Source organism: Flagellimonas maritima, assembly GCF_003269425.1.
Taxonomy (GTDB): domain Bacteria; phylum Bacteroidota; class Bacteroidia; order Flavobacteriales; family Flavobacteriaceae; genus Flagellimonas; species Flagellimonas maritima.
The window spans coordinates 1,218,185-1,275,575 of record NZ_CP030104.1 but is presented as its reverse complement, the minus strand read 5'-3'; the positions used below and the strand labels follow the sequence as shown (position 1 = coordinate 1,275,575).

Here is a 57,391-nt window from a genome sequence, read left to right as displayed (position 1 = left end):
AATAAACAAATATGACTTATTTTTTGGGTTGCCTATTTTAAATAAAGCACCAAGTTTAATATCGTAATTTTTACGATAAGTTTTGGAAGGAGTATTCTCAATATCACGATTTGCAAAAATAATGGGATGCTCTGTCTTTTTCATTCATCATGGCTTTAGATTACTGAAAAGATTGTATAATGAACAAATAAATGGGCATTCCCAAGGTAATATTGAATGGAAAGGTAAATGCCAAGGCCATAGGCACATATAGGCTTGGGTTTGCTTTTGGGGCAGCGATACGCATAGCTGCTGGAACCGCAATATAGGAAGCACTTGCAGCCAAAATTGAAAATAAAAACCGATTGCCTAGACTTTCTGTTATAAATTGACTGAACCAAGCTACAAAGCAACCATTGAGTACGGGTAGGCCTATTGAAAATATTAACGCGAACCAACCTTTCTTCATAAAGTCGCTCAATTTTTTCCCACTGGTTATGCCCATATCCAAAAGAAAAACTGCAAGGAATCCTTTGAAGATGTCAGTAGTAAATGGTTTTATGCCTTCAGCTTGATTCTCATTGGCGAGAAAACCAATAGCCAAACTACCTAAAATCAATAGGACACTACCATTGGTTACCGAATGATGGAGCACTTTTTTAAAACTTCCCTTGTCTCGTTGCCCTTTTTTGAAAAAAGCCATTAACAATACCCCAATAATTATGGATGGAGCTTCCATTAAAGCCATGACCGCTACCATGTGACCGCCAAATTCAATGTTCTCTATTTCAAGAAAGGAGATGGCAGTAACAAAAGTTACCGCACTAACGGAACCGTAAGCAGCAGCAATGGCTCCTGAATTTTCAACACTGAACTTGCGCCTAAGTATGAAATAAGCAAAAACAGGTATTGATATGGCCAAAAAAATACCGAAAAGAAGTGACCAGATGATTTCCATGCTGAAATCACTATGGGAGAGCTCAAGCCCTCCCTTGAATCCTATTGCGAACAGTAGGTAAAGTGAAATAAATTTAGAAGAGTTTTGTGGGATTTCTAGATTACTCTTTAATTGAACTGCCAAAATTCCCAGAAAGAAAAAAAGTAAAGCAGGATTGGTTAGGTTATCAATTAGAAGGTGTAAATCCATTCAAAACTATTCTTCCAAAGAAATTTTTAGAATACCATCAATTCGAAGTCTTTTCCCTTCGCTTCTCAAACTATTGATAAATTCTTTAGCAACTCTTTTTTCTTCTTTTAATTCCGCTATCCTTTCGTCCGGATATTTGGTGTTTGCTTCTTTATCACCCTCACACCAAGATAGTCTTTGAAGTTTGTGAAAATTTATCTTTTCATCTAAAAGTGCAGTAATGACATCACAGGCTTCAGATGGTGTAAAGCTACCATCTACCAATTGTATTTTTTGTTTTGTTTCGATTAAAGTTTCCATTTTATCTTATTGTTTAATATTAATATCTTTTTGTTTGTCTTTTTCCAATGATATTGATTGATAGCAATCCAAATATGATTGACATTGAAATGCTAAGCCACCCAAAGAATAGAAAATTATTTAATGCTGAAAGAAGTAAGATTCCAGTAAATAAAAATCCCATTAATGCATAGTAGATTGGATAGTACTTTTCTTCATCAGTGATTCTGGATTTTGTCTCTTCCAGTTTTTGAGATAGCGTTGATGGTCTGTATTGCATGATATTTTATTTTGATACAAAGATCAATGATATTTATCATATATTTTTATTTATATTTATTATGTTTTATATAAAATATGTTTATGAATTATACTTTGCACCAACTTCGTATTTTTTCTAAAATAGCTGAAAAACAGAGTATTACGAAGGCATCTGAAGAACTTCACTTGACACAGCCAGCAGTCTCCATTCAATTAAAAAATTTTCAAAATCAGTTTCCAATTCCATTGACAGAGGTAATAGGGAGGCAACTATTTATCACCGATTTTGGCAAGGAAATCGCATCGGCGGCAAAAAGGATTCTTAATGAAGTAGACCGTATCGACTACAAGCTACTCACATTTAAAGGAGAATTAGCGGGGAAATTAAAAATATCTGTCGTTTCAACGGGGAAATATGTGATGCCTTATTTTTTATCAGAATTTATGCGTGAGAATTCTGGAGTGGATTTGAGCATGGACGTGACCAATAAAGCCCAAGTAGTTGAAAGCCTCGAAGAGAATCAAGTTGATTTTGCCTTGGTGAGCGTTTTGCCCGATCATTTAAAACTGGAAAAGATAAGCTTAATGAAAAACGTGCTCTATCTTATTGGCAACCCTAAATATTTTGAAAAAGTAAAATTGACCAAAAGTGCGTTCTCTAAGGATACCCCTTTAATTTTTAGAGAGAAAGGCTCAGCCACACGTGCAGCAATGGAGAACTATTTAGTAGAAAAAAGCATAACTATTGCCAAGAAAATAGAGCTTACTTCAAACGAAGCGGTAAAACAAGCGGTAATCGCCGGTTTGGGTTGTTCCATTATGCCTTTGATCGGACTTAAAAATGAATTGAGCAATGGTGATATGAAAATAATTTCCTTAAAGAATCTACCGATTACAACTATGTGGAATCTGGTCTGGTTAAAAAACAAAAAATTATCACCGATTGCTTTGGCACTATTGGAATACCTCAAAGCTCAAAAACAAGAGATAATCGATACCAATTTTGAATGGTTTGACAAGTATTGAACCAAAAACCAAAATATTATTTTACGATTATGTTGACAGTACTATGGATTTCCAATTTTTTGCCATGATTTCTGGCTTTTACCACTAGTTCGGTCACCTCTTGTTTCGCAGCTTTAAGATCTTCTATTCTTTTTTGGGATTTTTCAGGGTCACTGTTTTGGGTTTCCTTTAAGTTCAATAGTTGAACCGTATGAAACTTTATTTTATAATTGAGCAGTGATAACAATACTTCAGCAGATTCCGCAGGCTCAAATTCACCTTCAACCAATCGTACATTGTACGATTGGTTTTCAGCGTTTTCACAAACAGTTTTCCGTGATTGTGTATTTTTATTGCCCTTGAGCCATTGAAAAAGCCTGTTTTCCATCAAAAAAGTAAAGATTTTCAGTTTTTATTACATCAATATCATTTGTAATTGCTCTACCTAAAAGTTCTACTACTTCAGAATTATTAATGGAACTTTCATCTGTTGTAGCGAAACGACACCTCCAGTGGTCTGTGCAAAAAGTTTCTTCAAAACCATTTGGCCAAACCTTGACCCCTCTATTGGTAATGACCTGCAACTTTAATTTATCGTTCTCCATCTTTTGGAGTTTGGCCGCAATTTCATCTGGATCTGTTCCTGACCAGTGAGCAAAAACGTCCACACCTTTCAATTCCTTTTTAAGTGGTTTTTTTCTTGGAGTGGTCGGCAAATCCAGAGGTCCTGTTTTTTCATACGATACACTCTTTAGAGTATTTGGTTTTTGACCAAGATTGGAAATTACCGCCTCGGCAAATTCTTTTGTGCCAACTTTTTCTTTACTGGTTTTCTCATCAAAGATATCATAGGTATGGATACCATCTTCCATGGTCTTCAACCAAGCGTTTTCAACTTTTTCGGCTATGTCATTTTGTCCTAAGTGATTTAGCATCATGATTGCTCCCCTCAAAAGACCGGATGGGTTGGCCAAATTTTGTCCTGCCCTACGTGGTGCGGAACCGTGGATAGCTTCAAACATAGCACAAGTTTCACCGATATTGGCAGATCCTGCAAGACCAACTGAACCTGTAATTTGTGCAGCTACATCAGATAATACATCTCCATAAAGATTGGGCATTACAATTACGTCAAAAATCTCTGGTGTATCGGCCAACTTTGCAGCACCTATATCTATTATCCAATGTTCGTTGGTAATATCTGGATATTCTGCAGCGATTTCGTCGAATACTTTGTGGAAAAGTCCATCGGTCTGCTTCATTATATTGTCCTTTGTAAAGCAGGTGACCTTTTTTCTATTATACTTTTTTGCATATTCAAAAGCATATCTGACTATTTTTTCACAGCCAGGTCTGCTGATCAATTTTAAACACTGCACAACTTCATCCGTTTGTTGGTGTTCGATACCTGCATAAAGGTCTTCTTCATTTTCCCTTATAATGACAACATCCATCTCAGGATGTTTGGTTTTTACAAATGGGTGAATACTGCGACAGGGCCTGACATTGGAGTAAAGCCCTAAGGATTTTCGGGTGGTAACATTAAGGCTTTTATAACCACCGCCTTGCGGTGTAGTTATGGGCGCTTTTAAAAAAACCTTATTTTTTCTTATGGTATTCCATGCGTCTTTGGAAATTCCAGAAGTGTTTCCTTTTAAATATACGTTTTCGCCAACTTCAATTTCATCCATTTCAAGCTGTGCTCCAGCTGCATTAAGGATTTTTAAAGTAGCATCCATTATTTCGGGACCGATTCCGTCTCCTTTAGCAATAGTAATTCTATCCATTTGTTAAAAATTTTTGACAAAAATGCGAATATGTTATTATATAATTTTATTTATATTAATTATATAAAACATTAATTTAATTTATATATAATTTAATTTTTCAATTTTCTAGATTTCATTAATTATCATTGCTGACCTAGATTTAGTCTGTTGTAATTATTCTTTATACTTATGCTTTTTCAGTTTTTTTTCTAAGATTTTTACTTTGTTTCTCATCCATATAAATTATGGGCATTGCATAGATAAGAGGTGGGTTCTTTATGAATTTTCTTTGAATTCTCTCATTTATTTTTGTAAAAAGCAGGGCTTTTGTTGTACCCATTATCAAGGTTTGTTCAAAACTTTCTTTTTCGTCATTACGACGTTGTTTGTAAAGTAGTTTATCTGAAACCAGAGCATTCAGCATTAATCTTTCCTCAATTAAGAAATCCACGATTCTGGTCGCTTGTTCAGAAGAATTGCAAATAATATGGACTAAAACCATGAGTGATCTTTATCAGAAATTGAGCGTAAGAGCTGATTTAAATTAAATGTGTAAATATACCAACCTGATATGGTATTATCATAGAGGTTTAAGTTCCCCACTATCAATTGCAGCATTAAGATGGGCGGTAAAAGTTTTATAGATTCTGAAAAACTTTTTACCGTTGGATTTCTCGATGGTAATTATGGGGTTTTCATCGTTGGAAATATCGGTTACGGTTACAATGGATTTATCCAAGCTTTTCATATTTGGAATCCCACCTCTTTTAATAATAAAATTTTTCCTTGGAATTTCAATAAATCGATAAGATGAGCCTAAAGGCTCTGTAATCATAAGTTGGTCACCAACATCGATTGAACGATTGTTGTTTTCTTGTGCATTTAAAGCAAATGCCGAAAAAAGTAAGGCCAGTGGAATAATTACAAATTTCATACTTATAATGGATTAAGGTTGGAACTGGAGTTCATGTTTTTTACCAATACGGCTTTGATGGTTTGTTTGTACCCATAAAAATCCTTTCCGTCCTCTCTTCTTAAAACCACTTGGGTGGTACCGTTGGGCATAACATCCATTTGATCTACAACTAAAATATTCCCGTGTAGGTTTATGGTAAAGCCAAAACCAGAAGAGGAATTTAAAGAATTGTTCAACATTACAACATCTGAGTAAGGTATTTCCAATAACATCCCGCTCTCAGAATCACCTCTACTCTCTGTAAAATGTTTAAAAGTTATATGTTTATAGCCTTCTTGGGCAAAACCCTGTAAGCCAAATAATAGAGAACACGAGAAAAGAAGTATTAGTTTTTTCATAACCCAATTTTAAAAAATTAACTGAAGTAAAGATAAAATAAAATAGCATTGCCTCTGTTAATAAGTAGTTAAACTATTAAAGCATAATAGTATTACTTTTATATTTGTTTATTGAAAAATCAATTATAAAGATATGGAAAGATTAATGCAGTCCATCAGGATAGATATTCCGGATAAGATTTATGTTAAAGATCCCGAGTCATCAAATTTGGGAAAAAGAATCATTGAACAAAGTATTTTAATGATAGACGAGATGGGTTTTGAAAGTTTCACTTTTAGAAAACTTGGACAGCGAATAAAATCCAATGAGAGTTCCATTTATCGTTATTTTGAAAACAAGCATAAACTTCTCCTTTATCTTACATCATGGTATTGGGGATGGTTGGAGTATAAAATGGTTTTTGCCACAAATGGAATTCCCGATAAAAGGGAAAAGCTAAGAAAAGCTTTGGAGATTTTGACACAAACTGTTGAGGAGGATGTCTCCTTTTCTCATATTAACGAAATTTTATTGAGTAAAATAGTTATTAATGAATACTCAAAATCTTATCTTACCAAAGAAGTAGACCAAGAAAACAAAGATGGCTATTTTGTTATCTATAAAAGGTTGATTAATCGCTTATATGAAATGATTGTGGCTCTTGATAATGAATATCCTTATCCCTCAAGTCTGGCAAGCACCGTCTTGGAAGGATGCCTACATCAATATTTTCTTCGTGAGCATTTTCCTATGTTGACAGATTGCAACCAAACGACCACACCTACACACTACTTTACCGATTTGGTCTTTAGGGCCTTAAAACCAAAAAATAATGGCTAAAAATATTCTTACTGCTTGGCAACGATTAATTAATATGCTGGCATTGGATAAGAAAGATGTACTTCAAGTTTTTTACTACGCAATTTTCGCAGGTCTTGTAAGTCTGTCTCTACCCTTGGGTATTCAGGCAATCATTAATTTGATACAAGGTGCACAAGTAAGTACATCATGGATAATCCTTGTTATTCTCGTTACGCTTGGTGTTGCCTTTACCGGCTTACTTCAATTAATGCAGATTAGAATCATTGAAAACGTTCAGCAGAAAATCTTTACAAGAGCATCTTTTGAATTTGCTTATCGTTTTCCAAAAATCAAAATGTCCGAGTTGAGGAATTTTTATCCACCGGAACTTGCCAATCGATTTTTTGATACCCTCAACGTACAAAAAGGAATTTCCAAATTATTGATAGACTTTCCAACAGCATTGTTACAAATCATATTTGGGCTTATTTTATTGTCGCTGTATCATCCATTTTTTATCATTTATGGTGTTCTTTTACTGGTGTTGATTTACGTGGTCTTTAAATATACAATCACCAAAGGTTTGGAAACTAGCTTAAAGGAATCCAAACAAAAGTATAAAGTCGCCCATTGGATTCAGGAAGTTGCAAGATGTATAGTAAGTTTTAAACTTTCTGGAAAAACGGAACATTCGCTTAACAAAAACGATGCTTTGGTAAATGGTTATCTGGCGGCCAGGGAAAGTCATTTCCGGATATTGGTCTTGCAGTTTATCCAGATGATAGGTTTTAAGATTTTGGTTACAGGAGGTCTTTTGATTATAGGAGGTCTTTTGGTACTGAGCCAAGAAATGAATATTGGTCAATTTGTAGCTGCGGAAATAATCATTCTTTTGGTCATAAGTTCGGTGGAGAAATTAATTGTTGGGCTGGAATCATTTTATGACGTACTTACATCATTGGAGAAATTGGGACAAGTGGTCGATAAGGAAGTAGAGCCGGAACAAAAGGAATTGGAGCTGTTCGAGCAAGAAAACTTTAAACTGGAACTTGATGATATTGTTTATAAGATACCTGGGAGCGATCGCAAAATTCTTGATGGCCTTTCCCTGACCATCCATAAGAAGGACCGTATTCTCATAAAGGGAGCCAATGCGTCAGGTAAATCTACTCTATTGCACGTTATTTCTGGATTGATAGAACCGGACCATGGTAATATTTTTGTAAATGAAGTAAGGTTAAAATCAGAGAACTTAAATCATTACAGGTCCCAGATCGGCCAATCATTAAAAGAAGAAACTCCTTTTGAGGGTACTTTATTGGAGAACATTACATATAATGATCCATCCATAAGCAAAGAGGATATAATATGGGTCTTAGAAGCAACGGGCCTACAGCAAATTGTAAAAGATATGGAAGATGGTCTGGACACAATAATTTATCCAGAAGGAAAACAGATATCCTATACTTTTGCCAAAAAAATCGTTTTAGCGAGAAGTTTGGTAAAAAAACCCAAGCTTTTAGTATTGAGGGATCCTTTAGATCAGTTTGATCATGACGAAGTTGAACGTATCATGGATTTCCTAACTGACCCAATTCATCCGTGGAGCCTGGTCATTGTAAGTAACGATAAAAATTGGATCAGCAAATGTGGTAGGGTCGTTACCATAGAGAATGGAAGAATAAAAAGTAACACATAGCGTCATGTTAAATATTTCTAGAAATCCATTAAATAGAACAGTTGACTTTTCAAGTTTTAAGGCGCTGGAACGAGTGTCATATCGTAAGCATTACAAACATTTCAATCGCTTTTTGATAGCGTTTGCTTTAATTTTCTTGATTATTCTTTTTCTGCCATGGACTCAGAATGTAAGCGGAAAAGGGTTTTTGACAACACTTACGCCTGATCAAAGGCCGCAGACTATACAATCCCCAATACCTGGGCGTATTGAAAAATGGTATGTGCGCGAGGGCGATTTTGTAGAGAGAGAAGATACAATTTTATTTATTTCCGAAATTAAAAACGAGTATTTTGATCCTAACCTGGTAGAACGGACAGGGCAACAGATAAAGGCAAAGGAAATGTCGGTCACTTCATACGAAGAAAAAGTAAAGGCATTGAATACACAAATCGGTGCCTTGGCCAACGAAAGAAGTCTAAAATTGGAGCAAGCAAGAAACAAGCTCCTACAGGCAAAGCTCAAGGTTAAGAGCGATAGTATAGACCTAGAGGCTGCAAAAACCAACATATCAATTGCACAAAGACAGAATGAACGTACCGTACAACTGGAATCAGAAGGATTAAAAGCTGTTACCGATGTCGAAGAAAAACGTTTGAAATTACAAGAAACACAGGCAAAACTTATTTCCCAAGAAAACAAACTTTTGGCGAGTAAGAACGAGGTAATCAATGCAAAGGTTGAAATTAATCGCATAAAGGCCGAGTATACCGATAAAATCTCAAAGGCCCGTAGTGATATGTTTACGGCACAATCCAATCAATTTGATTCTGAGGCACAGGTGACAAAATTGGAGAACGAGTTTACAAATTATTCCATTAGAAACGATTTATACTACATTAAAGCTCCACAAAGTGGGTATATAAACAGGGCAATACAAGGAGGAATTGGCGAAACATTTAAAGAGGGTGATAGATTGGTGGGTATCATGCCCGCCAAATACGATATGGCGGTAGAGACCTTTGTAGAGCCCATTGACCTTCCATTGATGCATTTGGGAGAAAAAGTGCGCATTCAATTTGATGGATGGCCCGCTATAATATTCAGTGGATGGCCAAACGTGTCCTATGGAACTTATGGGGGCGTTGTTGTGGCTATTGAGACCTTTATCAGCGATAACGGTAAATATAGAATTCTATTGGCTCCTGACCCTGACGATTATGAGTGGCCTCAAGACCTGAGGGTGGGCTCAGGCGCAAATACCATAGCACTGCTCGAAGATGTTCCTATATGGTTTGAACTTTGGAGGCAGCTAAACGGCTTCCCACCAAATTATTATCAACCCGAAAATAAAGTGGCCGATGCTAAAAAGAAATAAGCAGCACATCCCATTTTGGATACTCTTCTTTCTATCAACCTTTTATACTCAGGCACAACAAGATTCAATAGTGCTCAATTTCAAGGAGTATTTGGGGTACGTAAAAAAATACCATCCCATTGCCAAACAGGCACAGTTGACCATACCTATAAGCCAGGCCAACTTAATGAGGGCCCGAGGGGGATTCGACCCCAAAATAGAAGTGGATTACGACCGTAAGGATTTTAAAGAGACCGAATATTGGGATAGACTCAGTACAACATTTAAAGTACCCACTTGGTTTGGTATAGAACTCAAAGGTAATTTTGAGCAAAACCAAGGAGAATTTATAAATTCTAATGAAACCGTACCAGATGATGGATTGTATAGTGCAGGCGTTTCCATGTCTTTAGCCGAAGGATTTTGGATCAATGAAAGAATGGCGACCCTAAAACGTGCAAAATTATTTCGTGAACAATCTAAAGCAGACCAAGATTTATTGGTGAACGAAATATTGTACAATGCTTCCCTAGCATATTTTGACTGGCTAAGGGCATATAAAGATGCAATGATTTTCAGTGACTTTTTAGAAAATGCCGAAGTACGTTTCCAAGGAGTAAAACAACGGGCTTTAGCTGGCGACATTGCGGTAATTGATACTGTTGAAGCTAAAATTGCAGTGCAGAATAGGGCTTTGGGACTAGAGCAGGCAAAGGTGAGGTTCATGAAAAGAACCTTGGAACTCTCTAATTTTTTATGGATTAATGACGTTCCAGTCGAATTGCAACCTGAAGTGATTCCTGATGAAAATGTAGCAAGCGAGATTGATGTGACATTGGAGATAATGGGAAAGCCTCTGGACAGTTTTACATTGGAAAACCATCCCAAATTAAGGTCTTTAGAATTTAAAATCGATGGATTAACCGTAGATAGACGGTTGAAGGCGAATAAACTTTTACCGGTATTGGATGTGGAATATAATTTCTTGACGGAAACTCCCGATCAGATCAATTCCCTTATCGTAGACAACTTTAAAGGCGGTGTTACTTTTCGTTTACCGCTGTTCTTACGAAAAGAGCGCGGAGATTTAAGACTCGCAAAATTTAAGTTGCAAGATGCAAGGTTTGAACGTGATAATGCATTGGTAGAAATCCAAAATAAAGTAATTGCCATTTATCGGGAATTGGACTCTTATACAACCCAAAATCAGCTTATCGCGGATATTGTAACCAATTACGAAACACTCTTGAGGGCAGAGGAACGAAAATTCAGTTTTGGGGAGAGTTCTTTATTCTTGATCAACTCGCGCGAGAGTAAATTGATTGATGCAGCTTTAAAAAGAAACGAAGTACAGAATAAATTTTTCGATACCAAGGCAATGCTCTTTAAGAGTTTGGCCATTAATCCTGAAACTTTGTAGTACATGTAACAACGGCTTATAAATCCTAAGATTTTAATTAGTACGGTAGAAACAATGAAGGTAAATTCACATCTTAAGGATATTTTTTTCATCATCACTGGGATTTTTTCGGCAGCTTTTGGTCTTGAAAGCTTTCTATTGCCCAACAGATTTATAGATGGTGGCGCTACGGGTATTTCTCTTTTGGTTACAGAAGTTACATCCGTCCCGTTATGGGCATTGATTATTTTGGTCAACATCCCCTTTTTGGTACTGGGATATAGGGTGTTGGGAAAACAATTCACAATAAAAGCGATTTTGGCAATTTTAGGTTTGGCCGTTGTATTGGTATTCGTCCAATTCCCAGAAGTCACACAGGACAAATTATTGGTAGCTGTTTTCGGTGGGTTTTTTCTTGGAGCGGGAATCGGACTATCAATTAGGGGCGGAAGTGTTCTGGATGGTACAGAGGTCTTGGCAATTTATTTGAGTAAAAAGATGGGAGCCAAAATAGGGGACGTAATTATCATGATAAACGTAGTCATTTTCTTGGCAGCTGCATATTTGTTGTCCATTGAAGCTGCATTATACTCTATGCTTACATATTTGGCAGCATCAAAGACACTCAACTTTGTACTGGAAGGTATTGAAGAGTATACGGGAGTGACCATAATTTCACCAAAAAGTGAAGAAATCAGGGTAATGGTAACAGAGAAGCTGGGCAGGGGTCTAACTATTTATAAGGCAAGTGGCGGGTATGGAAAAAAAGGGGAACATAATCAATATGATGTTATATATACGGTAATCACAAGGCTGGAAATAAGAAAATTGAATATTGAACTTAACGCAATAGACCCAAAAGCTTTTGTAGTCATGAATAGTATAAATGATACAAAAGGCGGAATGGTCAAGAAAAGATTGTTAAAGAATTAGCCATAAAAATTCTACTTATTGCTCTGGAATGCTGTAAGTTTTTTAAATAGAATACTACCAATGAACTCATTTAGACTTTTTCAATTGGCTAAAAAATCGTCCTTTTTTGCCCGCTTTTCGTCTTTTTATCCTTCCATAGCCCTGCTATGCAACTCAAAAAAAGTCATCGATCAAGCAAAAAATCACTGATTTTCGCTTCAATCCAAAAAGTTTAAATGAGTTCAATGACAAAAATCACGTTTCAAATATTATTTGGAGCTTATTTTTGAAAAAAATTATGGTCCAAGTTGAAAAAATATGCAGAATGAAAAATTAGGCCTTATTAAAAGAAACATTGCCATGGGCATGGATTATGAGGCGTATAGGAAGCTAGTACATGATTTGGCTAAAAATGGAAAAACCACGGGCGACGACCCTTCGGAGTCATTGGTAAACTATACCCAACTCAATGACCGCAGAATGAATCGTTGGGACAAAACCTTGAAAATACCTATCAACATAGCGGAAAGGGTTTCAAAAATGAAATCAAAGCTTACCTTTTTGGTAATAAGTGAAAGTTGGTGCGGAGATGCTTCCCCAAGTTTGCCCGTATTAAATAAAATTGCTGATTTAAATCCAAATATTGAATTCAAAATCGTTCTTAGAGATGAAAATCCAGAATTAATGGATAGCTTTTTGACCAATGGGTCAAGGTCTATCCCAAAATTAATCATCTGGGACAGAGAGAATGACCATATTATTGGGGAATGGGGACCAAGGTCAAGTTTTGCAACCAAACTAGTTGAAGACTATAAACGTAAAAACGGTAAGTTGACTGCAGAATTCAAACAAGACCTTCAATTGTGGTACAATAAGGATAAGGGTTTGGATATTATAAATGATTTAGCAGGATTACTTCCGCTGAAATAAGTAGGTAATAGTTCCGATCTGCGTATTTTTGGAATCAGGACTGAACCTTGCCTTTAATGCATAAGCTATTGCATTATCTACCAAACAGCCATTGCTCGTACCTGAACTCTCATTGTTAAAATCAGCCTCGATTACGTAACCGGATTCATCCACCTTTATGTTGACTACCACTTTTCCACCTTCAATACAGGTATAAATTGGAGGCGGTAGGGAATACGCATTACGATCGATCAAGGAATAGGAAATGGATGTGCGTTTATCTTTTAGGTTATTTGTAAACTCCTCTTTTTGGGCTTCACGCTCACCCAATTTTTGTTTTTTTTCCTCTCGTTTTGCAGCGAGTTCTTTTAGATGGGCCTCAAATTCGCTATCTGATCCCGTAAATTCACCTTGCTCATTATTTAATGCACGCTCTTCCAGAATCTCTTCCAATGTTTTTAGCGGCTCAGGATTTCCTACGGATGGTTTTGCAGTTTCATTGAATGCCATATGGCTTTTGATCGGGTCGCTATTGGCCAGCTCTTCCAATCGCTCTTCCTCTTCTTGCAACAACTCCTCAATATCCTCATCTGCCAAACTCATCTCAATAACATATTCTTCTTCCTTTACGCCCCCCAAATGAATGTTGTATAACAACAATACAATGAGCGACATGGAGAAAAAAGTTATTAATAACGATAACTGGTTTCTGTTGAGGTTCATGGTGATATAATAACCTTGTTTTTTTAAAAATATTACATTTCAATAAGTATACCTAAGCGGTATTTATAAAGGATTTTAACTTTTGTCCTGCAGATTTTCCTTGAAAACCGATGGTGTTACAGCATTAATTACGTTAAAATCACCTATTCTGGTTCTTCTGAGTGATGATAAATATGCTCCTGATCGTAAAGATTTTCCAAAGTCATGCGCTAAAGAACGAATGTAGGTTCCCTTACTGCACACTACCCTAAATTTGACTTCCGGTAAACTTATGTGTGTAATTTCAAAATGAGAGATTACTATTTTTCGTGGTTTGATTTCAACTTTTTTTCCTTCCCGAGCAAATTCGTAAAGTCGTTTACCATCTTTTTTCAATGCTGAAAATATGGGCGGAACCTGTTCCATTTCTCCAAGGAATTTTTGTGCTGCCTCAACAATTGACTTTTCTGAAATATGTTCTACAGAAAAAGTTTGGTTCACTTCGGTTTCCAGATCAAAAGATGGCGTAGTGGCTCCTATGGTAAAAGTGCCCGTATATTCTTTGGCCTGCCCTTGAAGCTCAGGAATTTTTTTTGTGAATTTACCTGTGCAAACAATCAATAGCCCTGTTGCCAATGGGTCCAAAGTACCTGCATGGCCAATTTTGATTTTTTTAAGATTGAATTTTTTACGAAGCACCCATTTCAATGAATTGACCGCTTGAAAAGAAGTCCATTCCAAAGGTTTGTCTATAAGTAGAAGCTGCCCATTTAAGAAATCCTCTTTGGTTTTCAAGTGGATACGTATTTAATTTATAATTGAATCAGCAAAAGAAATACTTATCCCCAAATACTCCATGCAATGGCAATAAGACCAACAATCAAACAATAAATGGCAAAATAACTGAGCTTGCTTTGGCGTACCAATTTAATCATCCAGGTACAAGCGGCTAGCCCTGCCAAAAAAGCTGCAATAAAGCCAGCACCCATGGCTGCAGTTTCACCACCTTCAAAATTAATTTCGCCGCTCAAAATATCCTTTGCCACTTTCCCAACAATTAAGGGGACGACCATTAAAAAAGAGAAGCGTGCGGATTTCGTTTTATCGACCCCCAATAATACTGCGGCCGAAATTGTGGCACCACTTCGTGAAATGCCCGGAAGCATAGCCACTGCCTGTGCCAAGCCTATAATAAAAGCGTTTTTGAAAGAGACATCCTTTCCAGTAGTTTTTGCCAAATCTGCCAAATATAAAAGCACAGCTGTAACAAGTAACATTATGCCAACAATAATAATGGCACCATCAAAAAAGACCTCCATAAAATCTTCAAGAAAAAAACCTACCAGGGCGGCGGGAATCATTGAAATGATAATTTTTATTGAAAATTGGGTCTGCTCGTTCCAGTTGAACTGAAAAAGCCCTTTGATGATATCCCACACATCTTTTCTAAAAACAACAATCGTACTCAAAGCGGTGGCAAAATGTAAGATTACAGTAAACAAAAGACTTTCTTCAGGGAGTGAGTCATTTCCTAAAATAGCTTTGCCCAACTCCAAATGTCCACTTGATGATACAGGTAAAAATTCGGTCAGTCCTTGTATAATACCAAGGATGATAGCATCTATAATATCCAAACTACTTTTGCTTTTTGTTAGGGTTGAGTAAAATGGCGTATACTTGAATACCCAGACCGATTAGAACCAGGGTCGGTGCCAATCGTATCCTACGAAAGTTATAAATATCCGGATTGAAAACATTGGGATTATCACTTCCGCCCCCTGTCATCAGTATAAAACCAAGTGCAATAAGGGCCAACCCTATAAAAAGAAATATGTAATTTCTTTTCTGAAAGATAAACTGGGGATTTGGTTTTGGAATATTCTTGTTTTTCTTGCTCATGGCGCAAAGTTAATAATAAAGATCATCTGTCCTTAAATTCAAAAAGCGTTGGGTGGCAATGTGCGTACTTGCCCAGGATATAATGACCCCAAGACCAAACACCCCAACAAACAATGCAGCAAGAACCACTAAATCTTGAAACAGATTGAGTTCAGGAAAAGTGGCATTTACATAATACAGAACAACACCAAGTGCAATTAGTGCCAGAGTTGCACCCAACATTCCCAATTTTATGTTTGTCCAGATAAAAGGTCTACGTATAAAAGTTTTTGTTGCACCTACCATTTGCATGGTTTTAATGATAAATCTTTTAGAATAAATGGAAAGCCGTATGGAGCTATTAATCAATAAAACCGCAATCAATGTAAAAGCGGCACTCGCGACAAGAATCCATAAGCTTATTTTTCGCACGTTCTCGTTTAATAAAGAAATGAGGGGCTTGTCATAGCTTACTTCATCTACATAGGTCTTGGAAGCTATATCATTGGCAATCTCTTCAATTTGCCCAGGCGATACAAAATCAGCTTTTAAATTTACATCAACTGAGTTTTTAAGGGGATTATAACCCAAGAACTCAGTAAAATTTTCGCCGATATCCTCACTATATTGTTCAGCGGCATCTTCTTTGGAAACGTAATCTGCTGATTTAGTATAATTCGCCAATGCCAGACTTTTCTGGAGTTGATCAATTTCAATGGGCTTGGCATTGTCCTTTAAAAAAACCGAAATGGTAATCTGCTCCTTAAAATGATCCGCGAGTTTTTTGGTATTGATTACCAAAAGTCCCAAAGCCCCAAGTAAGAACAGCACCAATGCAATGCTCAAAACCACGGAAAAATAGGATGAGATCAGTTTTCTTCGTTGATATCGTTCAATATATTGGCTCATAAAGGAAAATCAATGAATTCATTTAAAAAGATTAAATGGGTTCAATATGTAAAAATAGAAAAGTAAATCGTAATTAGGGGATTAAAGCTATTTTTGCAATTCGAAAAAGACGTGAATACCTATGAACTACAATTTTCGTGAAATTGAGGCCAAATGGCAAAAATATTGGGCAGAAAACCAAACCTTTAAAGCGTTTACGAATTCTGAAAAGCCAAAGTACTATGCGCTTTCCATGTTTCCCTACCCATCAGGGGCAGGATTGCACGTAGGACATCCGCTCGGATATATTGCCACCGACATTTATGCGCGTTATAAAAGGCACAAAGGATTCAATGTGCTTCACCCTATGGGATATGATTCGTTTGGTCTGCCTGCCGAACAATATGCCATTCAAACAGGTCAACATCCCGCTGTTACAACAGAAGCCAATATAAAACGTTACCGGGAGCAGTTGGATCAACTTGGTTTTTCTTTTGATTGGAGCCGTGAGGTGCGTACCTCTGACCCTCAATATTATAAATGGACACAATGGGTTTTTATTCAATTGTTCAATTCTTGGTATAATAAAGACACGGATAAAGCTGAAAATATAACAGAATTGGTTTCCATTTTTGAAAAGTATGGCAATAAAAAAGTAAATGCTGCTTGTGATGATGATACACCGATTTTCAGTGCCAAAGATTGGAACGGTTTTTCAGATACGTCCAAGCAGGAAATTCTATTAAAATATAGGTTGACATATTTGGCCGACACCGAAGTTAACTGGTGCCCAGCATTGGGAACGGTATTGGCCAACGATGAAATTGTGAACGGTGTCTCCGAAAGGGGGGGACACACGGTAGTAAGAAAAAAAATGACCCAATGGAGTATGCGCATTACCGCATACGCCCAACGGCTGCTGGATGGTTTGGATACAATTGATTGGCCACAGCCATTAAAAGACTCCCAGACCAACTGGATTGGTCGCTCAGAAGGAGCATCGGTCACTTTTAATGTAATTGATAGTCTGGACGCTGAGCGTAGTCGAAGCGACCAAAATGTGATTTCGACTTCGCTCAATCACCATCGTGAGATCGAAGTTTTCACCACCCGTCCCGATACAATTTTCGGTGTAAGCTTCATGACCTTGGCTCCCGAGCACGAACTTGTTGCAAAAATCACTACGCCAGAACAAAAAGAAAGCGTTGAGGCTTATGTTGAAGCAACGGCAAAACGTTCGGAACGTGACCGTATGGCAGATGTAAAGACCATTTCCGGAGTGTTTACGGGCGCCTACGCAGAGCATCCATTTACCAAAAAACCTATACCCATTTGGATTGGGGACTACGTTTTGGCAGGATATGGTACAGGAGCGGTAATGGCCGTTCCCTGTGGTGATCAACGCGATTATGATTTTGCAAGACATTATGGTATCGACATCCCCAACATTTTTGAGGGAGTGGATATTTCTAAAGAGGCCTTTTCAGATAAAGCAAATACCGTTATTGCGAATTCGGATTTTTTAAATGGGCTCAATTATCAGCAAGCCGTAAAAAAGGCAATCGAAGCACTTGAAGAATTGGGGCAGGGCAAAGGACAGATAAATTATCGTCTGCGGGATGCAGTCTTTAGCCGTCAGCGATATTGGGGCGAACCATTCCCGGTGTATTATGTAGATGGAATGCCACAAATGATAGCCTTGGAGCACTTACCTTTAAAGCTGCCCGAAGTTGAAAAATACCTTCCAACAGAAACGGGCGAACCTCCTTTGGGCAATGCTACACATTGGGCGTGGGATACTGTTGAAAATAAAGTAGTCAGCAATAAGTATCTCTCATCCGCTGGGGGAGAGCAAGAGGCGGAACAAACAGTTTTCCCGCTCGAATTGAATACCATGCCAGGTTGGGCGGGCAGCTCCCAATATTTTAATAGATATATGGACCCACATAATGACGAGGCTATCTATTCACAAGAGGCCATCGATTATTGGGAAGATGTGGACTTATATATTGGAGGTAGCGAACACGCTACGGGCCATTTATTATATGCCCGTTTTTGGCAAAAGTTTTTGTTTGATAAGGGCATTGCCCCTAAAGATGAATTTGCCAAAAAATTGATTAATCAGGGAATGATTACGGGGACAAGTGCTTTTATTAGTGTAGTTTCAATCCAAGTTCCTTTTGACAGAGATTTATGGAAGAAACATCATAGCGGAGAAAAATCCTCAATAATTAAGTTTGTTGAAAGTCTTTCAGATATTGTGGTGTCAGCAGATATTAAATTGGAGGTAGCAGATGAATATGCTCCAATTATTGTAGGCGCGGATAAAGAATTTTATGAAAAGTTGTCAGTTTTAAAAGAACTTTTTGAATCAGAATATAATGAAGGTTTTGATTTGAACCAATGTGAATACTTCTTAACTAAAAAAAGAATAGATGTAGGATATGTCAATGCTTCAGACGATTTGAATTTTTTTGATTTTGTAAAAGATGATAGATATAAAGAATTTGAAGATTCCGTTTTATTAAAACGGAATAATACAATTAAAGTGTCTCGAGAAATCGAAAAAATGTCCAAATCCAAATATAATGTAGTTAACCCAGATGCAATTTGCGAGGAATATGGAGCGGATTCATTGCGTTTGTACGAGATGTTCTTGGGGCCATTGGAACAATCCAAACCATGGAACACCGCTGGAATAACCGGAGTACATTCTTTTCTAAAAAAACTTTGGAAGCTCTATTCCCCATTTTTCGATAGCCTGCACGAAGGGGACACTGAGCGTAGCCGAAGTGTAGTTGAAGCAGAACCATCAGCTGAGAACCTGAAAACGCTCCATAAAACCATCAAAAAAGTAGAGGAGGACATTGAGAATTTTTCGTTCAACACCTCGGTTTCAACCTTTATGATTTGCGTTAATGAACTTACAGCTCAAAAATGTACCAGTAAAGCTGTTTTGGAACCATTGGCTATTTTGATTTCACCTTATGCGCCACACATTGCGGAGGAACTTTGGGAAAAGCTGGGGCATACAAAATCCATAGCTGAAGCACCTTTCCCAAAATTTGAAGAAAAGTATATAGTGGAGAGTAGTAAGGAATATCCAATTTCTTTTAATGGCAAAATGCGCTTTACCATGGAATTGCCCCTAGCTATGGGAAAGGATGAAATAGAAGCTGCAGTTATGGCCCATGAAAAAACTCAAGCACAATTGTCTGGTCGTACTCCAAAAAAGATTATTGTAGTCCCTGGGAAAATCGTGAACATTGTTGGGTAAATGATGTAAAGCATAGTCATGCTGAGCCCGTCAAAACGTATTATAGTAATCTCCCAAATAATTCGACTGGTGAAGTATTACGTATATTGACTTTATGGAAACCACTGAAATCATTGGCCTCACCGCTGCAACACTGACTACATCCGCCTTTGTACCACAAGTATATAAGGCCTTAAAGGATAAATCCACGGCAGATATATCGCTTACCATGTATATTGTATTGCTTGCAGGGCTGATTCTTTGGATAATTTATGGGATTCACCTCAACAGCTTGGCAATCATCTTGGCCAATGTGGTTACGGGAATACTGGCCATAACAATGTTGATTCTAAAACTTATACATAAATAAACTTTTAGAGTAGGGAATCGAATTAAGATAAACATTTTTCTATACTACCCCTATTTTTATAGGGGTAAAGATTTAAAATATATGTTTTTAATCGATTTACCCCCACTTTTTATCTAATCAATATTTTATTTTTCAATTTTTTATACCACCTTTGAATCATTAATCAAAACAATGGATAAAATGATTATAGGGGTTCCCAAAGAAATCAAGAACAATGAAAGTCGGGTCGGAATGACCCCTGCTGGTGTTTTCGAATTGGTAAAGAACGACCATACTGTTTATGTACAAGCAGGAGCTGGTGAAGGAAGCGGTTTTTTTGATCAAGACTATCAACAGGTCGGTGCTACTATTCTAGATAGCATTAAGGAAGTATATGCCTTGAGCGATATGATAGTAAAAGTAAAAGAACCTATTGCCGAAGAATATGGATTGGTTCGCGAGGGACAAATTGTATTTACCTATTTCCACTTTGCTTCCAGCGAGGCATTGACCAAAGCAATGATAGCCAGCAAATCAACTTGTATTGCCTATGAAACAGTAGAAGATGAAGAAGGAACCCTACCATTACTGACCCCTATGTCCGAAGTTGCGGGCCGAATGGCAATTCAACAAGGTGCTAAATATTTGGAGAAACCTGCCAAGGGAAGGGGCGTACTTTTAGGAGGAGTTCCAGGTGTGGCACCAGGCAAGGTTTTGGTATTGGGTGCTGGTACTGTTGGAATTCAGGCTGCAAAAATGGCAGCAGGATTGGGTGCACACGTAACGATCGTGGATGTAAACATGAAACGTCTACGTTATGTAAATGACGTGATGCCCAGTCACGTGGTAACGGAATTTTCAAACGAGTTCAATATCAGAAAACTTATAAAGACCCACGATTTAATTATCGGCGGGGTTCTTCTGAAAGGTGCCAAAGCTCCAAATCTAATCACTAGAGATATGCTAAACGAAATGCGCCCCGGTACGGTTATCGTAGATGTTGCCGTAGACCAGGGTGGATGCGTAGAGACTACAAAGGCAACTACCCATGAAGATCCTATATATATTATTGATGATGTTGTGCACTATTGTGTGGCAAATATGCCTGGGGCAGTCCCTTATACCTCCACTGTTGCCTTGACCAATGTAACATTGCCCTATGTATTAAAATTGGCCAATATGGGTTGGAGAAGTGCCTGCAATTTGGACAAATCACTCGCAAAAGGACTCAATATTGTAGATGGTGAAGTCGTATATCATGAAATTACAAGAGCTTTTGATTGGGAGCCCGTGCTAGCATAACATACATTTTGTCAGTTAACGACCCCGCTCAGAGAATGGCGGGGTTTTTGCTTTTAAGTTGGTATATTTATATCAATTAAAATAGAAAAATTATGATGACATATTATATATTGATCGGTGGAATTGCCCTAATAAGTTGGTTGGTCAGCAGCCGATTGAAGAGCAAATTCAAAAAATACTCAAAAGTCCATCTCCGCAATGGTATGAGTGGTGCGGAAATCGCCCAAAAAATGTTGGATGACCATGGAATACGTGATGTTAAAGTGGTATCCACGGCAGGAATGCTCACGGATCACTATAATCCAAAGAACAAGACCGTTAATTTGAGCGAGGGTGTTTACAGTCAACGTAATGCATCTGCGGCTGCGGTCGCTGCGCATGAGGTCGGTCACGCAGTACAGCATGCACAAGCCTACGAATGGTTGACGATGCGTTCTAAATTGGTGCCCATAGTTAGCATTACATCCAGTATGTCTACTTGGGTTGTATTTGGTGGTTTAATGTTGGGCGCAGCGGCCGGGGTTGGTTTTGGATATTACATTGCTATAGCTGGACTTGTTATGATGGGATTGGCAACGCTTTTTAGTTTTATCACTTTACCAGTGGAATATGATGCCAGCAATAGGGCTTTGGCCTGGTTAAAGCAAAAGAATATGGTAAGCCAAGAAGAATATGCCGGTGCAGAAGATGCACTAAAATGGGCTGCAAGAACCTATCTGGTAGCTGCTTTGGGAGCGCTGGCTTCTCTGGTTTATTGGGCTTGGGCCGTTTTTGGCGGAAGAGACTAAATTTCTTTATAAAACAAAACACAATACCTGTTCGGAGTAATTCGAACAGGTATTTTTATATTGAAATCTGTCTATCTATCTGTTGATTCAACGAAATAAAGGTTTCTGTTCTGGAAACTCCTTCAATTTGCTGTATTTTTTTGTTTAAAAGAACCATCAAATGTTCGTTGTCCTTACAAAGCACTTTTATAAGAATGGACCAATTGCCGGTAGTATAGTGGCATTCCAATACTTCAGGAATCTTTTTAAGCTGTTGTACGGCTTGCGGATTCGCCATGGCCTTGTCCAAAAAAATCCCGATGTATGCCATTGTGGTATATCCCAATACTTTTGGGTTGATGATAAATTTTGAACCGGAGAATAGCCCAGATTTTTCCAATTTGCGTAAGCGTTGATGGATTGCCGCACCAGAAATACCGATGTTACGGGCTATTTCCAAAATAGGCCTACGGGCGTCCTCCATCAAAAAACGTAATATTTTTTTATCAATACCGTCTATTTTTACCGAACTGTTAGGCTTCTTCACAAAAATGATTAAAGATTGAAGCTAAAGATACCGAAAAACTGGAAAACGTTAATTTGCTATAGAGTCTGGATTATACCCCAAATAGGGGACCTGGTGTTCCTTAAACTTGATGCCATACGACTTGAGTTCAGAAAGTATAGGTTCGTATACTTCTTTCTTGATGGGAATCTGAACCCCTGGACTCGTAATTTCTTTGTTCAGAATCTGAAGCGCTGCAATCGCTACGGGCAGTCCCACGGTCTTTGCCATAGCCGTATAGGTTCGATTTTCTCCCAATACGACCATATTGGCGTCTATTTGTTTTTTTTGACCGTCTATTTCATAACCAAATTTATGATACATTACGATCATATCTTTTTCGTCCTCTTGCAACATCCAACTATCTTCTAGGATATACTGCAACATTTGTGCTGGAGTAGCATTCTTTAAAGGTATTTTTTTAGTGCCATCAAAAAGGTTCAGCTCCATTAATTTTCCCCAGCGAATGTCATCTTGATCAATTTTAAGATAGTGGCGGAGCTTGAGCTCAACGGAATCAGTTGGAGAATAAGGTAAAAAAAGGTTTAAAAACTCACGATAGGACATCCCTTCTGAATTTTCAACCGTATAGCTATCATCGGTCAATCCTAGTAGAACGAACATCTGCCAAGCTTTGGAAAAGCCCACTCTGCGCATTGTACCACGGTAAAGTGTCAAAACATTCTGTAACCCATAGGCATCCCTATATTTTAGAGAATCCCTATTTGGATAAACCTCAAAAGTTCCATAATCAGCTATATCTACCAATTCGGTCCTACGAAACAGTTTTTGATAGGGAATATACTTGTAGGTTCCCTCCTGAATAAATTTAGCAGCCCCACCTTGACCGGCGACCACAACATTTCTCGGGTTCCAGGTAAATTTATAGTTCCAAAGATTGGAATCGTTTTCAGGTGCTACCAACCCTCCTGTAAAAGATTCAAAAAGCAACATTTTCCCACCATTATTTCTTATACGGTCGATTATCTCCATGGCACTCATATGATCAATACCTGGATCAAGTCCTACTTCATTTAAAAAGATTAGCCCTTGCTTCTTGGCATCCCCATCCAGTGCAGCAATTTCTTTGCTTACGTAAGATGCGGTAACAAGATGTTTTTTAAAATATATGCAATCTTCTGCTATTTTGATATGCAACCTTGCGGGTAACATTGAAATAACCAGCGAGGAAGCTGCTATTACTTTTTTTCGCTGTTGATCATTAAAGATGTCAAGCGAGATTACATTACAATTTGGGTGAGATGAAAACTCTTTGGAAATGTGTTCGGGATGAAGGTCACCGATAACCAGTTGAAGATTTTCCACATTGGATTTTTTAAGAATATAATCCAAGAGATAAGAGGTTGACTTACCTGCTCCAAGTACCAAAATAGTGCGAGCCATAGGTTTTGTTTACTTTTGATTAAAACGAATACTAAAGTATCAAATTGTTATATTTTTAAATATTAAAGCTTTTAAAGTTATGAACAAAACAATTTTGACCAGTGGAATCTTGCTTGGTATTTTGGGAATAATCTTAGGTGCCTTCGGTACGCACGGCTTAGAAAAAATAGTCAATGCCAATGCAGTTGCCAGTTTTGAAACTGGGGTCCGCTACCAGATATACCATGCACTTTTTCTATTGTTTTTAGGGTCTTGGGAGGGTTTGGGCAATAAGCAAAAGAAACTGGTTTTTATAACCATAATTTTAGGGGTGCTACTATTTTCGTTTTCAATCTATTTGCTCGCACTGAATGGCTTAACTACCTTCGATTTTAAGCAAATAGCGTTCGTTACTCCTGTGGGCGGCACTTTTCTAATTTTTGGTTGGTTTCTTGCGGGATATTATATTTTGACCGGAAAATCGGTCAAATAAACTATCAAAATAGTCCTGAAAAGTTATAATTTTCTAGCTTTGCACCAACTAAAAACTACAAAAGCATGGATGCTCATATCCCAGTGACGAAATCGATTTCGTTAAATCAGTATGGAATACAGCATACGAACATACATTATCAATTATCCTCCAAGGAACTCCATCAGCTAACCATTGAAAAAGATATGGGCAAAGAAGCTTCTTCCGGTGCCTTGGCTGTTAATACCGGTGAGTTTACAGGAAGGTCTCCAATGGACCGATTCATTGTTAAGGATAATATTACGACAGATAAAGTTTGGTGGGGGAAAATTAACATACCTTTTGAAAATGACAGATTTGATCAACTTTATGACAAAGTAATTGCTTACTTGAACGAAAAAGAACTTTTTGTACGGGATTGTTATGCTTGTGCGGATGAGGATTACAAACTTAATATTAGGGTAATCAATGAATATCCGTGGTCAAATATGTTTGCCTACAATATGTTCTTGAGACCAACAGAGGAAGAACTGAAGAATTTTGACCCTGAATGGACCGTTATCAACGCCCCAGGTTTTATGGCAGATGCGGAAGTTGATGGCACAAGACAGCATAACTTTGCAATTCTAAATTTTTCCAGAAAAATTGCATTGATAGGGGGCACGGGATACACGGGCGAAATCAAAAAAGGTATCTTCTCTGCTCTAAATTTTATTTTACCTGTCAATAAGAATACCCTTCCAATGCACTGCTCAGCAAACGTGGGTGAAGCTGGTGATACGGCACTCTTTTTTGGCCTTTCAGGAACTGGAAAGACAACGCTTTCCACGGACCCTGACCGAAAACTGATAGGGGATGACGAACATGGATGGACCGCAGGGAATACTGTATTTAATTTTGAGGGAGGGTGTTATGCAAAAGTCATTGACCTCTCCCAAGAAAATGAGCCCGAGATTTATGGAGCCATCAAACAAGGCGCTATTTTGGAAAATGTTATCATGGACAAGAATGGAGTCGTAGATTTCTCGGATACTTCAATAACGCAAAATACCAGGGTCAGTTACCCAATCTATCATATTGATAACATTCAGCAACCATCCATAGGCAAAAACGTAAAGAATATTTTCTTTTTAACAGCCGATGCTTTTGGAGTCTTGCCCCCAATTTCTAAATTAACGCCAGCTCAAGCTGCATACCACTTCATTTCTGGGTATACGGCAAAAGTTGCGGGTACAGAGGCAGGCGTTGTTGAACCGCAGCCCTCTTTTTCAGCTTGTTTTGGAGCGCCATTTATGCCGTTGCATCCGGCTAAGTATGCTGAAATGCTGAGCAAAAAGATGCAAGAATCCGGGGTTGATGTTTGGCTAATCAATACGGGTTGGACAGGTGGTCCTTACGGTGTGGGGACAAGGATGAAATTAAAATATACAAGGGCCATGATAAGTGCGGCATTAAGTGGGGCGCTTGGGCTCTATAGCTACGACAACTATCATATCCACTCCGTGTTTGGAGTTGCCCAGCCCAGGGAGTGTCCAGGAGTACCAACTACCGTGTTAAGTCCCAGAACTACATGGAACAATGATGAAGCATATTACAAAACTGCATTCAAGCTTACCAATGCTTTTAGGGAAAATTTCAAAAAATTTGAATCCTACGCCAGTGAGGAAATAAGGCGTGGAGGTCCGCAACGGTATGCGTTTTAAACAGAGAGGGCCCGGTCATTGACCGGGCCCTCTCTGTTTTATATAATCTACCAGTTATTTATTTACACTGGTTATATATTTCTGCAATGCCATTGTCATTGATGGAGTCTCTGGCGTTGGTGCTTTTATATCGATTCTAAGACCTGCGTCCGTAGCAGCATCAACTGTACTGTTGCCAAAAACTGCAATACGGGTACCGTTTTGCTCAAAATCGGGAAAATTTTTCAACAAAGATTCAATCCCAGAAGGACTGAAGAATACTAAAACATCATAAGTTACTTTTCTTAAATCCGATAAGTCACTAATGACAGTCTTGTAAAAAATCCCACGTTTCCAGTCTATGTTTAGTTCGTTGAGTGATTGTGGAACAATGGACTTGAGCGTGTCAGAAGAGGGCAAGAGGAATTTTTCATCCTTATATTTTTTGATGAGCGGAACCAGCTCATTAAAAGCTCTTTTACCCACATAGATTTTTCGTTTTCTGTAAACGACATATTTCTGCAGATAGTAAGCTACAGCTTCGGACTGGCAAAAATATTTCATTGTGTCAGGAACCTTAAAACGCATTTCTTCGGCAATTCTAAAAAAATGATCTACCGAATTTCTGCTGGTAAGGATTATGGCAGTAAAATTGTTCAAATCAATTTTTTGTTGCCTTACACTTTTCGCCTCTACTCCCTCAACGTGGATAAAAGGTCTAAAATCCACCTTTACTTTTTCTTTTTCAATTAATCGTGAATAGGGAGAATTTTCGATTTTGGGTTCTGGCTGGGAAACCAAAATTGTTTTTACTTTCATAAGCTTTCAATCTTTTAGATAGCTTCCAACTATTACTAGGGGTGCAATTTCGAGTGTGCAAAGGTACAAAATAAAATAGAAAAAATTGGCTAAGATTACATTTTGATAGTTCTTTAAGAGTCTTGCCAACCCAATGAAATTAATTGAAAGAATTAGAGTTAAAGCAATGGAAATGATCATTTTTGAGTCTTTTGTCACATAAACCAATAGCACATTACATACAAACATTACCAAACTGCTATGGTTGAGATAGGTGGTTTTATTAAATAATAGTTCAGAAATCAACCCTTGGGTATCAAAAACAAATCCTTTTGCAAATTGCAAAAGCATTTTGGAAAGCTGAAATAGTATCAGAACCCCCATAATAATAAAAAAAGTATGAAAATTGTTTTCTTGCAGTGTGAAGAAAGTTTTATAAAGCAAAAAAATAAATATTGAAAAGTTTATCAGTTGAAATAGGGTCATCAGCATATGAAACCAATTTAAAAGACGTCCTTTTTTGTTGTGCATCACAATATATCTATTGTTGAAAGGTAAAATGATGAAGCTCAAAAATTTGTTTTGAAAAAGATATTTTCCAAATGCCAAGAATACTAGACTTAAAAAAAGGGTGATGGTGATCCAATCTAAAGTTTCAACAGTTTTATATATGGGGTTCATTCTTCTATTTTGACAGGTGTTCCATTAAGTCCGGGCAACAAATTGTTTTCAGAAATTACCACTCTAAAATATACAGCATTTTCCATTTTGGGAAATGGTAATTCAAAATGAAGATTTAAAGTATCCTTGGATTTAAGCAGACGTATTGTTTCCGAATTTTTTTTGGGTGCTATTGGCAATAATTTTTTTACTTGTTTATATGCATTGGAAAATGCCACACTGAATTTGAGCTCATCCAAAGGAATATCAAAATCGTATGGATTATATACCTTCAATAAATATTGATTTTCCTTTTCCTTTTTTTCCACAAAGGCTTTGAGGTCACGATAGGATTGAAAATCATCTATAAAAGTTCCGTAAAAAACCGTACTGTCCGGGTGCGCATATGTAATATCTCCATTATTGGCATATTTTGTCACGTAAAGTATTTTTTTATTTCTTACCCTTTCTTCTGAACCGTCAATGGAATATTGATTTTTTCTATACATATAGTTGTTCAACGAGAATGCAGGATCACCGGAATAAAATTCGTACATGGGTGCGCGGCGGTAAGAATTTTCAAATACTATGGGTGCATTTTTGGACTTGCTATGCAAATCGTTTACCCAAACCTTGTTGCCATGGGTTTCAAAAAGAATGGGCAATAAAGGTTTATGGACCATCCAAACCCTAGCATATAGCAGCAATACCAAACTGGCAATTCCCATTCTGAACATCCATTTTCTGCTTTTGGGATTGATGAGTAAATGGTTAAATGCAATTACCGCCATGGGTATGGAAATAATAATTATCCATTGTGTCTGTACCCTTCTGTTAAAACTAGAGATAAAGAAAAACAAGAGGACCCCGTAGGTCAAATAAAGCAGGGCTCTATTAAATTTATCAGATGGTCTTGTCTTGATTAGGGCATAATATACCCAATAAAAAAGCAGTCCAAAAATAGCAATAAGATTTACAAAATATCCCAAGGTAAACTTTGTAAATGAGTAAGCTTGGTTTGGACGTTCATAGAGATGGTATTTAATGGAGACAAAGTCATTATTGTAAAGCCATACAAAATGCGGTGTAAAACACGCCAATGCCACAAAAACAGCTAGCCAGGCTTGCCAGCTCTTTATAAGTTTAATATTGGAAAGGAAAACAAATAAAATCACCAAAACTGCATGATACTTACTATACATCAAAGCTGCCATAACAATGCCCAGACCTATGGAAACCAAAATAGTGGGATTGTCCAGAAAACGTTTGTAGAGTAATAAAAAAAGCGCAGTAAAAAATAAAAGCGGAGTGTCCGGAAGGGTTAAAAATCCATAGGCGTTCATCAAGGTCATTGAAAAAACCAAAAGGAAAAAATGTACTATGTAATCTTTCTTCTTATGATTATCAATGAGCTCCCACAATAGGGCATAAGTTCCAGCAGAAAGAATACAGCTCATAAAACGGACTCCCAATTCACCATTAAAAAAGAAACTGCTCAACTTAATTAAAAAAGCAACCATGGGCGGATGATCAAAATAGCCCCAATCCAACTTTTGCGAGTAGTACCAATAATAGGCCTCATCGTAAATTAGTTCTGTAAAATGACTCTGTACAAGATTGAGAACAAAAAGAAAAGCCAGAAGTATAAGGAAAAGCCTGGGAAACTTTTGAGTCATCAAATGGTTTTTAGATGTATCAAAGTTACAAATATTGACAAATACAATGCATAGTAATAGTTATGGTAACTTTTAGCCACTAGTGATAAAACCGTATTTTTGCGCTCTAATCTTGTTTAAATGGCAGACGGTTTAGTAATAATACCCACTTTCAACGAAATTGAAAACATTGAGGCCATCATAAGAACCGTTTTCGATTTAAAAAAGGACTTTCACGTTTTAGTCGTAGATGACAATTCTCCTGATGGAACTGCCGAAAATGTGAGAAGGTTGCAAAAGGAATTCCATGAATTTCTTTTTTTGGAGGTCCGTAAAGAGAAGTCCGGTCTGGGAACTGCATATATACATGGATTTAAATGGGCGCTCCAAAGAGATTATGACTATATTTTTGAAATGGATGCCGATTTCTCCCATCGCCCCGCAGATTTATCAAGATTACATAGGGCATGTTTAAATGGTGCGGATGTTGCGGTCGGTTCTAGGTACAAAAAAGGTGTAAATGTGGTAAACTGGCCACTTTTCAGAATTCTACTTTCCTATGGTGCTTCGTTTTATGTGAAGATTATTACGGGAATGCGCGTTCACGATCCCACGGCAGGTTTTGTTTGTTACAAAAAAGAAGTGCTTCAAAATATAAACCTGGATGCGGTACGATTCATAGGGTACGCATTCCAAATTGAAATGAAATATAGAGCCTATTTAAAAGGATATAAAATTGAGGAAGTCTCCATTATTTTTACGGATAGGGTCAATGGGAAATCAAAGATGAATTCCGCAATAATCAGAGAAGCTATTTTTGGAGTTTTTGCCATGAAGTTTAGAAGTATATTTTATAAAAAGAATTTTTAAAATGTTGAAAATCCTGTTGAAGAACACCAAAGTTGTCAATGAGAATCAAATCTTTGAAACCGATATACTATTGGAAGGGGATTTAATAACTCGTATTGATACCGATATATCAGATGATACCGCTGAAATCATTGATATGAATGGAGATTATGTATTGCCGGGGGTTATCGATGACCAAGTTCATTTTAGGGAACCGGGCCTTACCCACAAGGGGGACATAGCTACGGAAAGCAAAGCGGCCATTGCAGGTGGGATTACCACTTACATGGAGCAGCCGAACACAAATCCCCAGACTACTACAATTGAAAAGTTAGAGGAAAAATTTGCAATGGGTGCAAAAAGTTCTTTTGCCAATTATTCTTTTCTCTTTGGTGGCACCAATGATAATTTGGAAGAATTAAAACGACTCGATAAAAATGCATGTTCGGGCGTAAAACTTTTCTTGGGATCTTCAACCGGCAATATGTTGGTGGACGACGAGGAGGTTCTGGAAAAGATTTTTAGGAATACTGAAATGGTTATCTCTGCACATTGCGAAGATGAGGGTACGATTCGTGCAAATATGGAAAAATACCGGAAAAAATACGGCGACAATATCCCCATAAAATCACACCCGTTAATCAGAAGTGAGGAAGCCTGTTACTTATCTTCTTCAAAAGCCATTTCCCTAGCTAAAAAAACTGGGGCTAGATTACACGTTTTTCATCTTTCCACTGGAATTGAGACGGCCCTTTTTACAAATAAAATCCCTCTCGAAGAAAAGAAAATCACCTCAGAGGTCTGTATTCACCATCTTTGGTTTTCAGATGAGGATTATGCCGAAAAAGGAACATTGATCAAATGGAACCCCGCCGTAAAGACCAAAAGTGATAGGGAAAAGCTTTGGGAAGCACTCTTGGATGACAGAATTGATGTTGTGGCCACGGACCATGCCCCCCACACCCTTGAAGAAAAAAACAATCCATACACTAAGGCCCCTTCTGGGGGGCCACTTGTGCAACATGCTTTACAGGCAATGTTGCAAAAAGAAAAGGAAGGCAAAATTGATTTAACCAAGATTGTGGAAAAAATGTGCCATAATCCAGCAAAGCTGTTTGATATTGATAGGCGTGGTTTTGTTAAAGAAGGGTATTATGCCGATTTGGTACAGGTGAACAGAAATTCCAACGAACATGTTGAAAAGTCCAATGTTTTGTACAAATGTGGTTGGTCACCGTTTGAAGGCACAACTTTTGACTCCAAAGTGGTACGTACTTTTATCAATGGTCATCTAGCATACGAGAACGGGAATTTTTCCAATGAAAAGAACGCAAAAAGACTCACATTCAATAGATAGAAAATGAAAAGTATGTTTTTGCCCTTATTAGGACTATTATTTTTTTCATGTGGTGAGAAAGTAGTGGAAAAACCTGAAAACCTTATTCCAAAAGATAAAATGGTCAATATCTTATATGACCTATCCATATTGAAGGCATCTAAGTCATCATACAGAAATATGATGGACGAGGTTGGAATAGAAACTATGGATTTTCTTTACAAAAAATATCAGATTGATAGTGCACAGCTCTCACAAAGTAATTTATACTACGCCTCCCTTCCTTTGGAATACCAAGCTATTTATGAGGAAATCGAAGCAATTTTGAAAGAAAAACATGCGGCATTGGAAGAGACCACGCAAAATCGAAACGATAGTATTGCAAAAACCCGAAAAGTCGACTTGGACTCCATTAAAAGGCCAAGCACAACTAAAACTGGAGATAGCATTAACGCTCCAAAAACTTAGTGCAACAAAAATCGATTGCGTTGTCCAAGTCCTCAAAACTGAAATCAATGGCTTTCTTTATTTTTTCACTGCTATAAACTTCACGCTTGTAAAGTCCTTTGGCCATGTTTTTACTCAATCTTCTCCGTTTTCCTAAAAGATTGCTTCGCAACCAATCTATTCGCCAAAAAATCTCCAATGCTAAAAACGATATTTTTTTTGTTGGAGATACTACACCCAATTTTGGTGCTATTTTTTTTAAAAGCGTTTCGTAAGACAAATTCTGATTGACAAGAATAAAACGTTCTTTTTCAACTTTGGATTCCATAAGCTGTATCATAGCATTGATAACATCATTTATGGAAACGAAACCTGTTCCGCCGGGAATATATGATTTCTTGCCCTTTGATGCATATTTAAAGAAAGTTCCACTGCCTGTGTTCCAAAAGCCAGGACCAAGGACTACTCCAGGATTTACGATTACCGCAGGAAGTCCCTCTTGGGAACCTCGCCAAACTTCCAGCTCAGCTTCGTGTTTTGTTAATCCATAAACGGATACGTTCGTATTGCTCCACTCATTGTTTTCATCGACTTTACCTCCATTGATACTATGGCCTACTGCTGCTATGGAACTCACATAGCATAGTTTTTTTACATGATGTTCTATACAAAGGTTGACAATGTTCGCAGTTCCCTCGATATTGTTTTTTACCAAAGCAGGATAATCCTTTGGATCAAAAGAAATCTTTGCGGCACAGTGGTATACGTATTCAACATCCTTAAAGGCTTCTTGCAACGATACAATATCGGTGATATCTGCTTCTACCCATTCTATTTTTTTCAAAAGTGAAGAAGCATTATCGGAATAATATCCAAAAACTGCTAATACGTTATTGATGGAATCCTTACTTCTATAACAGGCCCTTAACCGTTTACTTTTATTCAATAATTGAAAAAGTAGATGTGAACCAATTAAACCAGTGCCTCCAGTAACTAAAATCATTCCATAAAAATACCTATTTGTACTGTAAATTTTAATTGATGTAAGAAGTTCATTTTATATTTGCAGCTATTCTAAAAGATTATGATGCCGAAAAATTTTGTTCAGGAACTACAATGGAGGGGAATGGTGCACGATAGTATGCCAGGTGCGGAGGAACACCTTATGGAAGGTATGCAAGCGGCGTATGTTGGAATAGACCCCACTGCAGATTCATTGCACATAGGGCATTTGGTAAGTGTTATGATGTTAAGGCACTTTCAACTGGCAGGGCACAAACCGTTCGCTTTGGTCGGTGGCGCAACGGGTATGATCGGCGATCCTTCGGGTAAGTCTTCGGAACGCAACCTTTTGGATGAAAAGACACTTAGACATAATCAAGAAGCTCTAAAAAAACAGCTTGGCCGTTTCTTGGATTTTGAAAGTGATGAGCCCAATGCCGCTGTTTTAGTGAACAATTATGACTGGATGAAGGATTTTTCCTTCCTTGATTTTATCCGCGATGTTGGAAAGCACATCACCGTAAATTATATGATGGCAAAAGATTCTGTAAAAAAACGACTTTCCTCAGACGCCAAAGAGGGCATGTCTTTTACAGAATTTACATATCAATTGGTGCAGGGATATGATTTTTTATACCTGTACCAAAACCACAATTGTACGTTGCAAATGGGCGGTAGCGATCAGTGGGGAAATATTACTACGGGAACAGAGCTTATTAGAAGAATTGGTGGCGGAAAAGGATATGCGCTAACCTGTCCTTTGATTACTAAAGCTGATGGCACCAAATTTGGAAAGACCGAAAGCGGAAATGTTTGGTTGGACCCCGAAAGAACTTCTCCTTACAGATTTTATCAATATTGGCTCAATACTTCGGATGAGGATGCTGAGAAATACATAAAGATTTTCACTTTTTTAAACAAAGAGGAAATTGAAGATTTGATCAGTGAACATAAAAAAGTACCGCATCTAAGATTATTACAAAAAAAATTGGCGGAAGAAATTACCATTAAAGTACATTCTAAAATTGATTTGGAAAATGCAATAAAGGCAAGTAATATACTATTTGGAAAATCAACTTCCCAAGACCTAAAGCATCTAGATGAGAAAACCTTTCTAGACGTGTTTGAAGGTGTGCCCCAAGCCAATATTTCCAAAGAGGAACTGGAACAAGGGCTCGATATGATTGGCGCACTAGCCGCTAAAACAGGCTTTTTGGGTTCAAATGGTGAAGCTAGAAGAGAATTAAAGCAAAACTCCATTTCTGTCAACAAGGAGAGAGTAAAGGAAGACTACCTAATTACGGCATCTGATTTGATCAACAACAGATTTGTATTGCTTCAAAGAGGCAAGAAAAATTATTTTGTATTAATAGTCAATTAAGTTGATTCTTTGGATTGAACGCAACCAAAAAGCGTTTTTCATCTCTTTATTTTAGAATTTGTTTGGACTTTTTGGATTGAAGCGAAAATCAATCTTTTTTTATTCGATTGAAGGTTTTTTTTAGAGGTGCATACCTGTGCTGAGCGAAGCCGAGGAAGAAGGGTCACGGAAGAAAAAAGACAAAAAGCGAGTGGAAAAGTCTAAATGAGTTCTTGTAAAACTTTATCAAATGAAAATACTTGCGATATTCTTTTCTTTCTTTTTGGTGGTAAGTTCTTGTAGCGAAAGTGACCCAGAAGATAAAAATGCAAAACAAGTTCCGCTTGAAGGTAGTGCACAAAAATGGGAACTGGTGAGAATGACGGGAAGCATGATTAATTCCGAGACAGTTGGAGATGATATGGATTGGCAGGAATATTATATTTTAAGACCAGACAGCACGTTTTTAAAGCAAAGAGAACATAATGGCGGCAAGACCACGGCAACAGGATTTTATAAATTGGTTGAACAGGAAAAAGAAAGTTATTTTGAATTGACCTTTGAAACAGGAAAAGAACTTGTTGCCAGTTGCTCTGGAAACGGAAAAGAAACTTTGATGTTCACCGGTTATATGCTCTATAGCACTTGGAATGCCTGTGATGGTCCGGGATTGGAATATAGACTGGCCAAAGAATAAATTACAGGGCCATCAGATTACATCCACGAACATCCGATTGGTCAAACCTGCCCAAAATTTCAAAAGAGCCATCCGTATGTGTTTTTCCTAAATCTTCAGTGGCTATAAAAGAACATGAATACAGGTTTGCCAAATCGATAATGCTTATTCCACCTGTTGTATCATTATTCTGTATGGTGAGGGGATCTTCAGTATCCCTTGCATAAATTTTCATCCAAGGAGGGGTTTTGAACAATCCATCTCCTTTGGAATACCCTTGGGACAACAACTCTGTCATTCCATATTCTGAATGGATTTTTTCAACTGAAAAAGCATTTCTGAGAATGGCATGCAGTTCTTCACGTATCAGTTCTTTTCGCCTGCCCTTCATTCCTCCCGTTTCCATAATTATAGTATGTTTTAGATGTACGGGAAATTGTTCTGCCAAATCCAATAGTGCAAAAGAAACTCCGATCAACAACGTTTTTATTTGCTCTTTTTCCAGTTGAAGCAGTTTTTGGCTCAATTTTTTTAAATCATAAAGATAGAATCCACTGTCTGGATGTTTTGATTTTGAAACAAAATCATTAACCATGTAAACCAATGATGAGGCATCGCGTTCAAGGTAGGAAGGCAATAGCGCCAATATACAGTAATCCCCAACAGGCCCATAAAAAGTATTGAAACATTTTGTGTAACTCTCTTTATAAATCGATATATCCACAATAGAATGCTTGCTCGTAATATTGCCCATTGTTCCACTACTTTCAAAAATGGCTTCAGGTTTTTTTTCAGATGAAACTACGTTGCTCTTTTTGAAAAATTCAATAGGCAAAAAAGGTATTTGCTTCAAATTAAGAATATCTTCAGGAGACTTTTTCAGAAGATTACAATAGCTTCTATAAATAACATTATGATTATACTGAAATTTAAAAACTTCCAATGCCAACGATTCAAATTCTGCAGGTTTGGAAATCGAGAAGATATTTTGGATTAACGTTTTTTCCATCTGGGGATAAAAGTACCCCAAAAATAAAAAAGCCCTTCTATTGAAGGGCTTTGTGAAAAATAAAATTTTATTTAATGACCAATTTCCTTGTCATGGTTTTTTCTTTTTCGGTTACTTGGAGTACATATACCCCTGGAACCAATCTAGATATATTCAAAGTGTTGGTCGAAATTCTGTCTGTAAGCACAATCTCTCCGAAAACATCGTAGATTTTGATCTGCTTGCTTCCATTGGTTGAGGTAGTAACGTATATTTCCTCGCCATAGGCAGGATTAGGGTACATTTTAAAGCCCTGTAGTTCTTGTACCTGCTCAGTATTGACACTGACCAGTTCTTGGCCAAAAGTTAATAAAGGAAAAGCCATAAGTAGCATAAAGTAGATTTTCTTCATATAATCGCTGATTTGGGATAAAAGCAATATAAATGTAAGTATAGCCTTTAAATTATACCATATAATGTTGTGAAACAATGAATTATGTAGGTCAACCTATAAAAGACAGTATTTTTAAAAGAAAATATAAGGACTACTTGATGATAAGTTTACGGGTAGCTACTTTATTTTTCTCAAACACCCTAAGAATATAGACCCCTTTATCCAAGTTGGAAAGATTCAACTCCCTACCTAAAATAGTAGTTTGTAGTACCTGTGTTCCCAAAACATCAAAAATAAGTATTTGTTTAGGTGCATTTAGTGCAGTCTCAATAAAGACCTTGCCCTGTGGTACGGGATTGGGATATAGCTTAAAACCTTCAATATCCGCAGTGCCCTTGGCGTTTTGGGAAAAACCAAGAGTGCAAATAAATAAAAAGAAGACTAGGTAAAGGTGCTTCATATAAGTATTGGTAACAAAGGCTATGCCACAAATATAGATATTTTGAAACCTGATTTTGAACTGTTTGACGAAAAATAATGCACTTTTCGATAAAATGTAGAAAAGAAAAGCCCCGCATTGCGGGGCTTTTTAAGTGTTATTTAATACCGTTTAATTAGTTGATGCCCACTGTCCATCCAGCGCCCCATGTAGCAATGTCGGTTCCAGTTGCATTGGTAGCATCACCACCAATAACATCAGCCTGTGCTGGCGGCGATGGGTTGGCAAAATCATCTTCATACAAAAACTCATCGGTTACGCCTGTAAAAGATACATCCGTAAATTGTAAATCATCAGGTATGTTTGCAGAAGTAATATCTCCAGAAGTATCATCTTCTACAACAACACCACGCCCAAAGTCTTCAATTGTTACATTGGTAAAAATGCCTCCAGTTCCTGCACGCAATCGAAATGCACGGCTATTATCGCCACTGCCGATTACAGTTGCATTAGTAATAGTAGGAATAGAAACGAAGCCTCCAGAATTCTGGAAGTCCGTATTAAATCCGTCCATTTCAAAGCCACTGTCACCATCCAAAGTTTGTTCAACATAAACATCTGTAACCGTTCCTGAGTATCCTTCAGTCCAGTCGACAGAATCATCTTCTGCTCCAACAATTGCCAGATTGTTGACGTTGACTGTGCCGCCAAAGAACTCGATACCATCATCTGAGCATTGGAATACCTGTACGTGGTTAATATTGGTTCCACTCCCTACAGCATATAAGGAAAGTCCATTCAATTCTTGAGTTCCGTTTATGGCACCACCTACATACTCCAGTCTAAGATAGCTTATAGAACCTGAATTATCATCAACAACAGAACCTCCATAAGGAAGTTGACCAACCTCACTTGTAGGAAGGTCATCTGGAGTAGCAGGGTCAATCAAGTTTGTTGTAGACTGTCCTAAAATAACTAGGCCACCCCAATCTCCGGGTGTAGGAGTAGTTGCAGCAGAAGTCATTACGACTGGATTTGATGCAGTTCCGTTGATTTGTATTTGAGAACCACGAAGTACTGCGATGTAATTTTGGACTCCATTGGGCTCGGCCCTAATAACAGTACCTGCTGGAATAGTAAGTGTTGCACCTTCGTCAACAAATGTTGCAGCAGCTAAACGATAAGTGACATTTGCGTCCAGGGTAGTATCTTCGGTAATAAAGCCAAAAAGGTCTTCGGTCTCGTCGGTATCACCGCCATTTCCACCTCCAATGTTGTTTACGACACTGTTATCGATTATTTCGATATTTGGTGTGTTGTCCTCTTCACAGCCCACAGTAAAGAGCGCTAGTATGAGTAAGCTTGATAGAAATCTGATTTTCATTTTTAAAGGATTTAAAATAGTTATCATCTGTAGTTAAAATTTATATTTAAGTGATAAACCTACGTCAATACCATCTCTAAATTCAGTGATGATTAGTCGGTTTCCAATTTGGTCTGTTTGTGAAAGTGTTATATCTGGATTGAGCAGGTTTCTAGCGGTTAACCCCAACTCAAAGTTTTTGGTGATCGGATTTATGATTACAAGATTGAGAGTAGTAACGGATTCCTCTATAATATCTCCAACAGTTCCCGCACCCAAAGCAAATATTCTATCTGAAAAATAGGAGCCTACAAGCGTTGCTTTAGGTTTAAAATTTCCTATTGTAGGGGTGAAACTAAGATCCGTATTAAAAATAATATCCGAAGCACCTTCTAATTCGCTCTCAGTTCTGTTAAAACTTGTCGTAAATGTCCCGCCTATTGATCGGAGGTCTTGTTTGGTATCGGTCCATGCTAGATTGAACCCTAGATTTAATAGGGGTTCATCTTCAATGTTTTTTAAAATATTTTTTCGAAATTCCAACTCGACACCAAAAACGTCCGCTTGGTCCCCTGTTCTAAAGTAGCGTTGATCTCCAGTGGCGTCTCGGGCGGTAACCCTGTTTACTGGATCGTTGATTTGCTTAAAGAAAACTCCTAAAGAAATGATTTCCCTAGGGGTTAAAAACCACTCATATTTTAAATCATAGTTGAATATCTCTGAATAATTAGGCCCTGTTCCATCTACACCACCAAGAAGATCTGGATTTCCACCATAACGGATAACAACATCCTCATAGACAAAAGGGGCTACCTCTTTAAATTCAGGGAATGATGCTGTAATACTGAATGAACCCCGTAGATTCATATCTTCGTTGAGAGCATACCGCGCATTTAAACTAGGTAAATATAGATTATCATAGGAGTCTACAGTTGTTAATATTCCTGGTTCAATAATATCACCTTGAACATCGTATGTGATTTCTTGCTGAAAACTCTCTATCCTCAATCCGGGCACCAACAATAGTTTTTTATCCAGAAGTTGAATTTCAGCGTTTATGTGACCTGCATAAACCTTTAATTCACCTGAATATTGACTATCTGGCAATCCTGGTCTATTGACAGTACTTAATCCCGGTATGGGATTTAAGGTAACCAGGTCCCAAAGACCGCTTCCGTCCGGTACGTCTATATTTGAGACATTGAATATTTCATTCAAGTTGTTGACATCCGTAATCTCCAAGTCATTATCAGTAAACTCGTACCCATACCGAATTGCGTTGAAATTACGAACTTTGCGTCTTCCAGAATAGCCAATGTTTAGAGCAAAGTTTTCTGAAAACTCCTTCTTCAGATTGATAAATCCATTAAACTCATCATCCTCTATTTCCTGAAAAAATCTTTGATTGTCGAATGCTACGTTATCAAAAAATATAGGATTCGTATTTGGATCATTGTCTAGGGCAAATTGATAATTTTGTAGAGTAAAACGTTTACGGTCAGGTTCGTCGGAAAGTACCTTATTATACCCAAACCCCCAATTGGCCTCAATACCTTCATCGGCAAACTGACCAAGAAGTTGGTTTACAAATATCTGGTCTTGATTGAAACGACCGTTGTAGATAAAAAATCCTTCGTCAGCATCTCCGATATCATCCCTAATGGTACCTTCACCATTTCTTCCAAAGAACTCCGTTTGATCTTGGGCACTGTTAATATAAAGTGAACGATACTGCAATTTAAACTTGTTGGAAACTTTATAATCGATATTTGCCAATGCCGTTGTGGTCGCGTTATAAACATATTGATCCACGTTGGGATAAGAGGAATTTACCGTGTTTGTAAAATCACTGGCCTCACCTTGTCTAAATCTCCAGCCATTGGCAAATGATGCAGTTCCAAAGAAGCTTATTCTGGACTCATCGCTTAAATCAACGGAAAATCCACCTTCCAGACCAAAATTTGTATTGATTGGAGAACTTGTATCTACAGGATCAACAGGTTGTCCCAAAACAATGGCAAATGGATTGTTATCATATCTATTATATCGACCAAAGTAACTTACACCTTCGTTCAATAGGAAATCTTCCCCAATTGCTGTTGAATTAATACCAGAACCAACATTAACACCAAGATATGCCTTGCCTGTATGGGCTTTTGAAACAATATTTACATTACCGGCCGAAAAATCTCCGTAGAAATTTGTAGAGTAGGCTTTACTTACACCAATACTTTGAATTACATCCGAAGCAAATAGGTCTAAATCTATGTTCTTTTTATTTACATTGGTTGAAGGTAACGATAGTCCATTAAGAGTTGTGTTCTGGTAACGATCACCCAAGCCCCGTACATACACATTGCTTGACCCTTGTTGCTTTGAGATACCGGCAATTTGTGCCACAGCGGCAGCTGCATCACCAATACCTCTTCTGGTTAGCACTTCAGCTCCAATGGCCTCCTCTATGACCAAGGCATTTTTTTGCTGAAGCAATAGAGCAACCTCAGAATCTTTCCGGGCCGAAGTAGTTACCACAACCTCATCCAATCCAACACTACTGGCCCCCAATCCTGCATTAATTTCCGTAACCTTATCCGCCTCCACTACAACATTGGGAATTTCCAGGGTTTCATACCCTAAAAAACTAACGACTAGCGTATAAGTACCTGGTTCAACATTTGCAATTTCAAAAAGGCCGTCAATATCTGAAGTGGTTCCCTGAGTTGAACCTTTTATAAGAACATTTGCAAATGCAAGCGGTTCATTATTTAGCTCTTTATCAGTTAACTTACCTACAATACTGCCGTTCTCTTGAGCAATACTGACCAAGGTGAAAAAGGAAAAGACGAATATCAAATAAGGTTTCATATAGATTCTGTATGGATTAGAATTCGCAGGCAAAGAAAGCTACGCCCTGTAAAAGCGATGTTAGGTGCATGTTAAGAGTTTATTTGAAAACTGTTACAATAATGTTATGACATTAAATGAATGTTAAGCATTAAAGCCGTTATAGTATTATATTTACATTTGGGCGATCAACATAAAAAAATACCACGCCATGAAAACAAAGGATATTAAAATTTTACTGGTTGATGATGAGCCCGATATTCTTGAGATCGTAAGCTATAACCTATCTTCCGAAGGCTATGAAGTCTACACTGCCAAAAACGGTGTAGAAGGCGTGGCTAAAGCAAAAAAGAAAAGCCCGCACCTTATTATTTTGGATGTTATGATGCCAGAAATGGATGGCATTGAGGCATGCGAGATTCTAAGAGGGACGCCAGGACTCGAGAATACGATAATCACATTTCTTACGGCAAGAGGAGAGGACTATTCGCAAGTTGCCGGTTTTGATGCGGGCGCGGACGATTATATTACAAAACCCATAAAACCTAAAGTTTTGGTGAGCAAGGTAAAGGCTTTGCTAAGAAGGCTTAAAGAAGATAAAAAAGATGTTGAGGACATTGTTAAGGTTGGCAATATTGTAATTAATAGAGAGGAATATAAAATCATTAACAATGGTGAAGAGATAGTACTTCCTCGAAAAGAATTTGAATTATTGTCACTTTTGACCTCCAAACCGAGCAAAGTATTTAAGCGGGAGGTCATCTTGGATAAGGTTTGGGGCAATGAAGTTGTTGTAGGCGGCAGGACCATAGATGTTCATATCAGAAAACTTCGTGAGAAAATAGGGGACCACCACTTTAAAACCGTAAAAGGCGTGGGGTATAAGTTTGTACTGTAATGGCTATTAAATTAAGGAAATCGTATAAGTTCGCCTTAAGATCATCTTTCTTAATAACGATTATCCTTACCGGGACACTTTTAATGGTTCTATTTTTTAAAGAACAATTAGACTTCTTGTTCATACTAGTATTTTCACTTTTTTGCCTTTTAATTTCATTTGCCGTTATTCAAATAAGGGTTGAACGTTTTATCTACAGGCGCGTAAAAAAAATATATGATGATGTCTCGCTGCTGGAATCTACCACGTTTTCGTCCAAACCCATAACTACGGACATGAAAACCTTGACCCAGGAAATCGAAAAATTTGCTGAGGACAAAAAAATTGAGATAGATACCCTTAAAATCCGAGAAGAATACAGAAAAGATTTTTTAGGCAACGTGTCACATGAGCTAAAAACACCCCTGTTTACTGTACAGGGCTATATTCTTACCTTGTTGGACGGTGCCATGAACGACAAGAAAATTCGGGAAAAGTATTTAACCCGGGCCAATAAAGGAGTAGAGCGTTTGATTTATATAGTAAGGGATTTGGACCTGATCACCAAGTTGGAAGTTGGAGGGTTAAAATTGGACCGAAGCAATTTTGATATCATCGAACTTGTTCAGAATGTATTTGACCTCCTAGAAATGAAAGCAACAGAAAACGATATTACGTTGACTTTTGATATGGAGTATCCCAATCCCATATATGTAAATGCAGATAGGGAAAAAATTCAGCAAGTTATAAGTAACCTTCTGGTAAATTCAATAAAATATGGGCATCCCAAAGGCACTACCGAAGTAAGTGTAGAAGATCTCATCAAAAATAAAGTAATAGTAAGGGTGACGGATAATGGCGAGGGAATTCCCAAGCAACATATTTCCAGATTATTTGAACGTTTCTATAGAGTTGACCAGAGCGGTAGTCGAACACAAGGAGGTTCAGGGCTGGGGTTGTCCATAGTAAAGCATATCATTGAAGCGCACGATGAGAAAATCTACGTGGAAAGTGAAGAAGACGTAGGTTCTGAATTTTCATTTACCCTAGAAAAAACTGCGAACAAATTGGAGTAATCCGATTCGTATTCAAAGCAGGTAAGACCCTTAAAATCATCCATGCGCTTTAAATCATCAAGTTTAAAGTATTCTTGATTCGAGTATGGAACCAACTGCTGTTTTTCCATACGCCTTGCCAAATATTCCTGTTCATATTGTCCTGGAGTAGGAATAAAAAAAGCTTTTTTTTCTAGTTTGGCCAAATCCATTACCGTTGTATACCCAGAGCGGCAAAGCACTTTGGCACTTTTGTTCAATACATCTTCCAATTCTTTTGATTGCATAAAGTTGTAAATGGTACTAGTACCTTTAGTACGCATTATTTTCTCTACGGTCTGCCCCTCATCTATTTTTCCCTTTACAAAAATGATATTGCCCTCAAAATCTTCAAGTTCCGCCAAAAGTTTAACCTCTAAAAATGTTCTTTGTGGTTCTGGACCAGAAAGCAAGACCATTAAATCATATAATTTCCCAACGCTTGATTTTTCCAACCTGCTTAAAGGCCCTATATAATCTATACTGATTTTTGTTTTTTTTAAATGTCCCAATTTACCCGTCAAATTAGGTTTTCCCTTCACGTCCGGTATCCAACAAGCATCGAATTTTTTGATTATTTTTTGATGTGCTTTGGAGCTCATCCAAGTTGTATTGCCAGAAAGTACATTAAGTTGATGCGTTATAAAGACACTGGGAACTTTTTTATAGTATGCACCAAGCCTATTATCAGAGATTATCCCTTCCAATTGGTGTTCGTTCACAAGTTTTTTGATTGCTTTTTTTTCCTTTGATATTGCCTTTAGTATTTTTGGGGAATCCCATACCATTTTAAGTTTGAAGTTCTTTCCCTTTTCGGCATAAGTGATTTTATAAGGAGGCAATTCAAAATAAGGTAGATTCGGAAATTCTTTTTGTAATAGAGCAAGCGCAACCCCGTCCGAAGCAATATATGGCTGATGACCATGTTCCAAAAGTGCATTTATTATAGGAATACATCTAGTGGCATGCCCAAGTCCCCAATTCAATGGGGCTACCAATATCCTTTTGGGATTCTTCATAACAACAAAACAACAAAATCCATATTGCTTTTGGATTTCCTTAGTTTTGCCAAAACATTATATTTTGGTCAATAACATAAACTGAAATTGGGAAGCAAAAATAAATTAAAGCGATTTAGGGAAAACGAGAGCTTTTCAAATGTCATTCAGCCTACACGGAATGAAATTTTGGACGCCTTCCGTTTAAAGGGAAATTGGGCCTCTTTCTTTAAGAACGAAAACCCAATAGTGTTGGAACTGGGCTGTGGAAAAGGAGAGTACACGGTCGGACTTGCAAAACGGAGCCCAGATAAAAACTACATTGGAGTCGATATCAAAGGTGCACGATTTTGGAAAGGAGCCAAATCTGCTCTAGAAACGGGATTGAACAATGTGGCATTTCTTCGTGCTCAAATTGAACTGGTAGATCATCTTTTTGGCCCAGATGAAATTGCCGAAATTTGGATTACCTTTCCAGACCCTCAAATCAAATACAAAAGGACCAAACACCGTATGACCAATCCTGGGTTTTTAAAAAAATACCAAGCTATTTTGAAAGCTGGGGGTACGGTAAACTTAAAAACCGATAGTGAGTTCATGCATGGATATACGCTGGGTCTTTTGCAAGGTCAAGGACATGAGATTATATATTCCAACCATGATGTTTACAAAAATGAGGGAAGCCCCAAAGAAGTTTTGGAAATACAGACTTTTTACGAAAATCAGTATCTTGAAAAGGGAAAGCCCATAACATATATCCAATTTAGGATAAACTAGCCAATGACGCACGTACTCATCCTTTTCTTTGCAACTTTTTCCGCAGCATTTATGGCAACGGTGCCTCCTGGTCTGCTCAATATGAACGCAGCCAAGACCAGTGTTGAAAAAGGAAAGTTGAATGGAGTTATCTTTAGCTTGGGTGTATCTACTATGATCATGGTACAGGCATATATTTCCGTATTAATCTCCAAGTTTTTGTATAAAAACCCGGAAGTTATAGACATGCTTCTGAAAATTGCGCTGGCAGTATTCGCGTTTTTCGCAATCTACTTTTTCATTAAGGCAAGACGTAATAAAAAACATAGGCCAAAAGAAGTCAAGGTCAGTAAAAAGAATAGTTTTTTCAAAGGAATTTTATTGGCCGCCCTTAATCTATTGACGATTCCTTACTATAGTGGCTTAAACGCCATGTGGAACAAAGCAGGATGGATAAAGTTTGAGGCAGATGACATCATTACTTTCATTATGGCTGCAGGAATGGGAACCTTTTCGGTTTTATACCTATACGTTTTCTATTTTAATAAATTGGAAACCAAGACAAATCGATTTTCCAAGAATTCAAATTATATATTGAGTGCATTGATGCTGGTTCTTTTGGTCATTACACTAATTCGGATTTTTTATAAATAGATGGAGGATAAAAACTTTTTCGATAAAGTCTACGAGGTTGCTAAATTAATTCCTTACGGTAGAATAACCTCCTACGGAGCAATTGCAAAGTATTTGGGAGCTGCTCGTAGTGCCCGCATGGTCGGTTGGGCCATGAACAATTCATTGGCCAAGGAAGTGCCAGCACACCGAGTTGTAAATAGGGTAGGTGTACTCACTGGGAAACATCATTTTGATGGAACCAATTTAATGCAACAGCTTTTGGAAAATGAAGGCATAGAAGTTGTGGATAATCAGATAATTGATTTTCAAAAACACTTTTGGGACCCTGGAAAGGAACTCGATGCCGAATTATAAATCAATTTCAATTTATACCATTTGTGCAACAAAAAGGTAATTCCCCTTAAAATTATTTATCTATCGTACCATCTTCATTTTCAATCTACAGACTTCTTCATATAATCCCCAAACCGTATCTTTGTAATTTAGAATCGGTTTAAACGACTGCAAACAAAAATAGGATTGATGAAGTTGAACAAAGCAGACATTTTAAAGGCATTGGAAAACATATCCGCACCCGGTGAAGGGCAGAATATCGTTGAAAGTGGAGCGGTATCCAATGTACAGGTATTTGGTGATGAAGTGGAGGTGGATGTGACCATAAAAAACCCAAGCCTTCAAGCAAGAAAGAAAACGGAGTTAGAGATTTTAAAAATTATCCATCAAGAAGTCTATCAAAAAGCAAAGATTAAAATCAACTTAAAAGTTGATGCCCCTTCAAAACCAAAAGTAAACCAGATCAAGGGGAATCCAATTCCCGGTATACAAAATATTATTGCTGTCGCCTCTGGAAAAGGTGGAGTGGGCAAATCTACCGTAACGGCAAACTTAGCTGTTACATTGGCAAAAATGGGTTTTAAGGTTGGATTATTGGACACTGATATCTACGGCCCTTCCATGCCTATTATGTTCGATGTTGCTTTGGAAAAACCTTTGTCCGTGAATATAGACGGAAAGGCAAAAATGAAACCCGTAGAAAATTACGGCGTTAAGTTACTTTCCATCGGATTTTTTACGCAGCCCAACCAAGCGGTAATTTGGAGGGGACCTATGGCCTCCAAGGCACTGAACCAAATGATTTTTGACGCTCACTGGGGAGAACTCGATTTTCTTTTATTGGATTTGCCTCCCGGAACGGGGGATATCCATTTGAGCATCATGCAATCGTTGCCAGTTACAGGAGCTGTCGTAGTGAGCACGCCACAAGAAATTGCTCTGGCAGATGCGCGTAAGGGAGTCGCTATGTTTCAACAAGAGGCTATAAGCGTTCCCGTTCTGGGAATTGTTGAGAATATGGCCTATTTTACTCCAGAAGAGCTGCCTAACAACAAATACCATATCTTTGGAAAAGATGGCGCCAAAAACTTGGCGCAAGACTTGGACACTCCTTTTCTTGGGGAGATTCCGATAGTACAAAGCATTCGTGAGGCAGGTGATATAGGAAGACCGGCAGCATTACAGACTGCTACTCCAACAGAAGCGGCATTTGAAGAGCTTACACGAAACGTAGTTCAGGAATTGGTGAGAAGAAATAAAGATTTGCCACCTACGGAAGCAATCAAGATTACAACAATGGCAGGTTGTGCTGCCGTCAAAAAGAAATGAGCATGACATCAGAAGAAATTAAAGTAAATGTTGAAAAGGCCTTGGATGAGATACGACCATTTTTGCAAAGCGATGGAGGTGATATTTCATTGATATCAATAGACAATGGCAGTTCTGTGAAGGTTAAGCTCGAGGGCAATTGCATTGGATGCAGTGTTAATCAGATGACTTTGAAAAGTGGTGTGGAAATGACCATCAAAAAATATGTCCCACAAATTGAAGAGGTGGTCAATGTAAGTTAGTCTGATAAAAATCATAAATCTTTCCCGGTACAATCCTTAAGTTGTGCAGATATCCAAACATGATTCTGAATGATTAAAACCGATATACTGATAATTGGAGCAGGCCCTACGGGTCTTTTTGCCGTTTTTGAAGCGGGCTTGTTACAGCTAAAATGTCATTTGATAGATGCACTCCCCCAAGCAGGAGGGCAATGTTCGGAAATTTATCCCAAAAAGCCCATTTACGACATTCCCGGATTCCCGGAAATACTTGCAGGGGATTTGGTGGATAATCTCATGGAACAGATAAAACCGTTTCAACCAGGATTTACTTTAGGGGAAAGAGCGGAGAAAATCGAAAAACTGGAAGATGGTTCTTTTATAGTAACTACAAATAAGGGCACGCAACATCATGCCCCCATCATAGCCATTGCCGGAGGTTTGGGAAGTTTTGAGCCAAGAAAGCCATTATTGGAAAATTTATCCAAGTATGAGGACAATGGGGTTGCTTACATGATTAAAGAACCTGAAATATACAAAGACAAAAAAGTAGTCATTGCAGGTGGCGGTGACTCTGCATTGGATTGGAGTATTTTCTTGGCCGAAATAGCTTCGGAGGTGACCTTGGTCCATAGGCGCAATGAGTTTAGGGGCGCGTTGGATTCTGTGGAAAAAGTGCAACAGCTCAAGAATCAAGGAAAAATAAATCTGATCACTCCAGCTGAAATCGTAGCGTTAAAAGGAGAGCATAAGCTTGAATCAGTTATTATACGTAAGACCACTAACGCTTCTGATGATATCTTACTGGAAGTAGATAATTTTATTCCGCTGTTCGGGCTTTCACCAAAATTGGGGCCTATTGCGGATTGGGGCCTGGAAATTGAAAAGAATGCCATAAAAGTGGACAATACTTTGGACTATCAAACCAATATTCCTGGAATTTATGCCATTGGTGATGTCAACACCTATCCTGGAAAGTTAAAGCTTATTCTATGTGGTTTTCACGAGGCCACCTTGATGTGTCAAAGTGCCTACCAACGGATATTCCCAGATAAAAAGTACGTAATGAAATATACTACTGTGGGCGGTGTAACCGGTTTTGATGGGAGTAAGAAAGAGGCGCCTAAGGCAGTTGTAAAAGCAATAGATTAGTTGAATAGTGGTTTAGTGCGAAAGTGAAATAGTATTTTATGACCGTACAACTTTTTGAAGATTTGAAGATGTGGCAAAAATCCCAGGATTTGGCAGTGGATATTTATGAAATTTTTTTAGGTACAAAGGATTTTGGATTTAAAGATCAGATAACAAGGGCAACAGTTTCCATCTCCAACAATATAGCAGAAGGTTTTGAAAGAAGTTCAAATGCGGATTTTAAAAGATTTCTTTATTTCTCTCAAGCTTCAAATAGCGAGGTAAGATCGATGTTATATTTATCTGAGAGATTAAACTATATCGATAAAAAGAAATCTGGGATATTGATTGAAAAGACAAACGAAATTTCCAAAATGTTGTATGCATTTATAAAATCAATGAAGTAGAATTGGTCATATTTACCATATTTTGCTCAATAATAATCCGTTATTTCACTAATCCACCAAATTCAAATGTCTGATATCAAAATCAAAATTATAGATAGAGAAGGCAATCTACATGAAATTGATGCCCCTACCGATATGAACATGAACTTGATGGAAGTAGTTCGTTCTTATGAGCTTGCTCCAGAGGGTACTATTGGAATTTGTGGTGGAATGGCCATGTGCGCTTCTTGTCAATGTTACGTAAAATCCGATCACTCACTTCCAGAAAAATCCGACGATGAGGAAGCCATGCTTTCCGAAGCCTTTTTTGTAGAAGACAACAGTCGGTTAGGATGCCAAATTCATATTACCGAAGATTTGGAAGGCCTTGAAGTGGAATTGGCTCCTGAAGAGAGTTAGAAACATTATCCTTTTTATATTTTATTTAGAATGATTATTATTAAATTATAGTATATTTGCACTATAACGCATCGCCCTATCGTTTGGTAGGGTACAACTGCCGAGCAAGTTTTCTTACTCGGCAGTTTTTCATTTAAAAACAGGAGAATGAGGACTATTTTTTATATAGACGGCTTTAATTTTTATTATGGCTTAAAAAATAAAAAAAGGATTGATTCAACTTGGGCTAAATATTATTGGATTGATATTGTTAAATTATGTGAACAATTTTTAGGTCCTGATGATACTTTAATAAAAGTGAAATATTTTACTGCACCGCCATTAAGTCTTGGTAAGCGTATTAGGCAAAGCGCCTTATTTAAGGCAAATGATATAATTAATAAGGATAAATTTGAATTGATAAGGGGAAAATATATCATGAAACCCATGATGTGTAACAATTGTAAGCAACAATTTGAAAAGCCTGAAGAAAAGAGAACTGATGTAAATATATCTGTACAATTATTAGGGGATTGTGCTTTAAATAAAGTTGATAAAGTTGTTCTAATTTCAGCTGACAGCGATTTAGTACCGCCTCTGGAATTTATAAAAGAGAATTTTCCTGCCAAAAAAATAAAAATATATTTTCCTCCAACTAGTTATAGCAATGATTTAAGAGATATAAGTTTTAGAAGAAAAATTGTCAAGTTAGAAAATAATCGCAATAACTTTGAATTAGCAATTATGCCTACTGAAGTTGTAAAATCTGATGGTTCTGATACTGCAATAATTCCAGCTAGTTGGATTTATGATGATAATTCACGTTAAATTCTAGCTTGGTAAGTAAACAAATTATAATATCTTCCTTTGGTTTCAATCAACTCTTCATGGGTTCCCCGTTCGGCAATATTTCCATTTTCAATGACCAAAATCTGGTCAGCTTTTCGGATTGTACTCAAGCGATGGGCAATCACAAAGGTGGTTCTCCCTTTGGTGAGCTCAGCCAAACTTTTTTGAATGAGCGCTTCGGATTCAGTGTCCAAACTGGAGGTAGCTTCATCTAAAACCAGAATCCTCGGATCTGCCAAAATTGCACGGGCAATGGCAATACGTTGGCGTTGTCCCCCGGAAAGCTTCACTCCCCTTTCTCCTATCAAAGTATTCAAGCCATCTTCAAATCGGTCAGTGAACTCATCAACATAGGCCGCCTTTACTGCTGCCAGTAATTGTTCTTCAGAGGCATTGGGCCTTGGAAAGAGAATATTTTCCTTTATGGTTCCTTCAAATAAAAAGTCATCTTGCAGCACCACCCCTAAGTGTTGTCTAAAACTGTTGAGGTTAATTTTCGCCAAATCTTGGCCGTCAATCGTGATGGTGCCCTTAGTGGGATTCAGAAAACTTGCAGCCAATCCTGCTATGGTCGATTTTCCCGATCCAGAACTTCCTACCAGGGCAATTACTTGCCCAGACTTTACTTTAAAACTAATGTTATGAAGTACCTCATCATCCGTTTCATAAGCAAAAGAAACATTATTAAAAGTAATATCACCATGAATTTTATCCAATTGAACTGAGCGGTTTTCCTCGTCGGATTCAGCAGTCTCGTTCATTAACTCTTCGGTACGGTCCAACCCGGCCAAAGCTTCTGTCAGTTGGCTCCCTATATTGCTCATTTGAACGATTGGTGCGACCATTAATGCCAATAGAAAAGTGAACTCAAAATATTGACCAGTAGTAAGTTCGCCCTGCATCATTTTATAACCACCATAGCCCATCATAATTCCTGTGGTCGCCAACCCCAAAAGAAAAGTTGATGAGCTTGTCATTATTGCGGTAGCTGTGAGACTCTTTTTTACGTTTTTGAACAATCGCTCAACCCCTGTTTCAAATACTTTGCCCTCTTGTTCCTCAGCATTAAAACCTTTAATTACACGAATTCCGCTCAAGGTTTCGGTGAGTCTTCCTTTTACTTCGGCATTAATTTTTCCACGTTCCCTAAAAACAGGTCTAATTATTTTAAAGGCTTTTAACGCTATAACTGCGAACAGGATTAAAGGTATAAAGGTCAAAACCGTCATGCTCGGACTTATGCGCAATAGCAAAATCAGGGAAACAACAGCAGTGATGGTACCCCCTACCAATTGCACCAGCCCAGTTCCAATTAAATTGCGAACACCTTCAACATCACTCATGATGCGTGAAACCAACGCTCCTGATTTTGTATTGTCAAAGAAGCGAATGGGTAAGGACAACACTTGTTTTTGTACCTGTGCCCTAAGCTCCGATATCATGAACTGGGCTTGAATACTCAAGACCTTGGTCAATAGGAAAGACATGACCGCTTGTACCAAAAAAGAAAGAATGACCACGGCAACCAAGATTTTCAGTAAATCGTAATCCTTGTTCGGTACAATATCATCAAGAAAATATCTAAGGGAAATAGGTGCCACAAAGCTTGCCGCTTTGCTGATTACAATAAATAACAAACCGGTAAGAACAAGATTTCTTCTAGGCCAAATAATGGTTTTAAAAGCCTTTAAGATGCTTACTTTTTTTTCTGCCATATATAATTCAAAATAAGCTGCAAGTTACTTGAAAAATAAAGAGAAATATCATTAGTAAATTTGGAGCAGTTGTTTTTGGTGCAATTGTTAGTTTTTATGTTTCTAGACCCTTAAATTCACGCTCAAACATTTGTTTATGGATACAAAGGACAGTAATGGCAATATCTTGGAAGATGGAGACAATGTTCATGTTACGAAAGATTTGAAAATTAAGGGGATGTCCAAGACCTTAAAAAGAGGCAACGTGATAAAAAATATCCGCTTGACCACCAATCCACAGGAAGTGGAATGTAGGGTGGGCAAAGCTCAAATTGTTTTAAAGACACGATTTTTAAAAAAATCATAAACTTTTTCCAATGAAAATAACAACATTACTTGTTTTCTTCCTCGCACTCTCCTGTTCGCAAAAACCAGGGACCGAAATTGAAAAATGGCGAGCCCAAGCAGAAAATATAACAATTATCCGTGACGATTACGGGGTGCCTCATGTGTATGGCAAGACAGATGCTGATGCAGTATTTGGATTGTTATACGCACAGTGCGAGGATGATTTTAATCGTGTAGAACAAAACTATATCTGGGCCATAGGTAGATTGGCGGAAGTCGAAGGAGAAGAAGTATTGTACAGTGACCTGCGCGCCAAACTTTTTATGACAGAAGAAAAGGCAATCGCCAATTATGAAAATAGTCCGGAATGGTTAAAAAAATTGTGTGATGCCTTTGCGGACGGAATCAATTACTACTTACATACCCATCCAGAGGTTAAGCCAAGATTATTGACCAGATTTGAACCTTGGATGCCTATGTATTTTAGTGAAGGAAGCATTGGTGGAGATATTGAGCGCATATCAATTGAAAAAATTAAAGCCTTCTACGAAAGCGGTATGGAAATTCCAGAATTGGAAGAAGAAAACATGAAGAAAGAAAAAGAAATGGCGGAGCCTCAAGGCTCTAATGGAATTGCTATATCCGGAGCACTGACCAAATCTGGAAATGCAATGTTATTGATTAATCCCCATACTTCGTTTTATTTTAGGGGAGAGGTGCATGTGGTCAGTGAAGAAGGGTTGAATGCTTATGGCGCAGTAACTTGGGGCCAGTTTTTTGTTTATCAAGGATTTAATGAAAAAACAGGATGGATGCATACATCTACTTATACTGATGTGATGGATGAATTCAAGGAAACGATTGTGAAGAATGATGATAAGCTGTTTTATCAATATGGAGAAGAATTAAGACCTGTGGAAACGTCCGAGGTTGTATTGAAGTATAAGAAGGATGGCAAATTAAAAGAAAAAACTTTTCCTGTGTATCGTAGCCATCATGGGCCCATAACCCACGCAGTTGATGGGCAATGGACGGCCTCGGCAATGATGTGGGAGCCCGTAAAGGCTTTGGAGCAATCTTTTGTTAGAACAAAAAAAGAGGGATACAAAGGATTTCGGCAAATGATGGATATCCGTACAAATTCTTCCAATAATACCGTTTATGCCGATGCTGAAGGGAATATTGCTTACTTCCATGGCAATTTTATTCCCAAAAGAGATACTATATTCGACTTCACAAAACCTGTGGATGGTAGTAATCCAAAAACGGATTGGCAAGGATTGCATACTGTAGATGAAAATATTTTGATCTTAAACCCTGAAAATGGTTGGATTCAGAATTGTAATTCAACGCCTTTTACAGCTGCATTGGAATTTAGTCCAAAAAGAGGCGATTATCCCAAATACATGTCTCGCGACCAAGAAAATTTTAGGGGTGTCCATGCCATTGAATTATTGACCGATAGAGGTGGATATACCCTGGATAGTTTAATTCAACTTGCACATGACCCCTATCTACCTGCTTTTGAGGCTTTGATTCCGGGGTTGGTCAAGGCATACGAAAAATACGATGATAAAAACCCTAAGTTATTGAAACCTATTGAAGTATTAAGAAAATGGGATTTTAATACTTCCAAAGAATCTGTTGCCATGACATTAGCGCATTACTATGGAACACAATATTATAAAGTTGGTAACTATCCTGAGGGAATGACCCCAATGGAACGTGTCATGTTTTGGGGCAGTAATGACCCAGACGGCGAGCAATTAAAGATTTTTGAAATAGTAATCGACCGACTAACTACTGATTTTGGTACTTGGGAAATGCCCTGGGGCGAAGTGAACCGTTACCAACGCCTAAATGGAGATATCAAACAGCCTTTCAATGATTCCAAACCAAGTATCCCCATTGGTTTTGCAAGTGGTCGTTGGGGAGCTTTGGCAGCTTACGGTGCCCGTTATGATAATGGTACCAAAAAGATTTATGGCACTCGCGGCAATAGTTTTGTTGCAGCGGTAGAGTTTGGCGATAAAGTAATAGCAAAAACAATTTTGGCGGGTGGTCAGAGCGGTGACCCAAAATCTCCGCACTTTGACGACCAAATACAAATGTATGCGGATGTAAAATGGAAAAATGCCGCTTATTACAAGGAGGATGTGTTGGAAAGGGCGGTGAAAAACTACAAGCCTGGGGAACGGTGAATTTTATATTTTTTAGGAGTTAGGAGTTAGGAGTTAGGAGTTAGGAGTTAGGAGTTAGGAGTTAGGAGTTAGGAGTTAGGAGTTAGGAGTTAGGATACATAGGGAAACCCATAATCCAAAATTTGAACTTTAACTTGAATTTGAGCTTACACTCGAACTTGAAAGGTTACTTTTCTTCCTCTTTAATGACAATAAGACTCGCTTTAGAACCCGTGGAAAGATTCCAGCGATTGTTGTGAATAATTTGTCCTTTATCATCTGTAATGACAACTTGTGCAGTATTTGGACCGGACGAACCTTGGTTCAAGGCTTCAAAATCAAGTCGGTTGAACCCTTTTATCAAATCAAGATTAATTCCTTTAAAAGATCCTGAAAGCAAAATATTTGGTTCCACAACCTCACCATTGACATATATTTTAACACGATCTCCGTCAACGTACTCATGGTCTCGGCAAACAATGCCCACAAATTTTGCAGAGGTTTTTACATCGCCTAAGTATTGGTCACCGAAATGTTCTTTGGAACCTTTCTTTTCTTTTTCTCCAACTTTTGGATCTATGACCATGTTATGGCCTGCTTGTAACAATTCCCTATCAGGAAGCATTTTAACGCCAGGTTCGTTGTTGTTAGATGTTAAGTTTTCATCGATTACCGATGGCATACGTAGTGATGTACCTTGATTGGCGGGCTTAATATCCAAAGTGTTGCGCTCGCCAATTTTTAGAGGACGCGTCGTAGGAATATCTCCTTGGGCCATAACCGAGATATGTCCTAAAAGAATAATAAAAGAAAAAAGAAAAACAAGTTTTTTCATGGCAACCTGGTCGATAAGTACTTTTAAAGTTAACAAATACCTTGCCATTGGGATAATAAAAGGAAGTTAAATCGATGATTTGTTCAAATTTTTGGAATTTCAATCTTTAATAAAATGACAATCCTCAGGGTGGTTTAATTTTATTTTTTAAAGTAAGAACAGAAGATTAATCATCTTTATATTCAATCAATTTTTTAGGGCCTTCCAACAGTAAACGTACTATTTGTAAGGTGCCATCGGGTTTAGTGGCGATTTGCCATTTAATCAAGGAAATTTCGCCTTTTTCTATTTCCAGCCCTGTAATACTTCTGGGATGTACACAGCTACCCGTGTTAAAAAAAGGAATTTGACCTGGTTCAGGAAAACGTGGTCTATGTGTATGCCCTGCTATGGTAATTTTGAGATTGTTCCTCAGAATCCAACGTTTGATCCGTCTTTCAATTCTAATAAGCTCCTTATAATTTTTCGCGGGGCTCGTAGGGTCTGCAATACCTACAACTTGTAGTGGTTTCCAAAGAATACGAACTAAAAACCTTCCAATACGCCAACAAACATAATTCCACCAATCAGCCTGGTGCCCATGAGCACAAAAAAGTTCTTGTCCAGTTTCTTTATTTTTTAAAACGACTGCTTCATGGTAGGTAATACCTTCAAAAAGTTCCTTATCCGATCCATCAATAGGCTCAAAATAGCTAGATAGATGTTCATCCACATAAGATTTGTCCTTATAAACCATATCATGGTTTCCCCATACCATGTGCAATCGATTTTCAAGATGGAATTGCCGTAATAATTGATAGACATTCTTATGTGCCTCAAAAATGGATTCAAAACTTATGTTTTCCCAAAGTTCATCACCATCTCCAAGTTCACAGTATTGGAAACCTTCACGATAGTAATGGTTTAATGCGTGAAAGTAAATATTTCTATTATTTGCAAAATCATCTGCAAAGCTGTTGTCGCCCCTGTGGCAATCACTAAAAAGTATAAACTTGTCGTTATTGCCAAAAGGAATGGTTTTGGCATTTAGAAAAGCACGGTCTAGCCTTTTTATAGAGGACATCTGACAAATTTGTTTAAATATCCAAAAAAACCCAATAAGTAAGTAGGGAATACCTTAACAATGTGGCATTTTTTCTTTTTGTAACTTTATCGGCTAAACCTCGTCTAATATTGTATGAAACAGAATTGCAATATAGAAAGCCCAATGTTGCAACTAGTAAGTTTCAATAAATTATTGGAACACTATGACAATCAACTCAAAAGCAAGGATAAATACTTAGCGGACCGGGCAAAATATGTTTTGGACCTACAAGCTCCTTTTCCAGAACTAAGGGATGGTTTTGATGACGTAGCATTATTGCACAAGCATAAAGATATTATAGGAATTATCCTAGCTGATACATTTTCTACGGTACTTACAAAAAACGAAATAAAAACTGCTTCCACACCATTTGAGAATACAGTTTTTAATTCGTCTGAACGCTTCCAAAATATTCTCAAAGATGCCGGTGAGGACTTTGAACTGGAAATTCGAAACCTATCCATGGATATGAACTACATCATGAAATGTATCGTGGTGTTAAATTTTTATTACGGTTTTAAAATGGACTTTAAGCGTCCGTTGTTCTATGATATTCCAGATGTAAATGGTCTTATGCGGCATTATAGGTTAATGTACAATGCTGATTTCATGGAAATCCTTCCCACTGAAAAATCAAAGCACCTTGAGCAAGCAGATGTTGATGAACTTTTAGAGAATTTTGATGACTTGGAACTTTGGAAAGAAAAGATTCCACCGAACAGTTTTATTTCAAAGGGGTTTGTAATCTCAAACATGTTCGATGTCACCGCTGAGCATTCCATTTCCGAAATTAAGTCCACGCTTATAGGAAGCAATAAGAGGAGCAGCGAAAACTTCATGGACAGCTTTCAAGATACCTTTAGGTCTTTGTTCAATCTAAAAAAAATCAACGTAGGCTTTTCAGGTTATGATTCCAATACGAACCGATTCTTAAAAATTTATGGGAAAGGTATTGAGAGTTACTTGCTCAAAGGAAAGGAAATGGAATCTTGTGATACTATGCTTTGTGCGTATTCACATAATAAACTCTTCGATGAGAACAAATATTTCGCCATTTCCAATGTTGAAAAATATTATGAAAAGTCCAATGGAGGACAACCCTATAAAAACTTACACGAGCAAGGTATAAAGAGTGCTATTCTTGCACCAATCGCCGATAATGGTAACCTTTTGGGTGTTTTGGAATTGGTTTCATTTACAGTGAACGAATTGAACAGTGTCAATGCCAATAAGCTTGATGATGTAATGCCCTTTATTGTTTCGGCCGTTTTAAGGTCTATTGAAGAAGAAGAGAATTTGGTAGATGCCATAATTCAGCACGAATGTACCACCGTGCATTCTTCCGTATATTGGAAGTTTCAGGAAGAAGCAAAGCGGTTTATGGCGAATGAGCTTG

61 protein-coding genes (2 of these 61 cut by a window edge) are annotated in these 57,391 nt (G+C 37.8%); 32 read left to right on the top strand and 29 right to left on the bottom strand.

All coding sequences use genetic code 11. The features are described 5' to 3' along the window. The 4 genes in view from HME9304_RS05590 to HME9304_RS05575 are tightly spaced (at most 19 nt apart) and all read right to left on the bottom strand, a layout consistent with a single transcriptional unit that may run on beyond the window. On the bottom strand, positions 1–144 hold the 5' portion of the coding sequence (locus tag HME9304_RS05590; RefSeq protein ID WP_112377643.1) for a hypothetical protein. Its footprint begins 222 nt before the window's first position; 144 of the gene's 366 nt are visible here — the first part of the coding sequence; its start codon is at positions 142–144; its stop codon lies beyond the left edge, outside the window. Between the two features lie 16 nt (positions 145–160). Continuing rightward, positions 161–1,126, bottom strand: coding sequence for a sodium-dependent bicarbonate transport family permease (locus HME9304_RS05585; RefSeq protein ID WP_112377642.1), 966 nt, complete (start codon positions 1,124–1,126; stop codon positions 161–163). Positions 1,127–1,132: 6 nt separating this feature from the next. Then, entirely contained in the window at positions 1,133–1,426 is a 294-nt protein-coding gene (locus HME9304_RS05580) for a hypothetical protein (protein ID WP_112377641.1), read from the bottom strand. Between the two features lie 19 nt (positions 1,427–1,445). After that, positions 1,446–1,685 (bottom strand): hypothetical protein, encoded by a 240-nt coding sequence (locus tag HME9304_RS05575; protein ID WP_112377640.1) that lies wholly within the window; start codon positions 1,683–1,685, stop codon positions 1,446–1,448. 83 nt (positions 1,686–1,768) lie between these two features. Between HME9304_RS05575 and HME9304_RS05570 the strand changes: the two genes are divergently transcribed. Next, positions 1,769–2,692 (top strand): LysR family transcriptional regulator, encoded by a 924-nt coding sequence (locus HME9304_RS05570; protein WP_112379737.1) that lies wholly within the window; start codon positions 1,769–1,771, stop codon positions 2,690–2,692. 16 nt (positions 2,693–2,708) lie between these two features. Here HME9304_RS05570 and HME9304_RS05565 read toward each other — a convergent pair whose 3' ends face one another. The 5 genes from HME9304_RS05565 to HME9304_RS05545 all read right to left on the bottom strand — a co-directional run bounded on the left by HME9304_RS05565 (position 2,709) and on the right by HME9304_RS05545 (position 5,754). Beyond that, on the bottom strand, positions 2,709–3,059 hold the full coding sequence (locus tag HME9304_RS05565) for a hypothetical protein (RefSeq protein WP_112377639.1): 351 nt from the start codon (positions 3,057–3,059) through the stop codon (positions 2,709–2,711). Continuing rightward, positions 3,022–4,458, bottom strand: a complete 1,437-nt coding sequence (locus HME9304_RS05560; protein ID WP_112377638.1) for an NADP-dependent isocitrate dehydrogenase — start codon at positions 4,456–4,458, stop codon at positions 3,022–3,024. Before HME9304_RS05560 ends, HME9304_RS05565 begins: the two co-directional genes overlap by 38 nt. A 169-nt stretch (positions 4,459–4,627) precedes the next feature. Beyond that, positions 4,628–4,891 carry a hypothetical protein gene (locus HME9304_RS05555; protein ID WP_123877359.1) on the bottom strand — a complete coding sequence of 88 codons (264 nt, stop codon included), beginning with the start codon at positions 4,889–4,891 and terminating at the stop codon, positions 4,628–4,630. A gap of 129 nt (positions 4,892–5,020) precedes the next feature. Next, positions 5,021–5,374 carry a hypothetical protein gene (locus tag HME9304_RS05550; protein ID WP_112377636.1) on the bottom strand — a complete coding sequence of 118 codons (354 nt, stop codon included), beginning with the start codon at positions 5,372–5,374 and terminating at the stop codon, positions 5,021–5,023. 2 nt (positions 5,375–5,376) lie between these two features. Then, positions 5,377–5,754, bottom strand: coding sequence for a hypothetical protein (locus HME9304_RS05545; protein WP_112377635.1), 378 nt, complete (start codon positions 5,752–5,754; stop codon positions 5,377–5,379). 133 nt (positions 5,755–5,887) lie between these two features. On the opposite strand from HME9304_RS05545, the gene HME9304_RS05540 reads away from it, so the two are divergent. From HME9304_RS05540 to HME9304_RS05515, 6 genes are all read left to right on the top strand, one after another. Then, on the top strand, positions 5,888–6,574 hold the full coding sequence (locus tag HME9304_RS05540) for a TetR/AcrR family transcriptional regulator (RefSeq protein WP_112377634.1): 687 nt from the start codon (positions 5,888–5,890) through the stop codon (positions 6,572–6,574). Next, entirely contained in the window at positions 6,567–8,234 is a 1,668-nt protein-coding gene (locus HME9304_RS05535; RefSeq protein ID WP_112377633.1) for a peptidase domain-containing ABC transporter, read from the top strand. Before HME9304_RS05540 ends, HME9304_RS05535 begins: the two co-directional genes overlap by 8 nt. 4 nt (positions 8,235–8,238) lie before the next feature. Beyond that, positions 8,239–9,591 (top strand): HlyD family secretion protein, encoded by a 1,353-nt coding sequence (locus tag HME9304_RS05530; protein WP_112377632.1) that lies wholly within the window; start codon positions 8,239–8,241, stop codon positions 9,589–9,591. Continuing rightward, a complete protein-coding gene (locus HME9304_RS05525; protein ID WP_112377631.1) occupies positions 9,575–10,990 on the top strand; it encodes a TolC family protein in 1,416 nt (471 codons plus the stop codon). Before HME9304_RS05530 ends, HME9304_RS05525 begins: the two co-directional genes overlap by 17 nt. 54 nt (positions 10,991–11,044) lie before the next feature. Next, entirely contained in the window at positions 11,045–11,902 is an 858-nt protein-coding gene (locus HME9304_RS05520; RefSeq protein ID WP_112377630.1) for a YitT family protein, read from the top strand. A 297-nt stretch (positions 11,903–12,199) separates the two neighbouring features. Then, positions 12,200–12,811, top strand: coding sequence for a thioredoxin family protein (locus tag HME9304_RS05515; RefSeq protein WP_112377629.1), 612 nt, complete (start codon positions 12,200–12,202; stop codon positions 12,809–12,811). On the opposite strand, the gene HME9304_RS05510 is transcribed toward HME9304_RS05515, so the two are convergent. From HME9304_RS05510 to HME9304_RS05490, 5 genes are all read right to left on the bottom strand, one after another. Further along, complete coding sequence (locus HME9304_RS05510; RefSeq protein WP_112377628.1) at positions 12,794–13,513, bottom strand: hypothetical protein; 720 nt, start codon at positions 13,511–13,513, stop codon at positions 12,794–12,796. The two genes, HME9304_RS05515 and HME9304_RS05510, sit on opposite strands and share 18 nt — an antisense overlap. A 75-nt stretch (positions 13,514–13,588) precedes the next feature. Then, positions 13,589–14,287, bottom strand: a complete 699-nt coding sequence (gene truB / locus HME9304_RS05505; protein ID WP_112377627.1) for a tRNA pseudouridine(55) synthase TruB — start codon at positions 14,285–14,287, stop codon at positions 13,589–13,591. Positions 14,288–14,331: 44 nt separating this feature from the next. Further along, positions 14,332–15,126 carry an undecaprenyl-diphosphate phosphatase gene (locus HME9304_RS05500; RefSeq protein WP_112377626.1) on the bottom strand — a complete coding sequence of 265 codons (795 nt, stop codon included), beginning with the start codon at positions 15,124–15,126 and terminating at the stop codon, positions 14,332–14,334. Between the two features lies 1 nt (position 15,127). Further along, positions 15,128–15,391: a DUF3098 domain-containing protein gene (locus HME9304_RS05495; protein WP_112377625.1), complete on the bottom strand. Its 264-nt coding sequence runs from the start codon at positions 15,389–15,391 to the stop codon at positions 15,128–15,130. A 9-nt stretch (positions 15,392–15,400) separates the two neighbouring features. Then, positions 15,401–16,279, bottom strand: coding sequence for a cell division protein FtsX (locus HME9304_RS05490; RefSeq protein ID WP_112377624.1), 879 nt, complete (start codon positions 16,277–16,279; stop codon positions 15,401–15,403). 121 nt (positions 16,280–16,400) lie between these two features. Here HME9304_RS05490 and HME9304_RS05485 point away from each other — a divergent pair, with 121 nt between their 5' ends. The 4 genes from HME9304_RS05485 (at position 16,401) to HME9304_RS05470 (ending at position 21,953) form a co-directional block, all read left to right on the top strand. Beyond that, positions 16,401–19,535, top strand: coding sequence for a leucine--tRNA ligase (locus HME9304_RS05485; RefSeq protein WP_112377623.1), 3,135 nt, complete (start codon positions 16,401–16,403; stop codon positions 19,533–19,535). Positions 19,536–19,629: 94 nt separating this feature from the next. Continuing rightward, entirely contained in the window at positions 19,630–19,884 is a 255-nt protein-coding gene (locus tag HME9304_RS05480) for a SemiSWEET family sugar transporter (protein ID WP_112377622.1), read from the top strand. A 180-nt stretch (positions 19,885–20,064) separates the two neighbouring features. Next, positions 20,065–21,165 carry an alanine dehydrogenase gene (gene ald / locus HME9304_RS05475; RefSeq protein WP_112379736.1) on the top strand — a complete coding sequence of 367 codons (1,101 nt, stop codon included), beginning with the start codon at positions 20,065–20,067 and terminating at the stop codon, positions 21,163–21,165. Between the two features lie 92 nt (positions 21,166–21,257). After that, positions 21,258–21,953: a zinc metallopeptidase gene (locus HME9304_RS05470; RefSeq protein WP_112377621.1), complete on the top strand. Its 696-nt coding sequence runs from the start codon at positions 21,258–21,260 to the stop codon at positions 21,951–21,953. A 55-nt stretch (positions 21,954–22,008) separates the two neighbouring features. On the opposite strand, the gene HME9304_RS05465 is transcribed toward HME9304_RS05470, so the two are convergent. Next, entirely contained in the window at positions 22,009–22,479 is a 471-nt protein-coding gene (locus tag HME9304_RS05465) for an Lrp/AsnC family transcriptional regulator (RefSeq protein ID WP_112377620.1), read from the bottom strand. A 48-nt stretch (positions 22,480–22,527) separates the two neighbouring features. Next, entirely contained in the window at positions 22,528–23,901 is a 1,374-nt protein-coding gene (locus tag HME9304_RS05460) for a saccharopine dehydrogenase family protein (RefSeq protein WP_112377619.1), read from the bottom strand. A 79-nt stretch (positions 23,902–23,980) separates the two neighbouring features. Between HME9304_RS05460 and HME9304_RS05455 the strand changes: the two genes are divergently transcribed. Together HME9304_RS05455 and pckA are read left to right on the top strand one after the other, a co-directional pair. After that, complete coding sequence (locus HME9304_RS05455) at positions 23,981–24,373, top strand: DUF423 domain-containing protein (protein WP_112377618.1); 393 nt, start codon at positions 23,981–23,983, stop codon at positions 24,371–24,373. A gap of 65 nt (positions 24,374–24,438) precedes the next feature. After that, positions 24,439–26,055 (top strand): phosphoenolpyruvate carboxykinase (ATP), encoded by a 1,617-nt coding sequence (pckA, locus tag HME9304_RS05450; RefSeq protein WP_112377617.1) that lies wholly within the window; start codon positions 24,439–24,441, stop codon positions 26,053–26,055. A gap of 54 nt (positions 26,056–26,109) precedes the next feature. Here the strand turns inward: pckA and HME9304_RS05445 are convergent, their stop codons facing one another. Genes HME9304_RS05445 through HME9304_RS05435 form a run of 3 tightly spaced genes read right to left on the bottom strand, consistent with a single transcriptional unit; the run spans position 26,110 to position 29,168 of the window. Beyond that, positions 26,110–26,853, bottom strand: a complete 744-nt coding sequence (locus HME9304_RS05445) for a uroporphyrinogen-III synthase (RefSeq protein ID WP_112377616.1) — start codon at positions 26,851–26,853, stop codon at positions 26,110–26,112. Positions 26,854–26,859: 6 nt separating this feature from the next. Beyond that, the gene (locus HME9304_RS05440) at positions 26,860–27,513 is read right to left on the bottom strand and encodes a DUF4271 domain-containing protein (protein ID WP_112377615.1); all 654 of its coding nucleotides are present in this window, start codon (positions 27,511–27,513) and stop codon (positions 26,860–26,862) included. After that, on the bottom strand, positions 27,510–29,168 hold the full coding sequence (locus tag HME9304_RS05435; RefSeq protein ID WP_112377614.1) for an ArnT family glycosyltransferase: 1,659 nt from the start codon (positions 29,166–29,168) through the stop codon (positions 27,510–27,512). Before HME9304_RS05435 ends, HME9304_RS05440 begins: the two co-directional genes overlap by 4 nt. Positions 29,169–29,288: 120 nt before the next feature. Between HME9304_RS05435 and HME9304_RS05430 the strand changes: the two genes are divergently transcribed. Genes HME9304_RS05430 through HME9304_RS05420 form a run of 3 tightly spaced genes read left to right on the top strand, consistent with a single transcriptional unit; the run spans position 29,289 to position 31,800 of the window. Further along, a complete protein-coding gene (locus tag HME9304_RS05430) occupies positions 29,289–30,017 on the top strand; it encodes a polyprenol monophosphomannose synthase (protein ID WP_112377613.1) in 729 nt (242 codons plus the stop codon). Between the two features lies 1 nt (position 30,018). Further along, complete coding sequence (locus HME9304_RS05425; protein ID WP_112377612.1) at positions 30,019–31,353, top strand: dihydroorotase; 1,335 nt, start codon at positions 30,019–30,021, stop codon at positions 31,351–31,353. A 3-nt stretch (positions 31,354–31,356) separates the two neighbouring features. Beyond that, positions 31,357–31,800, top strand: coding sequence for a DUF4296 domain-containing protein (locus HME9304_RS05420; RefSeq protein WP_112377611.1), 444 nt, complete (start codon positions 31,357–31,359; stop codon positions 31,798–31,800). Here HME9304_RS05420 and HME9304_RS05415 read toward each other — a convergent pair. Next, positions 31,781–32,782 (bottom strand): NAD-dependent epimerase/dehydratase family protein, encoded by a 1,002-nt coding sequence (locus tag HME9304_RS05415; protein ID WP_112377610.1) that lies wholly within the window; start codon positions 32,780–32,782, stop codon positions 31,781–31,783. The two genes, HME9304_RS05420 and HME9304_RS05415, sit on opposite strands and share 20 nt — an antisense overlap. An 84-nt stretch (positions 32,783–32,866) precedes the next feature. On the opposite strand from HME9304_RS05415, the gene tyrS reads away from it, so the two are divergent. Then, positions 32,867–34,162 (top strand): tyrosine--tRNA ligase, encoded by a 1,296-nt coding sequence (gene tyrS, locus HME9304_RS05410; RefSeq protein WP_112379735.1) that lies wholly within the window; start codon positions 32,867–32,869, stop codon positions 34,160–34,162. Between the two features lie 229 nt (positions 34,163–34,391). Further along, positions 34,392–34,838, top strand: a complete 447-nt coding sequence (locus tag HME9304_RS05405) for a hypothetical protein (RefSeq protein WP_112377609.1) — start codon at positions 34,392–34,394, stop codon at positions 34,836–34,838. A 1-nt stretch (position 34,839) separates the two neighbouring features. Here the strand turns inward: HME9304_RS05405 and HME9304_RS05400 are convergent, their stop codons facing one another. The 5 genes from HME9304_RS05400 to HME9304_RS05380 form a co-directional block, all read right to left on the bottom strand. Beyond that, a complete protein-coding gene (locus HME9304_RS05400; RefSeq protein ID WP_112377608.1) occupies positions 34,840–35,826 on the bottom strand; it encodes a LuxE/PaaK family acyltransferase in 987 nt (328 codons plus the stop codon). A 67-nt stretch (positions 35,827–35,893) separates the two neighbouring features. Further along, positions 35,894–36,217: a T9SS type A sorting domain-containing protein gene (locus HME9304_RS05395; protein WP_112377607.1), complete on the bottom strand. Its 324-nt coding sequence runs from the start codon at positions 36,215–36,217 to the stop codon at positions 35,894–35,896. A 133-nt stretch (positions 36,218–36,350) separates the two neighbouring features. Continuing rightward, entirely contained in the window at positions 36,351–36,659 is a 309-nt protein-coding gene (locus tag HME9304_RS05390; protein WP_112377606.1) for a T9SS type A sorting domain-containing protein, read from the bottom strand. 154 nt (positions 36,660–36,813) lie between these two features. After that, positions 36,814–38,022 (bottom strand): multidrug transporter, encoded by a 1,209-nt coding sequence (locus HME9304_RS05385; protein ID WP_112379734.1) that lies wholly within the window; start codon positions 38,020–38,022, stop codon positions 36,814–36,816. A 33-nt stretch (positions 38,023–38,055) separates the two neighbouring features. Next, positions 38,056–40,866, bottom strand: a complete 2,811-nt coding sequence (locus HME9304_RS05380; protein WP_112377605.1) for a TonB-dependent receptor — start codon at positions 40,864–40,866, stop codon at positions 38,056–38,058. A gap of 190 nt (positions 40,867–41,056) precedes the next feature. Here HME9304_RS05380 and HME9304_RS05375 point away from each other — a divergent pair, with 190 nt between their 5' ends. Beyond that, a complete protein-coding gene (locus HME9304_RS05375; RefSeq protein ID WP_112377604.1) occupies positions 41,057–41,743 on the top strand; it encodes a response regulator transcription factor in 687 nt (228 codons plus the stop codon). Next, positions 41,743–42,798, top strand: coding sequence for a sensor histidine kinase (locus HME9304_RS05370; protein ID WP_112377603.1), 1,056 nt, complete (start codon positions 41,743–41,745; stop codon positions 42,796–42,798). Before HME9304_RS05375 ends, HME9304_RS05370 begins: the two co-directional genes overlap by 1 nt. Here HME9304_RS05370 and HME9304_RS05365 read toward each other — a convergent pair. Then, complete coding sequence (locus tag HME9304_RS05365; protein WP_112377602.1) at positions 42,723–43,835, bottom strand: glycosyltransferase; 1,113 nt, start codon at positions 43,833–43,835, stop codon at positions 42,723–42,725. The genes HME9304_RS05370 and HME9304_RS05365 overlap by 76 nt on opposite strands. Before the next feature lie 87 nt (positions 43,836–43,922). Between HME9304_RS05365 and trmB the strand changes: the two genes are divergently transcribed. The 9 genes from trmB (at position 43,923) to HME9304_RS05320 (ending at position 49,833) form a co-directional block, all read left to right on the top strand. Continuing rightward, a complete protein-coding gene (gene trmB, locus HME9304_RS05360) occupies positions 43,923–44,591 on the top strand; it encodes a tRNA (guanosine(46)-N7)-methyltransferase TrmB (RefSeq protein WP_112377601.1) in 669 nt (222 codons plus the stop codon). Positions 44,592–44,594: 3 nt separating this feature from the next. Continuing rightward, positions 44,595–45,224 (top strand): LysE family transporter, encoded by a 630-nt coding sequence (locus HME9304_RS05355; RefSeq protein WP_112377600.1) that lies wholly within the window; start codon positions 44,595–44,597, stop codon positions 45,222–45,224. Continuing rightward, complete coding sequence (locus tag HME9304_RS05350) at positions 45,225–45,560, top strand: MGMT family protein (protein ID WP_112377599.1); 336 nt, start codon at positions 45,225–45,227, stop codon at positions 45,558–45,560. A 168-nt stretch (positions 45,561–45,728) separates the two neighbouring features. Further along, positions 45,729–46,868: an Mrp/NBP35 family ATP-binding protein gene (locus HME9304_RS05345; protein ID WP_112379733.1), complete on the top strand. Its 1,140-nt coding sequence runs from the start codon at positions 45,729–45,731 to the stop codon at positions 46,866–46,868. Positions 46,869–46,870: 2 nt separating this feature from the next. Next, positions 46,871–47,110: a NifU family protein gene (locus tag HME9304_RS05340; protein WP_112377598.1), complete on the top strand. Its 240-nt coding sequence runs from the start codon at positions 46,871–46,873 to the stop codon at positions 47,108–47,110. Between the two features lie 69 nt (positions 47,111–47,179). Next, the gene (locus HME9304_RS05335; protein ID WP_112377597.1) at positions 47,180–48,241 is read left to right on the top strand and encodes an NAD(P)/FAD-dependent oxidoreductase; all 1,062 of its coding nucleotides are present in this window, start codon (positions 47,180–47,182) and stop codon (positions 48,239–48,241) included. Positions 48,242–48,279: 38 nt separating this feature from the next. After that, positions 48,280–48,627 (top strand): four helix bundle protein, encoded by a 348-nt coding sequence (locus HME9304_RS05330; RefSeq protein WP_112377596.1) that lies wholly within the window; start codon positions 48,280–48,282, stop codon positions 48,625–48,627. Between the two features lie 66 nt (positions 48,628–48,693). Then, the gene (locus tag HME9304_RS05325) at positions 48,694–49,026 is read left to right on the top strand and encodes a 2Fe-2S iron-sulfur cluster-binding family protein (RefSeq protein WP_112377595.1); all 333 of its coding nucleotides are present in this window, start codon (positions 48,694–48,696) and stop codon (positions 49,024–49,026) included. Positions 49,027–49,173: 147 nt separating this feature from the next. Further along, entirely contained in the window at positions 49,174–49,833 is a 660-nt protein-coding gene (locus HME9304_RS05320; RefSeq protein WP_112377594.1) for an NYN domain-containing protein, read from the top strand. Here HME9304_RS05320 and HME9304_RS05315 read toward each other — a convergent pair. After that, positions 49,830–51,569 carry an ABC transporter ATP-binding protein gene (locus HME9304_RS05315; RefSeq protein ID WP_112377593.1) on the bottom strand — a complete coding sequence of 580 codons (1,740 nt, stop codon included), beginning with the start codon at positions 51,567–51,569 and terminating at the stop codon, positions 49,830–49,832. The two genes, HME9304_RS05320 and HME9304_RS05315, sit on opposite strands and share 4 nt — an antisense overlap. Positions 51,570–51,705: 136 nt before the next feature. On the opposite strand from HME9304_RS05315, the gene HME9304_RS05310 reads away from it, so the two are divergent. Continuing rightward, a complete protein-coding gene (locus tag HME9304_RS05310; protein ID WP_112377592.1) occupies positions 51,706–51,915 on the top strand; it encodes an alkylphosphonate utilization protein in 210 nt (69 codons plus the stop codon). A 10-nt stretch (positions 51,916–51,925) separates the two neighbouring features. After that, positions 51,926–54,097, top strand: coding sequence for an acylase (locus tag HME9304_RS05305; protein WP_112377591.1), 2,172 nt, complete (start codon positions 51,926–51,928; stop codon positions 54,095–54,097). Positions 54,098–54,263: 166 nt separating this feature from the next. Here the strand turns inward: HME9304_RS05305 and HME9304_RS05300 are convergent, their stop codons facing one another. Together HME9304_RS05300 and HME9304_RS05295 are read right to left on the bottom strand one after the other, a co-directional pair. Beyond that, on the bottom strand, positions 54,264–54,911 hold the full coding sequence (locus HME9304_RS05300) for a hypothetical protein (RefSeq protein ID WP_112379732.1): 648 nt from the start codon (positions 54,909–54,911) through the stop codon (positions 54,264–54,266). A gap of 166 nt (positions 54,912–55,077) precedes the next feature. Then, positions 55,078–55,974, bottom strand: a complete 897-nt coding sequence (locus HME9304_RS05295) for a metallophosphoesterase (RefSeq protein WP_112377590.1) — start codon at positions 55,972–55,974, stop codon at positions 55,078–55,080. Positions 55,975–56,088: 114 nt separating this feature from the next. Between HME9304_RS05295 and HME9304_RS05290 the strand changes: the two genes are divergently transcribed. Continuing rightward, positions 56,089–57,391: the 5' portion of a GAF domain-containing protein gene (locus tag HME9304_RS05290; protein ID WP_112377589.1), read on the top strand. Its footprint extends 1,070 nt past the window's final position; only the first 1,303 of its 2,373 coding nucleotides appear in the window; its start codon is at positions 56,089–56,091; the stop codon falls past the right edge of the window.

Excerpts from the sequence above, each read along its gene's own strand:
- HME9304_RS05585 (WP_112377642.1), bottom strand. The coding sequence starts at position 1,126 with ATGGATTTACACCTTCTAATTGATAACCTAACCAATCCTGCTTTACTT.
- HME9304_RS05395 (WP_112377607.1), bottom strand. The coding sequence starts at position 36,217 with ATGAAGAAAATCTACTTTATGCTACTTATGGCTTTTCCTTTATTAACT.
- HME9304_RS05575 (WP_112377640.1), bottom strand. The coding sequence starts at position 1,685 with ATGCAATACAGACCATCAACGCTATCTCAAAAACTGGAAGAGACAAAA.
- HME9304_RS05470 (WP_112377621.1), top strand. The coding sequence starts at position 21,258 with ATGATGACATATTATATATTGATCGGTGGAATTGCCCTAATAAGTTGG.
- HME9304_RS05365 (WP_112377602.1), bottom strand. The coding sequence starts at position 43,835 with ATGAAGAATCCCAAAAGGATATTGGTAGCCCCATTGAATTGGGGACTT.
- HME9304_RS05490 (WP_112377624.1), bottom strand. The coding sequence starts at position 16,279 with ATGAGCCAATATATTGAACGATATCAACGAAGAAAACTGATCTCATCC.
- HME9304_RS05510 (WP_112377628.1), bottom strand. The coding sequence starts at position 13,513 with ATGAACCTCAACAGAAACCAGTTATCGTTATTAATAACTTTTTTCTCC.
- HME9304_RS05560 (WP_112377638.1), bottom strand. The coding sequence starts at position 4,458 with ATGGATAGAATTACTATTGCTAAAGGAGACGGAATCGGTCCCGAAATA.
- HME9304_RS05530 (WP_112377632.1), top strand. The coding sequence starts at position 8,239 with ATGTTAAATATTTCTAGAAATCCATTAAATAGAACAGTTGACTTTTCA.
- HME9304_RS05390 (WP_112377606.1), bottom strand. The coding sequence starts at position 36,659 with ATGAAGCACCTTTACCTAGTCTTCTTTTTATTTATTTGCACTCTTGGT.
- HME9304_RS05435 (WP_112377614.1), bottom strand. The coding sequence starts at position 29,168 with ATGACTCAAAAGTTTCCCAGGCTTTTCCTTATACTTCTGGCTTTTCTT.
- HME9304_RS05455 (WP_112377618.1), top strand. The coding sequence starts at position 23,981 with ATGAACAAAACAATTTTGACCAGTGGAATCTTGCTTGGTATTTTGGGA.
- HME9304_RS05430 (WP_112377613.1), top strand. The coding sequence starts at position 29,289 with ATGGCAGACGGTTTAGTAATAATACCCACTTTCAACGAAATTGAAAAC.
- HME9304_RS05325 (WP_112377595.1), top strand. The coding sequence starts at position 48,694 with ATGTCTGATATCAAAATCAAAATTATAGATAGAGAAGGCAATCTACAT.
- HME9304_RS05405 (WP_112377609.1), top strand. The coding sequence starts at position 34,392 with ATGAAAATACTTGCGATATTCTTTTCTTTCTTTTTGGTGGTAAGTTCT.
- HME9304_RS05495 (WP_112377625.1), bottom strand. The coding sequence starts at position 15,391 with ATGAGCAAGAAAAACAAGAATATTCCAAAACCAAATCCCCAGTTTATC.
- HME9304_RS05415 (WP_112377610.1), bottom strand. The coding sequence starts at position 32,782 with ATGATTTTAGTTACTGGAGGCACTGGTTTAATTGGTTCACATCTACTT.
- HME9304_RS05460 (WP_112377619.1), bottom strand. The coding sequence starts at position 23,901 with ATGGCTCGCACTATTTTGGTACTTGGAGCAGGTAAGTCAACCTCTTAT.
- ald (WP_112379736.1), top strand. The coding sequence starts at position 20,065 with ATGATTATAGGGGTTCCCAAAGAAATCAAGAACAATGAAAGTCGGGTC.
- tyrS (WP_112379735.1), top strand. The coding sequence starts at position 32,867 with ATGCCGAAAAATTTTGTTCAGGAACTACAATGGAGGGGAATGGTGCAC.
- HME9304_RS05345 (WP_112379733.1), top strand. The coding sequence starts at position 45,729 with ATGAAGTTGAACAAAGCAGACATTTTAAAGGCATTGGAAAACATATCC.
- pckA (WP_112377617.1), top strand. The coding sequence starts at position 24,439 with ATGGATGCTCATATCCCAGTGACGAAATCGATTTCGTTAAATCAGTAT.
- HME9304_RS05375 (WP_112377604.1), top strand. The coding sequence starts at position 41,057 with ATGAAAACAAAGGATATTAAAATTTTACTGGTTGATGATGAGCCCGAT.
- HME9304_RS05535 (WP_112377633.1), top strand. The coding sequence starts at position 6,567 with ATGGCTAAAAATATTCTTACTGCTTGGCAACGATTAATTAATATGCTG.
- HME9304_RS05330 (WP_112377596.1), top strand. The coding sequence starts at position 48,280 with ATGACCGTACAACTTTTTGAAGATTTGAAGATGTGGCAAAAATCCCAG.
- HME9304_RS05385 (WP_112379734.1), bottom strand. The coding sequence starts at position 38,022 with ATGAAAATCAGATTTCTATCAAGCTTACTCATACTAGCGCTCTTTACT.
- HME9304_RS05420 (WP_112377611.1), top strand. The coding sequence starts at position 31,357 with ATGAAAAGTATGTTTTTGCCCTTATTAGGACTATTATTTTTTTCATGT.
- HME9304_RS05580 (WP_112377641.1), bottom strand. The coding sequence starts at position 1,426 with ATGGAAACTTTAATCGAAACAAAACAAAAAATACAATTGGTAGATGGT.
- HME9304_RS05515 (WP_112377629.1), top strand. The coding sequence starts at position 12,200 with ATGCAGAATGAAAAATTAGGCCTTATTAAAAGAAACATTGCCATGGGC.
- HME9304_RS05295 (WP_112377590.1), bottom strand. The coding sequence starts at position 55,974 with ATGTCCTCTATAAAAAGGCTAGACCGTGCTTTTCTAAATGCCAAAACC.
- HME9304_RS05545 (WP_112377635.1), bottom strand. The coding sequence starts at position 5,754 with ATGAAAAAACTAATACTTCTTTTCTCGTGTTCTCTATTATTTGGCTTA.
- HME9304_RS05520 (WP_112377630.1), top strand. The coding sequence starts at position 11,045 with ATGAAGGTAAATTCACATCTTAAGGATATTTTTTTCATCATCACTGGG.
- HME9304_RS05570 (WP_112379737.1), top strand. The coding sequence starts at position 1,769 with ATGAATTATACTTTGCACCAACTTCGTATTTTTTCTAAAATAGCTGAA.
- HME9304_RS05400 (WP_112377608.1), bottom strand. The coding sequence starts at position 35,826 with ATGGAAAAAACGTTAATCCAAAATATCTTCTCGATTTCCAAACCTGCA.
- HME9304_RS05485 (WP_112377623.1), top strand. The coding sequence starts at position 16,401 with ATGAACTACAATTTTCGTGAAATTGAGGCCAAATGGCAAAAATATTGG.
- HME9304_RS05480 (WP_112377622.1), top strand. The coding sequence starts at position 19,630 with ATGGAAACCACTGAAATCATTGGCCTCACCGCTGCAACACTGACTACA.
- HME9304_RS05440 (WP_112377615.1), bottom strand. The coding sequence starts at position 27,513 with ATGAACCCCATATATAAAACTGTTGAAACTTTAGATTGGATCACCATC.
- HME9304_RS05355 (WP_112377600.1), top strand. The coding sequence starts at position 44,595 with ATGACGCACGTACTCATCCTTTTCTTTGCAACTTTTTCCGCAGCATTT.
- HME9304_RS05425 (WP_112377612.1), top strand. The coding sequence starts at position 30,019 with ATGTTGAAAATCCTGTTGAAGAACACCAAAGTTGTCAATGAGAATCAA.
- HME9304_RS05565 (WP_112377639.1), bottom strand. The coding sequence starts at position 3,059 with ATGGAAAACAGGCTTTTTCAATGGCTCAAGGGCAATAAAAATACACAA.
- HME9304_RS05380 (WP_112377605.1), bottom strand. The coding sequence starts at position 40,866 with ATGAAACCTTATTTGATATTCGTCTTTTCCTTTTTCACCTTGGTCAGT.
- HME9304_RS05310 (WP_112377592.1), top strand. The coding sequence starts at position 51,706 with ATGGATACAAAGGACAGTAATGGCAATATCTTGGAAGATGGAGACAAT.
- HME9304_RS05300 (WP_112379732.1), bottom strand. The coding sequence starts at position 54,911 with ATGAAAAAACTTGTTTTTCTTTTTTCTTTTATTATTCTTTTAGGACAT.
- HME9304_RS05370 (WP_112377603.1), top strand. The coding sequence starts at position 41,743 with ATGGCTATTAAATTAAGGAAATCGTATAAGTTCGCCTTAAGATCATCT.
- HME9304_RS05320 (WP_112377594.1), top strand. The coding sequence starts at position 49,174 with ATGAGGACTATTTTTTATATAGACGGCTTTAATTTTTATTATGGCTTA.
- HME9304_RS05445 (WP_112377616.1), bottom strand. The coding sequence starts at position 26,853 with ATGAAAGTAAAAACAATTTTGGTTTCCCAGCCAGAACCCAAAATCGAA.
- HME9304_RS05335 (WP_112377597.1), top strand. The coding sequence starts at position 47,180 with ATGATTAAAACCGATATACTGATAATTGGAGCAGGCCCTACGGGTCTT.
- HME9304_RS05305 (WP_112377591.1), top strand. The coding sequence starts at position 51,926 with ATGAAAATAACAACATTACTTGTTTTCTTCCTCGCACTCTCCTGTTCG.
- HME9304_RS05340 (WP_112377598.1), top strand. The coding sequence starts at position 46,871 with ATGACATCAGAAGAAATTAAAGTAAATGTTGAAAAGGCCTTGGATGAG.
- HME9304_RS05315 (WP_112377593.1), bottom strand. The coding sequence starts at position 51,569 with ATGGCAGAAAAAAAAGTAAGCATCTTAAAGGCTTTTAAAACCATTATT.
- HME9304_RS05350 (WP_112377599.1), top strand. The coding sequence starts at position 45,225 with ATGGAGGATAAAAACTTTTTCGATAAAGTCTACGAGGTTGCTAAATTA.
- HME9304_RS05540 (WP_112377634.1), top strand. The coding sequence starts at position 5,888 with ATGGAAAGATTAATGCAGTCCATCAGGATAGATATTCCGGATAAGATT.
- HME9304_RS05550 (WP_112377636.1), bottom strand. The coding sequence starts at position 5,374 with ATGAAATTTGTAATTATTCCACTGGCCTTACTTTTTTCGGCATTTGCT.
- HME9304_RS05525 (WP_112377631.1), top strand. The coding sequence starts at position 9,575 with ATGCTAAAAAGAAATAAGCAGCACATCCCATTTTGGATACTCTTCTTT.